Annotated in this window: 39 protein-coding genes (1 of these 39 running past the window's edge); 23 read left to right on the top strand and 16 right to left on the bottom strand. The window is 71.0% G+C overall.

Going from position 1 to position 57671, the window contains the following annotated elements:
* The 5 genes from IT371_05165 to IT371_05145 all read left to right on the top strand — a co-directional run.
* Positions 1 to 205, top strand: the 3' portion of a protein-coding gene (locus tag IT371_05165) for a methyltransferase domain-containing protein (protein MCC6747027.1). The gene continues 509 nt to the left of window position 1, outside the view; the window shows 205 of its 714 coding nt (coding positions 510-714); its start codon lies off the left edge, out of view; the stop codon is at positions 203 to 205.
* 70 nt (positions 206 to 275) lie between these two features.
* Positions 276 to 1901 carry a hypothetical protein gene (locus IT371_05160; protein ID MCC6747026.1) on the top strand — a complete coding sequence of 542 codons (1626 nt, stop codon included), beginning with the start codon at positions 276 to 278 and terminating at the stop codon, positions 1899 to 1901.
* Positions 1898 to 3874 carry a glycosyltransferase family 39 protein gene (locus tag IT371_05155; protein ID MCC6747025.1) on the top strand — a complete coding sequence of 659 codons (1977 nt, stop codon included), beginning with the start codon at positions 1898 to 1900 and terminating at the stop codon, positions 3872 to 3874. The genes IT371_05160 and IT371_05155 overlap by 4 nt, the downstream gene beginning before the upstream one ends.
* Positions 3871 to 6117 (top strand): glycosyltransferase family 39 protein, encoded by a 2247-nt coding sequence (locus IT371_05150; GenBank protein MCC6747024.1) that lies wholly within the window; start codon positions 3871 to 3873, stop codon positions 6115 to 6117. The genes IT371_05155 and IT371_05150 overlap by 4 nt, the downstream gene beginning before the upstream one ends.
* 34 nt (positions 6118 to 6151) lie before the next feature.
* Positions 6152 to 6787 (top strand): cob(I)yrinic acid a,c-diamide adenosyltransferase, encoded by a 636-nt coding sequence (locus IT371_05145; GenBank protein ID MCC6747023.1) that lies wholly within the window; start codon positions 6152 to 6154, stop codon positions 6785 to 6787.
* Positions 6788 to 6811: 24 nt separating this feature from the next.
* On the opposite strand, the gene IT371_05140 is transcribed toward IT371_05145, so the two are convergent.
* Together IT371_05140 and IT371_05135 are read right to left on the bottom strand one after the other, a co-directional pair.
* Positions 6812 to 7708 (bottom strand): alpha/beta hydrolase, encoded by an 897-nt coding sequence (locus tag IT371_05140; protein ID MCC6747022.1) that lies wholly within the window; start codon positions 7706 to 7708, stop codon positions 6812 to 6814.
* 45 nt (positions 7709 to 7753) lie between these two features.
* Entirely contained in the window at positions 7754 to 8941 is a 1188-nt protein-coding gene (locus IT371_05135) for a prolyl oligopeptidase family serine peptidase (GenBank protein ID MCC6747021.1), read from the bottom strand.
* Between the two features lie 150 nt (positions 8942 to 9091).
* On the opposite strand from IT371_05135, the gene IT371_05130 reads away from it, so the two are divergent.
* The gene (locus IT371_05130) at positions 9092 to 9745 is read left to right on the top strand and encodes a peroxiredoxin (protein MCC6747020.1); all 654 of its coding nucleotides are present in this window, start codon (positions 9092 to 9094) and stop codon (positions 9743 to 9745) included.
* A gap of 2 nt (positions 9746 to 9747) precedes the next feature.
* Here IT371_05130 and IT371_05125 read toward each other — a convergent pair whose 3' ends face one another.
* The gene (locus IT371_05125; protein ID MCC6747019.1) at positions 9748 to 10890 is read right to left on the bottom strand and encodes a hypothetical protein; all 1143 of its coding nucleotides are present in this window, start codon (positions 10888 to 10890) and stop codon (positions 9748 to 9750) included.
* A gap of 201 nt (positions 10891 to 11091) precedes the next feature.
* Between IT371_05125 and IT371_05120 the strand changes: the two genes are divergently transcribed.
* A complete protein-coding gene (locus IT371_05120; GenBank protein ID MCC6747018.1) occupies positions 11092 to 11679 on the top strand; it encodes a hypothetical protein in 588 nt (195 codons plus the stop codon).
* On the opposite strand, the gene IT371_05115 is transcribed toward IT371_05120, so the two are convergent.
* On the bottom strand, positions 11639 to 12649 hold the full coding sequence (locus tag IT371_05115) for a M23 family metallopeptidase (protein ID MCC6747017.1): 1011 nt from the start codon (positions 12647 to 12649) through the stop codon (positions 11639 to 11641). The two genes, IT371_05120 and IT371_05115, sit on opposite strands and share 41 nt — an antisense overlap.
* A gap of 302 nt (positions 12650 to 12951) precedes the next feature.
* Between IT371_05115 and IT371_05110 the strand changes: the two genes are divergently transcribed.
* The 6 genes from IT371_05110 (at position 12952) to IT371_05085 (ending at position 18778) form a co-directional block, all read left to right on the top strand.
* A complete protein-coding gene (locus tag IT371_05110) occupies positions 12952 to 13623 on the top strand; it encodes a MotA/TolQ/ExbB proton channel family protein (GenBank protein ID MCC6747016.1) in 672 nt (223 codons plus the stop codon).
* Between the two features lie 5 nt (positions 13624 to 13628).
* Entirely contained in the window at positions 13629 to 14054 is a 426-nt protein-coding gene (locus tag IT371_05105; GenBank protein MCC6747015.1) for a biopolymer transporter ExbD, read from the top strand.
* Between the two features lie 27 nt (positions 14055 to 14081).
* Positions 14082 to 14867, top strand: coding sequence for an energy transducer TonB (locus IT371_05100; protein ID MCC6747014.1), 786 nt, complete (start codon positions 14082 to 14084; stop codon positions 14865 to 14867).
* A 19-nt stretch (positions 14868 to 14886) separates the two neighbouring features.
* The gene (locus tag IT371_05095; GenBank protein ID MCC6747013.1) at positions 14887 to 17541 is read left to right on the top strand and encodes a TonB-dependent receptor; all 2655 of its coding nucleotides are present in this window, start codon (positions 14887 to 14889) and stop codon (positions 17539 to 17541) included.
* 26 nt (positions 17542 to 17567) lie between these two features.
* On the top strand, positions 17568 to 18443 hold the full coding sequence (locus IT371_05090; GenBank protein MCC6747012.1) for a hypothetical protein: 876 nt from the start codon (positions 17568 to 17570) through the stop codon (positions 18441 to 18443).
* 101 nt (positions 18444 to 18544) lie between these two features.
* The gene (locus IT371_05085; GenBank protein ID MCC6747011.1) at positions 18545 to 18778 is read left to right on the top strand and encodes a hypothetical protein; all 234 of its coding nucleotides are present in this window, start codon (positions 18545 to 18547) and stop codon (positions 18776 to 18778) included.
* A gap of 33 nt (positions 18779 to 18811) precedes the next feature.
* On the opposite strand, the gene IT371_05080 is transcribed toward IT371_05085, so the two are convergent.
* Entirely contained in the window at positions 18812 to 20191 is a 1380-nt protein-coding gene (locus IT371_05080; protein MCC6747010.1) for a hypothetical protein, read from the bottom strand.
* Between the two features lie 163 nt (positions 20192 to 20354).
* Positions 20355 to 21947, bottom strand: a complete 1593-nt coding sequence (locus tag IT371_05075) for a hypothetical protein (GenBank protein MCC6747009.1) — start codon at positions 21945 to 21947, stop codon at positions 20355 to 20357.
* A gap of 237 nt (positions 21948 to 22184) precedes the next feature.
* Between IT371_05075 and IT371_05070 the strand changes: the two genes are divergently transcribed.
* The 5 genes from IT371_05070 (at position 22185) to IT371_05050 (ending at position 29874) form a co-directional block, all read left to right on the top strand.
* Positions 22185 to 24497 carry an extracellular solute-binding protein gene (locus tag IT371_05070; GenBank protein MCC6747008.1) on the top strand — a complete coding sequence of 771 codons (2313 nt, stop codon included), beginning with the start codon at positions 22185 to 22187 and terminating at the stop codon, positions 24495 to 24497.
* A gap of 9 nt (positions 24498 to 24506) precedes the next feature.
* Positions 24507 to 25352 carry a carbohydrate ABC transporter permease gene (locus tag IT371_05065; GenBank protein MCC6747007.1) on the top strand — a complete coding sequence of 282 codons (846 nt, stop codon included), beginning with the start codon at positions 24507 to 24509 and terminating at the stop codon, positions 25350 to 25352.
* A 49-nt stretch (positions 25353 to 25401) separates the two neighbouring features.
* Positions 25402 to 27750 (top strand): beta-galactosidase, encoded by a 2349-nt coding sequence (locus tag IT371_05060; GenBank protein ID MCC6747006.1) that lies wholly within the window; start codon positions 25402 to 25404, stop codon positions 27748 to 27750.
* Positions 27743 to 28846: a sn-glycerol-3-phosphate ABC transporter ATP-binding protein UgpC gene (gene ugpC, locus IT371_05055; protein MCC6747005.1), complete on the top strand. Its 1104-nt coding sequence runs from the start codon at positions 27743 to 27745 to the stop codon at positions 28844 to 28846. Before IT371_05060 ends, ugpC begins: the two co-directional genes overlap by 8 nt.
* 497 nt (positions 28847 to 29343) lie before the next feature.
* A complete protein-coding gene (locus IT371_05050) occupies positions 29344 to 29874 on the top strand; it encodes a hypothetical protein (GenBank protein ID MCC6747004.1) in 531 nt (176 codons plus the stop codon).
* Positions 29875 to 30037: 163 nt separating this feature from the next.
* On the opposite strand, the gene metH is transcribed toward IT371_05050, so the two are convergent.
* From metH to nadE, 5 genes are all read right to left on the bottom strand, one after another.
* Positions 30038 to 33709 (bottom strand): methionine synthase, encoded by a 3672-nt coding sequence (metH, locus tag IT371_05045; protein MCC6747003.1) that lies wholly within the window; start codon positions 33707 to 33709, stop codon positions 30038 to 30040.
* Positions 33706 to 35613: a permease gene (locus IT371_05040; protein MCC6747002.1), complete on the bottom strand. Its 1908-nt coding sequence runs from the start codon at positions 35611 to 35613 to the stop codon at positions 33706 to 33708. The genes metH and IT371_05040 overlap by 4 nt, the downstream gene beginning before the upstream one ends.
* A gap of 108 nt (positions 35614 to 35721) precedes the next feature.
* Complete coding sequence (locus IT371_05035) at positions 35722 to 37371, bottom strand: metallophosphoesterase (protein MCC6747001.1); 1650 nt, start codon at positions 37369 to 37371, stop codon at positions 35722 to 35724.
* 28 nt (positions 37372 to 37399) lie between these two features.
* Positions 37400 to 38773 (bottom strand): hypothetical protein, encoded by a 1374-nt coding sequence (locus IT371_05030; GenBank protein ID MCC6747000.1) that lies wholly within the window; start codon positions 38771 to 38773, stop codon positions 37400 to 37402.
* Positions 38774 to 38792: 19 nt separating this feature from the next.
* Positions 38793 to 39803 carry an NAD(+) synthase gene (gene nadE, locus IT371_05025; protein ID MCC6746999.1) on the bottom strand — a complete coding sequence of 337 codons (1011 nt, stop codon included), beginning with the start codon at positions 39801 to 39803 and terminating at the stop codon, positions 38793 to 38795.
* A 215-nt stretch (positions 39804 to 40018) separates the two neighbouring features.
* On the opposite strand from nadE, the gene IT371_05020 reads away from it, so the two are divergent.
* A complete protein-coding gene (locus tag IT371_05020; GenBank protein ID MCC6746998.1) occupies positions 40019 to 41302 on the top strand; it encodes a Glu/Leu/Phe/Val dehydrogenase in 1284 nt (427 codons plus the stop codon).
* On the opposite strand, the gene IT371_05015 is transcribed toward IT371_05020, so the two are convergent.
* Positions 41299 to 43017, bottom strand: a complete 1719-nt coding sequence (locus IT371_05015; protein MCC6746997.1) for a hypothetical protein — start codon at positions 43015 to 43017, stop codon at positions 41299 to 41301. The genes IT371_05020 and IT371_05015 overlap by 4 nt on opposite strands.
* 114 nt (positions 43018 to 43131) lie before the next feature.
* On the opposite strand from IT371_05015, the gene IT371_05010 reads away from it, so the two are divergent.
* Positions 43132 to 44259, top strand: coding sequence for a response regulator (locus tag IT371_05010; GenBank protein ID MCC6746996.1), 1128 nt, complete (start codon positions 43132 to 43134; stop codon positions 44257 to 44259).
* 8 nt (positions 44260 to 44267) lie between these two features.
* On the opposite strand, the gene IT371_05005 is transcribed toward IT371_05010, so the two are convergent.
* Positions 44268 to 44927, bottom strand: a complete 660-nt coding sequence (locus IT371_05005) for a hypothetical protein (GenBank protein ID MCC6746995.1) — start codon at positions 44925 to 44927, stop codon at positions 44268 to 44270.
* Between the two features lie 162 nt (positions 44928 to 45089).
* Entirely contained in the window at positions 45090 to 50048 is a 4959-nt protein-coding gene (locus tag IT371_05000; GenBank protein ID MCC6746994.1) for a sigma 54-interacting transcriptional regulator, read from the bottom strand.
* Positions 50049 to 50198: 150 nt separating this feature from the next.
* On the opposite strand from IT371_05000, the gene IT371_04995 reads away from it, so the two are divergent.
* Both IT371_04995 and IT371_04990 read left to right on the top strand, forming a co-directional pair.
* A complete protein-coding gene (locus tag IT371_04995; GenBank protein ID MCC6746993.1) occupies positions 50199 to 51401 on the top strand; it encodes a hypothetical protein in 1203 nt (400 codons plus the stop codon).
* The gene (locus IT371_04990) at positions 51398 to 52651 is read left to right on the top strand and encodes a hypothetical protein (protein MCC6746992.1); all 1254 of its coding nucleotides are present in this window, start codon (positions 51398 to 51400) and stop codon (positions 52649 to 52651) included. Before IT371_04995 ends, IT371_04990 begins: the two co-directional genes overlap by 4 nt.
* Before the next feature lie 17 nt (positions 52652 to 52668).
* Here the strand turns inward: IT371_04990 and IT371_04985 are convergent, their stop codons facing one another.
* Positions 52669 to 53982, bottom strand: coding sequence for an MFS transporter (locus IT371_04985; GenBank protein MCC6746991.1), 1314 nt, complete (start codon positions 53980 to 53982; stop codon positions 52669 to 52671).
* Between the two features lie 176 nt (positions 53983 to 54158).
* Here IT371_04985 and IT371_04980 point away from each other — a divergent pair, with 176 nt between their 5' ends.
* On the top strand, positions 54159 to 55448 hold the full coding sequence (locus IT371_04980; protein MCC6746990.1) for an ATP-dependent 6-phosphofructokinase: 1290 nt from the start codon (positions 54159 to 54161) through the stop codon (positions 55446 to 55448).
* A gap of 15 nt (positions 55449 to 55463) precedes the next feature.
* On the opposite strand, the gene IT371_04975 is transcribed toward IT371_04980, so the two are convergent.
* Positions 55464 to 57365 (bottom strand): hypothetical protein, encoded by a 1902-nt coding sequence (locus tag IT371_04975; protein MCC6746989.1) that lies wholly within the window; start codon positions 57363 to 57365, stop codon positions 55464 to 55466.
* Between the last annotated feature and the right edge of the window lie 306 nt (positions 57366 to 57671).

Below are 57671 nucleotides of genomic sequence, written 5' to 3'. Positions count from 1 at the left end.
AGACGGGGTGGAGTATCGCCTCGGGGCGGAGCAGCACACCGTCGAGAGCTACCAGCAGGCCCTGCGCGGCGCAGGGCTCGAGCTCGGGCGCACGACGGAGGTGATGGGCGACGAGGCGCTCCTCGGCCGCGCACCCTCGGCGCGGAAGTACGTCGGCCGCCCGCTCCTCCTCTGTCTCGAGGCCTTCACCGCGCCGGCGAGCTGAAGCGCCGCGTGCCGCTCGCGGTGCGGAAACCCCTTTGATCCGAGGAGAAAAGCGGGTAAACGATCCGCCCATGGCGCGCCTCCGGTCCGCCGCTCCCTGGCTCATCCTCGGTGCCGCGGGCCTTGCGCTCGTGCTGCACGGTCTGGCGTACGGCTTCGTCTGCGACGACGCCTACATCACCTTTCGTTACAGCCACAACCTGGCCTATCACGGTGAGCTCTCCTTCAACCTCGGGGACCGGGTGGAGGGCTATACGAACTTCCTCTGGACCGTGCTCCTCGGGGGGCTGCTCAAGCTCGGCCTGCGCCCGGACGTGATGTCGCTCGTGCTGGCCTCGGCCGCCGGCGTCGGCACCTTGGGCCTCCTCTACCTGGCCGGGAGGGCCTATCGCGGCGGGCGCGCCACGGGGTGGGAGCTCCTCGGCCCGGCGCTCCTTCCGGCCTGCGCGTACTTCGCGGTCTGGTGCTCGGGCGGACTCGAGACGCAGCTCTTCACCTGTCTCGGCACGGCGGGCTTCGCGCTCTACCTGGCCGAGGCGGCGGGGCGCGTGCGGCGGCGCTACTCGGGCCTCTGCTTCGCGCTGGCGGCGATGACCCGACCCGAGGGGCTGCTCCTCTTCGGGCTCACGGGGCTCCACCGCGTCGCCGCGAACCTCCTCGGGGAGCGGCGGCTGCTTCCCACCCGGGCCGAGTTCTTCTGGCTGGCGGGCTTCCTCGTCCCCTTCGGCCTCTTCTTCGCCTGGCGCTACCGCTACTACGGCTTCCCCTTCCCCAACACCTTCTACATCAAGACCGGGGGCGGCGCGGCGATGGCCGGCAAGTGGGGGCTGCCCTACCTCTGGGACTTCGTCCACCACAACCGGCTCTACGTCCTCGCTCCGCTCCTGCTGCTCTTCCGGCCGCGCACGCTCCGCCCCGAGGAGAGCGAGGCCGGCCGCCCGCCGGGACTTCGGCCGCGCTTCGTCTTCAGCTACGTCGCGCTCCTGCTCGGCTGCTACAGCTTCTACGTGGTCTGGGTGGGGGGGGACTTCATGGCTCTCGGCCGCTTCTTCGCCCCCGTGCTCCCGCTCTGGGCCTTCCTCGCGCAGGAGCTCCTCCGCGAGGCCTTCGAGCGCCCGCGTGCGGCGAGCCCCGAGGTGTGGCGCGCGTCCCGGCTCCTCCCGGTGGCGGCCCTGCTCCTCGGCTTGCTGAGCTGGAGCGCCGTGGGCCTCCATCGCGACAATCAGAAGCCGAGCTACTACCGCTGGGGGCTCGACACCGTGGCCTACCTGAAGCGCTTCGCCGACGACCGCGTGCTCCTCGGCAACTGGATGCGGCGGAACCTGCCGAAGGACACCTACCTCGCGGTGGGGGGCGCGGGAGCCGTGGTCTACGCCTCGCGTCTGAAGGCGCTCGACGCCTTCGGCCTCTCCGACCGGTGGATCGCGCACCACGGGCCGCGCTCGGGGGATCGCCCCGGGCACAGCAAGTTCGCCCCCGAGGAGTACGTGCTCAAGGAGCGCCCCGACCTCATCTGCCACATCGGGCACCATCAGGACGAGCCGTACCAGCCCTCGCCCGGCGAGGCGGCGCTCTGGCGCGCCCGGGGCTACGCCTGGGTCTGTCTGGAGCCGCCGGGGCTCAGCCCGCGCTACTACTGCTGCCTCAAGCGCCTCGACCGGACGCTCGGGCCCTTCCCGAGCGAGGTGGGCTCGTGACCGCAGCGGCCCGGCTCGGCCGCGTCGCGAGCGCCATCGGGCCGGCGGCCCTGGCCGTGGCGGGTCTCGGCCAGCTCGCGCTGCTCCTCTACGCCTTCGGGCTGCGGGTCTTCTACCCGCTAGATCTGGAGTGGATGGAGGGGGGCGTGCTCACCACCGCCCTCCGCATCCTCGAGGGGAAGCCGGTCTACGCCGAGCCCTCGGCCGATTTCATCTCCTTCCTCTACACTCCCTTCTACCCGACCGTCGTCGCGGGGCTGGGCAAGGTCTTCGGCCTCTCGTATCCCGTCGGCCGCGTCGTCTCGGTACTGGCCTTTCTCGGCGCGTGCGCCCTCATCTTCGAGGCTGTGCGCCGCGCCGCGGGGAAGGGGCGTCGCGGAGTCCTCTACGGCCTCGGCTCGGTGGGGCTCGTGGCCTCGAGCTACCCGCACGTGGGGGGCTGGTACGATCTCGTGCGCGGCGACTCGCTCTACCTGGCGCTCATCACCGCGGCGCTCTTCCTTCTGGCCTACAAGCGCACGCGCTGGCCCTACCTCGCGCTGGCCGGGGCGCTCATGGGACTCGCCTTTCTGACCAAGCAGACGGCCACCCTCTTCATCGTCGCTTCGGGGGCGCTCCTCCTGCTGCTCGACTGGCGGCGGGTCTGGATCTACGTGGCCAGCGTGGGGCTCGTAGCCGGCGGCACCGTGCTCTGGCTGAACCGCGCTTCGGACGGCTGGTTTTGGAAGTATGTTTTTAGAATGCATCAGGGGCACGACCTCTACTGGGAGCGGGTCTGGCCGCAGACCGAGCTCACGCTGCTCAAGCTCTTCCCCGCGGTGGGAGCCGTGCTCGGGCTCTGGCTCGTCGTGGCGCTCGGGCAGCTCGCCTTCACGCGGCGCCTGCCCCCCGAGGCGCGGCGGCCGCTCTACGGCCTGCTCTGGGCGGTGGTGGGCATCGCCGTCTCCGCCGTGGGCTTCGCCACGCAGTGGGCCGACGTGAACGCCTACATCCCGGGGCTGGTCTTCGCCGGGGCCTTCGCGCCGTTGGCGGTGGCCGATCTAGAACGAAGGTTCGCCTCCCGTCCACTGGTGGCCGGGCTCCTCGCGCTCCTCCTCGGCGGGGTCCTCGCGGGCCAGCTCGTGCACCAGCTCTACCGGCCGGCCAAGCTCGCCCCCACCCTGCGGGACCGGCGCTGGGCCGGGCCGCTCATCGAGCGCCTGCGCTCCGTACCCGGCCCGGTGCTCATGCCCTATCACCCCTTCTATCCGGTGCTGGCGGGCAAGCCCTCCCACTACCATCAGATGGGGGTGAACGACGTCACCCGGGCCGGGCACCCCTACCCGCCGCAGATCCTCCAGCGCATCGCAAACCGTCATTATGGAGCAATCGTTCTAGATAACCCCGTCGAGGGGCGCTACGAGTACGCGCTGAACAGCTACAAGTTCGACTATTACTTTCACCACGAGGAGGTGCCGTACGTGGTGAGCGGCTACTTCGTGCGCCCGCGCTACCTCCTCGTGCCCAAGAGGAGAGAGCCGGCACCGCCGGGGGTCAGGCGCCTCTTCGACTTCGAGAGCGGCACCTACGACGGCTTCACCGTGACCGGGTCGGCCTTCGGGGCGCGTCCCGCGGGAGGCCCGTGGCCCACGCAGGGGATGTCGGGTCCCTTCGAGGGCCTCTACCTGGCCAGCTCCTACGGCAGCGGCGACCCCCCCACGGGACGGCTGCGCAGCCCCGAGTTCCCGGTCGAGACGCCCAAGCTGAGCTACCGGGTCGGGGGCGGCAACCTGCCGGGGCAGATCGAGGTGCGGCTCCTCCTCGGAGAGCGCGTGGTGCACCGGGGGACCGGGACGAACAGCCACATCATGGAGGAGCGCGTGGTGGACGTCTCGGCCTACAGGGGGCAGCGGCTGCGGCTCGAGCTCGTGGACGAGGCCACGGGCTCCTGGGGCCACCTCCTCTTCGACGAGCTCTGCGCGAGGTCGCGGTGAACGCGGACACGGGGCGCCTCCCGCGCATCGAGCGGCTGCGGCGCTGGCCCCTCTCGCGCTGGCCGGAGCTCCTCGGCCTCGCGCTGCTCGTGCTGAGCCTGCCGCTGATCCAGCGCTACCGCGCCGGACAGGCGACGGGCGAGCGTTACGGCCTCGAGGCGCGCTACTTCGTCGGCCCGAGCTTCGCGGGCAAGCTCCTCGAGAAGCGGGTGGAGCCCGAGCTCGACCTCGAGCGCTCGCGCAGCTCGCACGCGCGGAGCGCCGGGAGCATCGAGTGGAACGGCACGGTCGTCTTCCCGCGCAAGGGTAAGTTCGTCTTCGCCACCCTTTCGACAGGGCGCTCCTCGGTCGAGATCGACGAGCAGATGCTCGTTCACAACCTGGGGGCCACGCCGGACAAGCCGGTCTTCGGGGACCGCATCTTCGAGGCCGGGGCGCACGCCATGCGGGTGCGCTTCGTGGGTCCGGGGCCCAAGGCGCAGCTCCGGGTGGTCTGGACTCCGGCCCGTCGCTGGGGCGGTCTCGAGCCCGTTCCGGCCACGCTCCTTTTTCCGCGCAGCCCGAAGGGGGCGCCCCCTCTGCCGGCCTTCGCCATCCCGCCCCGGGACGCGCCCGCCGCGTTCCTGCTCTGCGCGAGCTGGCTTTTCGGCGCGCTGCTGCTCCTCCGCCGACCGCTCGGCCGCCTCGCCACGCTGCTGCGTCGGGAGCGCTGGGCCCGGCACGACCTCGCCGCCTTCGTCGCGCTCGTCGGCGCCGCGCTCGCCCTCCGCCTCTTCGAGCTGGACGGGGCGGGGCAGACCTGGGACGAGGACGTCTACTGGGCGGCGGCGCGCAACGCGATCCAGAACCTGCTCGCCGGCGATTTCCGCGCGGCCTCGTGGGCCACGAACCCGGAGCATCCCGCGACGGCCAAGTGGGTCTACAGCGCGGCCACCCTGGCCTCGGAGAGCCTCACGCCGGGGCGGGCCGTCTCGGCGCTTCTCGGAGCCCTGACCTGCGGGTTCCTCTTTCTCGCCGGGCGCGACCTCGTCTCACGCGGCGCGGGGCTCCTCGCCGGAGGCCTCGCCGCCGTGCTGCCGCACCTCGTCGCGCACGGCAAGGTGATGGGCCTCGAGACCCCGTCGGGCTTTTTCTACCTGCTCACCGTCTGGTGCTTCTATCGCGGCCTGCGGCGCGAGGGGAATCAGGCCGCGTACCTCTGGGCCGGCCTCTTTGCGGGGCTCGCCACGGCGACGCGGCTCGTGAACGGCGGCGTCTTCTTCGTCCTCGGGGGCCTCTACCTGGTGCGGCACGCGCGCACCATCTGGCGCGAGCGCTTCTTCCCACTGCCGGTGACGCTCGGCGTGCTCCCCTGCGTGGCGCTCGCGGTCTTCTTCGGCCTCTGGCCCTACCTCTGGCAGGAGACGCGCGCCCACCTCGGCGGCCTCTTCTCGTTCTGGAAGCCGGATGTGCTCCACGAGGTCTTCCTCGGTCAGCGACAGCCGGCCCCCGATTACTACTACCCGCTCTATTTCGTGGTCACGACGCCGGTGGCGCTCCTGGCCGGACTTCCGCTCTACCTCGGCCGCCTCGCGGTGCGGCGGGACCTCGGACACCTCGTGCCGCTGCTCTGGTTCGCGGGCCCCTTCCTGGTGGCGCTCTCCCCCGTGGTGCGCGACGGAGTGCGCTACCTCTACCCGGCGCTGGTGCCCGCCTGCCTGCTGGTCGCGGCCGGCTTCGAAGGGCTTGTCCTCGCCCTGCTGCGCGGAGCGGAGCGGGCGCGCTGGCGCGTTCCCGCGACGGCGGTCCTCGGGACGACGCTCGGGCTCTACACGCTGCACGCGGCGCTGACCGTGCATCCGTACTACCTCGACTACTACAACGAGGCGGTGGGCGGGCCGGCGCGGGTGGCCGAGAAGAGGTGGTTCGAGCTCGGCTGGTGGGGCGAAGGGATCGAGGAGGCGCACCGCTACGTGGCGCGCTATGCCCTGCCGGGACAGCGCGTCTTCGTGAACGCCGAGCCGAGTCACGTGCTGAAGGTGCGAGATGACCTGGTCCCCGTGCGCGACCCGGAGGCCGACTGGGTGATCTACAACCAGCTCTTCAACGACGCGCCCTTCCGCTCGCCGCTGCACCGACAGGCCTACGTGGTGCGGGCGGCCGGGGCGCCGCTGGTCTGGGTCTACCGGAAGCGCGAGAGGCCCGCCGCGCCGCCCATCCGGACGAAGGCGGCGGCCCCGCCGGCGAAACGGCCGCATCCTTAGACGATCGAACGAAGACACGCGGAGGGAGGAGCTCGTGAACGAGGAGAAGAACGAAGCCTACGAAGCGCCGCAGCTCGCGATCAATCGCGTCTACACGCGGCGAGGAGACTCCGGACAGACGAGCCTGGTCGGCGGCGACCGGCTCCCCAAGGACGCGCTGCGCATCGACTGCTACGGCACGGTGGACGAGCTGAACAGCGTGCTCGGGCTCGTGCTCGTGTCGGCGCGGACCCTCTCGGCCACCCACCCGCGGCTCGCGCGCCTGGCGGCCATCGTGCGTAGGGTGCAGCACGAGCTCTTCAACGCGGGGTCGGTGCTGGCCACGCCCCCCGAGCAGGTGGGACCGAGGCAGCCGCGCGTCACGACCGCGGAGGTGACGCGGCTCGAGCAGGAGATCGACGAGCTGAACGAGGAGCTGGCCCCGCTGCGCTCGTTCGTGCTCCCCGGAGGCAGCCGGTTGAGCGTCGAGCTCCACCTCGGGCGCACGGTCTGTCGTCGGGTGGAGCGGCTGTGCGTGACGCTGCAGCGGGAGGAGCCGGCAACCGACCCCCTGATCGTGACCTACCTGAATCGGCTGAGCGACGCGCTCTTCGTCTGGAGTCGCTGGGCGGACGCGGTGCAAGGAGCCGAAGAGACGCTCTGGGATCCGAACCTGGCCGCCTCCGGGTAGCGGCGGGGAAGGGCGCCAGACCCCTTAGCTCGGCGAGAGGGCGCGGTCGGTGGCCTCGACGATCCAGTGCGCCAGGCGCTCCCAGAGCGGGCGGCAGCGCGCGTCGGTGACGAGCTCCATGTGTCCGGGGCCGCGGGGCAGGCCCAGCTCAGCGCCGTCCACCTCCCAGACCTCGGGGGGGCGTGCTGCGAAGTGCGAGCAGAAGCGGCGTCCCGCCTCGGGCCGGCAGAGCAGCCGGTCTCCGCGCGAGAGCACCGAGAGGGTCGGCACCTCGAGGCGCGCGACGGCGGCGAGGTAGTCCACCGCGCCGCTCTCGTCGGTCCAGCGGTCGCTTCGGGCCCAGCGGTCGAACTGGAGCACGTAGCTGCGCGCCTCGTCGTCGGAGCCGGCGCGCAGGGCCCGCGTGGGAAAGAAGCCGACGCGGCGGGTGACGGCGCACCAGAGCTCGAGAATGGCGCGCTTGGCGAGCCAGCGGGTGCGCGACGGCTCGAGGCGGGGCACCCAGACGTTCGAGGCGATCATGACCAGCGCGTCGGCGAGCTTCTCGTCGGAGAGACCGAGCGCGGCGGCGCCTCCGTGCCCGCAGAGGCTGTGGCCGACGAGCGCGACGGGGAGCCCGGGGTGGCGCGCCCGCACCGTGCGCAATGCGGCGGGGAGGTCCAGCCGGACCACGTCGTCGTAGCTCCAGTCCACCGCGCGGGAGGCCCGTGGGAGGCTGTCGCCGTGGCCGCGTGGGTCGAGCGTGTAGACCGCGAGGCCGCCTTCGGCCAGGGTGCTCGCGAGCCCGCGACCCGACGGGCGATCGAGACTCCGACGATTGGCCATCATGGCGGGGCCGAGGAGGACCGCGGCGCGGGGGTCGCCCGCCGCCTCGAAGGGCTCGAGCGCCAGGTTCCAGCCGTCGTCGGTGCGGACGCGCACGAGCGCTTCAGATCGAGATCGCGACATGGTCCGGGGCGGGCGAGCTCACGCGAGAGCGGCGAGGCGCGGGGCGCGAGGTCGGCGCAGCAGGCCGAGCTCCACGAGGAGTCGTTGCAGGTGGAGGAGGTACCCCTCGCGGCCGAAGTGCATCAGGTGCCCCCCCGCGAACCAGTGGATCTGTGGCCGGTCGAAGTGCTCCCAGAGCGCCGCGGCGTGGTCGGGCGGCACGATGGTGTCCCCCTTTCCGGCGATGATCAGCACCCGCTCCCTGGGGAGGGCGAGCGGGTGGGCCAGCGGCGAGTGGACGCTCATCGTGCGACAGAGGTCGGCGAAGCTGACGCCCGAGGCTTCGGCCTCCTTGCGGTCCTTGCTCCCTTCCCCGAGCTTCCACATCAGGGCCGGCAGGTCCGCGATCGGCATCATCGGCACGGCGAAGGCGAGCTCCGGCGCGACCGTGGCGAGCATCGCGGTGGTGTAGCCGCCGAGGCTCATCCCCATCACGCCGGCCTCGGCGCCGGTGAGCTGCCGGTGCCGCGCGACCAGGGTGCGGAGCTCCCACGCGGCCTGGAGCATTCCTTCGTTGGTACGTCCGATGTCCGACGAGGGGTAGAGCGTGGCGCCGATCCGCACGTCCGCCGGCCGCCGCGCGCCGTGATAGGGGTGCACGTAGAGGTAGACGTCGAGCCCCTGCTCGTAGAGCCAGCGCGCGCCGAAGATGCGGGCCTCGACAGGGAAGCTGCCGCCGCCCCAGCCGTGCAGGCAGACCACCGCCGGGTGGCCGGCCCCCGCGTGCCGGTAGTGCCGCGCGAACGCGGTGGCGTTCTCCGGGTAGCGCCGCAGAAACTCGAGGGCGATGGCGCGGTCGGGGGCGTGGTAGCTCGGGAAGGAAAGATCCTCGACCCAGCCCCCGGGCAGGTCGCCGCGACGGATGCAGTTGAAGTGCGGCACCTTCGGCTCGGGGAAGAAGGCCAGGCGGTCCTGCTCGGCGCGCTGCGCGTGCACGGCCCAATCTCCGGCCATGCGACGGAGGCCACCGTGCCGGCGGGTGGCGCTCCGGTGGGAGGCCACGAAGACCCCGCGGACGACCTGCCGGGCGACGTGGTCCACGACTCGGCCGACCCGCGTCGAGAGCTCCACGGAAGTGAGCCCGTGGTGCGCGAGGCGTCGCCCGCGCCGCAAGAGCTCGCTGGCGCGTTCGAGGTGCAGCTCCGAGGCTCGACGATGAGGGCCCATCGAGCTAAACCTACCACGCGCGCCGCGGCCTGGCCAAATGCGCGACTCTTCGCCGGTTACTGGCGGGCCTTGTGAGGCCTCGCCGGGAGCACTACGCTCGCGACTTCGCCCATGGTGGGGCAGTTGATGGAGGAGGAGACGATGGTGACCATGACGCACGAACAGGAAGCCCAGACGCGGATCGAGCTCAACGGACCCGCGCCCGATTTCCAGGCGAACACGACCCACGGCCCGCTCCGGTTCTATGAGTGGAAGAAGGACCGCTGGGCCATCCTCTTCTCGCACCCGGCGGACTTCACGCCCGTGTGCACGACGGAGTTCGTGGAGCTCTCGCGCCGGGCCGGGGAGCTCGAGCGGCGCAACGTGAAGCTCCTCGGCAACTCGATCGACAGCATCTATTCGCACATCGCGTGGGCGCGGAGCATCGAGGAGAAGCTGGACACGAAGATCCCGTTTCCGGTGATCGCGGACCTGGATCAGAAGGTTTCGCGCCTCTACGGGATGGTGCACGAGCCGGCCTCGGTCACCGCCACCGTGCGCTGCGTGTACTTCATCGACCCGAAGAACCTGGTGCGGGCCATGATCTACTACCCGCTCAACGTCGGGCGGAACTTCGACGAGATCGTGCGCGTGGTGGATGCGCTGCAGACGGCGGACAAGCACGGGGTGGGTTGCCCCGCCAACTGGAGGCCGGGGGAAGAGGTCATCGTCCCCGCCCCGGTCACGGTGCAGGCGGCCGCGGAGCGGGTCGGGGATCGGAACTTGAAGGTCACGGACTGGTATCTCAGCAAGCGTTCGGTCTGAGACTACGGCTTGCAGCTCCCCACGACGCTGCCGGCTCCCGGCGTGTCGTTCACCGCGTCCTTCATGAAGAGCAGCGTGTAGCCCCCTCCGGTCGGGACCTTCACATCGAAGGTCCACCGGCAGCCTCCGTTGCAGGAAACCTCGCGGGCGCCTCCGAACCAGCGGGCCTCGCCCCCCGCGGGCTGGATGCCCGCCATGACCCAGGTGTAGCTCCCCGCCGCGCGAATCGTCACGGCCACGGTCGCGCCGGGGGTCAGCGCGCTCGCCGCGTCGAACTGCGTTTCGCCACTGGTACAGCGGACGCCACCGCCCGTGGGTGGGGTCGGGGTCGCGGCCGGCGGCGTGGCGGGTGGTGTGGTCGCGGGAGGCGTCGGTGCGGGTTCTGCCGGCGGCGTGGCCGGTCCCGGAGCTCCGGCCCCCGCCCCCTGCCACCAGTCCTTGCGCAGCCGCGGATCCATGAAGGAGCCCGTGTCGCGGATGGCCACCTTGGTCCCCCCCTGGGCCCAGCCGAGCTGCTGCCCCGTGGCGAGGCCCGGCAGCTCCCGTCGGCCCGCCGCCACGCACGCGCGATAGGCCTCGAGCAGACCGGGCTCGACCTCGATGCCGAGCAGGTGCACGGCGTACCCGTTCACGATGGAGTCCTCGGGGGTGTATTTCAGGGTGAGCGAGTCCGCGTCGGCGTAGACCACGACGGCCTTGATCCCCGGGGCCACGTCGCGCCCCGTGAAGGGCACGCGCAGCGCCTCGCCGCCTTTGGTGGCGAGCTCGATGACGTGCACGGCTCCGCCTTCGGTGCCGCTCCCGTCGAAGCGCCCCACGCGGTAGGCCTGGGTCACTGCGGGGGGCTGACCGCCGGGGAAGATCGTATGCAGCTGCGGCGCGAGCGGGTCCATGCCGCTCCCGTCGGCGAGCAGGGCGCGGGTCTCGCTTGTCGGCGCGGGGGAGAGCCCGCGCAGCTTGATGTTCAGGTCGGCCTGCTGCTCGGCGGGTACGGAGCTGGGCGCCCCCTGGATCGGGACCCGCGCGTAGCTCGCGGCCGCGGCTTGCCGGTCGTCGTCATCGCGTCCGTACGAGACCCCCGTGCATCCCGACAGCAGCAGGTACGCGCTCGAAAGGAGGAGGCGGTACGTCGTGCGTGCGAGCATCGAGGGGCGGAAAGTGCAGGGCCCATGCCGCGGGCTGAGGCTGGAAAACTGAGAGACAACCACCCGTTGGGCCAGCCGCGATGCGTCGCCCGTGGGGGTTCAGTCGCCAGGGCCGCCGCGGACAGGGACAGTTGACCCCAGCGCCGCGACGGCGATCGGGGGCGTGGCCCTCGACGCCGCATCGCCTATAGTGAGCTCGCCATGCGCGCGCCCCTCCTCACTGCTGGGATCTTCCTTCTCGCCGCCTGCCGTAGCGGGGGCACCCCCCCGCCGGTCGACCCGCGCACCGAGGTGGAGGGGGGCCGCGCCGCGGGCAAGGCCGTGCGCTCCTCGGACAGCCGGCCGCGCGCGTTCGAGGAAACGCATCCCCTCCGCGGGGAGCGCCTCGAGCTCGACCAGGCCCGGGTGCAGCGCCGCCTGGCCGAGCAGGGCGGGATGACCGGCGAGGACGCCCGGCTCTCCCCGGCAGTGTGCGCCGCGCTCGAGCAGAGTCACCCGTGCCCGCTCCTCGCGCTCCCCTGGCGCGCGCGGGAGCTCCCGTTGGGTCTCGAGCTCACCGTCGAGCTCAGCCCGAGTCGTGGCCGCGTGCTCCAGGATCGGCTGCGCTGCTTTCAGCTCTACCACCAGGGGAAGTCGCGGGAGGAGACCTGCCTCGACGAGCTCGCGGGGGCACGTATCCAGTTGCAGGTGGTTCGAGGCGCCGCGAGGTTGACGCTCCTCGCGCCGCGGGACGCCGACGTCGCCGGGCTCAGAGCCCGCGTGCGTCGCGTGATCGACGCGGGTCCGTAGCTGGCTGCCGGCCCGGGCGCCGTCGTCCCCGCCGCGCCACGAGGCCCCCGACGAGCGCGAGGAGCGTGACGAGTCCGCCGAGGCCGAAGGCCCGCCAGCCGTCGCGTCCCCCCACCGCGCATCCGCCGAAGAGGCGCGGACGCTCCAGGCTCACGGTGAGGGCGTCCCCTCCATCGGGATGCGCGATCGAAACCCCCGGCTGGCCGGGGCCCATCGCGCCGACGTCGAGCTTGGGCGGCGGGGCCTGTCCCGCGTCCCCCGTGATGACCGGCGCGCCCGCATCGGCCGCCGCTCCTCCGGCGTCCTTCGGCGGCGGAGGCGTGATTCCCTGGCACTGGTCGGTCATCACCTTGCCCGTTGCGAGATCCTCGGCTCCTCCGAGCGCCTCCGGGACGACCGCGACCCCACCGTAGGGGCCACCATCCACCTTCGCACCCCGGTACATCGCGAAGTGCAGGTGGTACGAGGTCCCTCGGAGAGAGCCGTTGCTGCTGCCCCCCATCGTGCCGACGGTGTCCCCGGCCGCGACGCGCTGCCCCACCTGCACGAGCACGCGGTTCATGTGCGCGTACAGGGTTTGATACGCCGCGCCGTCGAAGGTGTGCTCGAGGACCACGATCTGCCCGTACGAGACCCAGCCGCCGGTGGCCCACCCCGCGTAGATGACGGACCCCGCGGCCACCGCCGTGATGGGCAGGTCGTAGCCGTTGTTCGCCTCGGCGCGGGTCAGGTCCAGCGCGTAGTAGTCGTTCGAGTTCTTGGGTGCCGTGGTGTTGTGGTGGAACGACGAGCAGCCGGGTCCGTAACCGCAGGCGGCCTTGAAGGTCACGCCGCAGGGGAAGGGGGCCCGCAGCACCGCGGTCGGCGGGACGGCCGCCGCTCCCCCGGAGGGGACGGTGCGCGCGAGGGCGCTTCCCGGGAGGCCCAGGCAGAACACTCCCAGGACCAGCCCGGTCGCGGCTCGCAGCATGGACATAGCGTCCCGCACGGCGGTTCAATCGTCCGAGTAAGAGGTTGCCCCGATATGCCATCGGTCGGGCCAATATTCAAGCCCCTTCGACAGCGCAATTTTCCGACGGTGCCGGGGTTTACTGTCTCCAGCCGTCGGTCGCGCGAAGGTTCGCCGACGGGGCAACCGGCACGCGGTGACGTGCGTCCATCACGTTCGTCGCGGCGTCGCTGATCGACGCCACCGATCTCTGCTATGGTTCGCGCCCGCCGAGCGAGCCATACTTTGCCGCGCCCGAGGCTGACGCGACGTTAGGACCTTTCATGCTTACCGAAAAACTTCTGCGTGTGACCGTCGCCGGGGGGAGCGAGTGGGTGATGGTGCTTCTGCTCCTCCTCTCCGTGCTCTCCCTGGCTCTCGCCGCCGAGCGGTTCCTCTTCTTCCGCCGCAAGCGCCGCGCCCTCGACGCCCTCGACGAGGCGCTCACCCCGCTGCTCGGCGGCGGCGACGCGAAGCGGCTCGAGAAGACTATTCTCGACTCCGCCGATCCGACGATCACCGCCGCTCTGGCCGGTCGGTCGCCGGCCGATCGTGACGCGGCGGAGCGCATCGTGGCCAGCTCGCTCGCCCGGGAGCGGCTGCGGCTCGAGCGGCGGCTCACCTTTCTCGGCACGCTCGGGAGCAACGCCCCCTTCGTGGGCCTCTTCGGCACGGTGCTCGGCATCATTCGGGCCTTCAACGACCTGTCCATGGGGAGCACCACCGGTACCAAGGCGGTGATGGCGGGCATCTCGGAGGCCCTCGTGGCCACCGCGGTCGGCCTCTTCGTGGCCATCCCGGCCGTGATCGCCTTCAACTACTTCCAGAAGCAGGTGGACCACGCGTTGTCGATCACCGAGGCGCTCGCGCAGGCCGTGCTGGCGGGAGCTCCGGGCCGCGCCACGGCGTCCCGCGAGGAGGCGCCAGCACCGCGCTCCTCCGCGCAGGGGGCCTGAGCGTCATGGCGGGCGGGAACCTCTCGGGCGGCCACACCCGCGGGCGGCGACTCATCACCGACATCAACGTCACGCCGCTCGTGGACATCATGCTCGTGTTGCTCATCATCTTCATGGTCACGGCGACCTATATCGTGCGCGACTCCATGGAGGTGAAGCTCCCCGAAGCGAGCACGGGCGAGTCGAAAGCCACCTCGCTCCTCGCGCTCATCGTGTACGCCGACGGCAAGCTCGCCCTGAACGGCGAGCCGTCGGACGAGGGGAAGGTGCGGGCCTTCATCCGGGACCGGAGGGGCAAGGGGGACGCGCTGGAGGCGATCATCGCCGCGGACCGCGCCGTGCCCCACGGCCGCGTGGTGCAGGTGCTGGATCTCGTGCGCGCGGAGGGGGTCATCAAGTTCGCCATCAACGTGCTCAAGCCGGAGAAGTAGCTCCTGTTCGCCGCGGAAGCCGCGCTCGTGCGCTCGGAAGAAAAGCCCGCCCGGGTTCTCCCCTGGCTCGTGACCTTCGCGGTCCACGGCGCTCTCGCGCTCCTCACCGCGCTCCTGCCGCAGCCTCCAGCCCCGGAGCGGCGACCGCCCATCGAGCTGACCTCGCGGAAGCTCCCCGAGCGGCGGGCCGTCACGCCTCCTACGCCCAGGCCCGAGGAGCCGAAGCCCCCGGAACCACCGCGGCGCGCGACGCGGCGCAAGGTCACGCCGAGCGAGGTGGAGGTGCCCGCCAAGAAGCCCGCGGAGCCGCCGCCCGAGGGGGACCCCGCGTCGAAGACCCCGGCCGCGCCCGACACGGGGGCCGCCGTCCCGGGCGTGGACATGGCCGGAGGAACGCGCGCTCCGGCGGGGCAGGGGGTGCAGGTGCCGGCCGCGCCGAAAGGGCCCGTCACGCCGGGAGCGAGGCGCGTGGGGCAGGGGACGCGCGAGGGGCGCGGCTTCAAGAAGGACTACCAGAAGGGCGAGCAGGCGCCCGTGGCGGTGGTGACCACCATGCCGCAGGTGCTCCGGCGCATCGAGGCCACCTACCCCGAGCGGGTGCGCGAGCTCGGCATCGAGGGGCGCGTGGTGCTCGAGCTCTCCGTGGACGGGGCGGGGAAGGTGACTGCGGCGCGCGTGATCCGTGGGCTGCATCCGGAGCTCGACGCAGCCGCAGTCGTCGCCGCGAAGCAGATGCTCTTCGCGCCGGCCCGCGTGGGTGGCACGGCCGTGGCGGTCAAGATCCCCTATACCTTCACCTTCGTGCTGGACTGACGGGACCATGCGGCGTTGTGTGACACGGTACCTGGTTCTCTGCGCCTCGCTCCTCGGCGGCGTGCCGCCGGCCCTCGCCCAGGAAGGGGTGCGCGAGGAGGTCAAGCGCGCCGCGCCCCCGAAGATCACGAGGCCCCCCGAGCTCCGCACCTTCGTCCCGGCGGTCTATCCGCCCCTCGCGCAGAAGAACGGCGTCGAGGGGACGGTGCTCTTGCAGATCGACCTCGACGCGCGCGGCAAGGTGGGCGCGGTGAAGGTGCTCACCTCCGTCTCCCCCGAGCTCGACGCGGCCGCGGTGGACGCCGTGCGCCGCTTCGTCTTCTCTCCGGCCGAGCTCGACGGCAAGCCGGGGCCGGTCCGCGTGCGCTACGCGTACCGCTTCGCCCTCGACCGCAAGTGGGTGCCGCGCCTCCCGGAGTGGATGCTGGACGCGAAGGAGCGGGAACGCGGCCGCGACGTGGTCGTCGGGCGCGTGCGCGAGCAGGGGACGCGGCTTCCGGTCGAGGGGGCGGCGGTGGCCGTGATGGAGGCCGGCGTCGAGGTCAAGGCCGACGAGCGCGGGCGCTTCGTGGTTCGAGACCTCGCCCCCGGCACCTATCGCGTACAGGCCATCTCCCTCGAGCACAAGCGCGAAACGGTCCAGGTGGTGGTTCGCGCGGGCGAGCAGACCCGCATCGACTTCTACCTGCCCCGGCTGAACGTGAGCGAGTACGAGACGGTGGTGCGCGGCAAGCGCCGCCAGACGACCGTCTCCCGCGTGAGCCTGCGCCGCGAGCAGCTCACCACGGTCCCCGGCACCTTCGGCGATCCGCTGCGCGTGATCGAGAACCTGCCCGGGGTGGCGAGGGTCCCCTACGTCGGAGGCGCGCTCCTCATCCGCGGCGCGCCGCCGAACGACTCCGGCGTCTACCTCGACGGGCACCGGATTCCGATCCTCTACCACTTCCTCGGCGGGCCGTCGGTCCTGAACTCGCAGTTCCTCGACCGCATCGACTACTACCCGGGGAACGCGGACGCCCGCTACAACCGCCTCACCGCGGGCGTGGTGGACGTGGCCACGCGCAACACCTTCACCCGACAGTGGCAGGGGGCGGCCGACATCAACCTGCTGAACGCCTCGCTCTTCTTGAACGTTCCGATTTCGTCCAAGGTGAGCGTGGCCGCGGCGGCGCGTCGCTCGTACATCGACGCCATCCTGCCGGTGGTCCTCAAGGCCACGAGCCGCAGCGCGACCACCGTCGTGCCCGTGTACTACGACTACCAGCTTCGCCTGGACGTGGACCTGGCCGGCGACGATCAGCTCTACCTCCTCGCCCTCGGGTCCGATGACGCGCTGGCCATCGCCTCGAACGAGCCGAAGGAGAACCTGGCCGTCAGCCTCGACTCCAAGGTCACCTTTCACCGCCTCCAGGGCATGTGGCGCAAGCAGCTCGGCCCGCGCTGGAGCTCGAAGCTCTCCCCGGCCTTCGGCTTCTGGATGACGAACTTCTCGAGCGGCGAGTCCTCGCTCGACCTCAAGAACCTGACCTGGGGGCTGCGCTGGGACCTGGAGGGGCTCGTGCGCAAGGGGATCCGGCTGCGCGTCGGGGCCGACGTGGAGGTGACGCAGTCCCTCTTCCAGGCGCAGATCCCGGTGCTCGTGGACTACCGCAATCCGGGGGCGCCGGTCTCCGGAGGGGGCGCGGGGGGGGGCGGGTTCCTCGGCGGGCAGACCACCGGGGAGACGCAGCCCGTGGACGTGAAGGCCGTCATCGGCGGCGCCGCGCTCTACCTGGACGCGATCGTCGATCTCACCGACCGCTTGCAGATCATGCCGGGCCTGCGCTTCGACACGATCTACTACTTCGGCAACGCACGGCTGGCGCTCGATCCGCGGCTCACGGCGCGGTACTCGCTCTGGCGGCGCACCACGTTGAAGGCCGCCGTGGGGCTCTATTCGCAGGCGCCGAGCCCCGCGGTGACCAACGAGGTGACGGGCAACCCCAACCTGCAGCTCGAGCACGCCGCGCACTACAGCCTGGGGGTGGAGCAGGGGATCACCGCCAACCTGAGCGTGAACGCGACGGGCTACTACCTCGACCGCTACGGGCAGGGGATTCGCTCCAATCAGGTGCGCTTCGAGAACGGCCAGCCGAAGCCCCTCTACTACACGAACGAGGGGGGCGGCTCCTCCTTCGGCCTCGAGCTGATGGTCAAGCACGAGCTGACGCGCCACTTCTACGGCTGGCTGGCCTACACGCTGTCGCGCTCGCTGGCCAAGCGCCGCGCCGATGGCGAGGCGGTGCGCTTCGCCTTCGACCAGACGCACATCCTCACGCTCGTGGGGAGCGTTCGTTTCGGGAGCGGCTGGGAGGCGGGGCTGCGCTTCCGCCTCGTCTCGGGGCGCCCGGAGACGCCGGTCCTCGGGGGCTTCTTCGACGCTGACGGCGGCTTCTATCGTCAGCTCTTTGGCGTCGAGCGGTCGGAGAACCGGCCGCTCTTTCACCAGCTCGACCTGCGGATCGAGAAGACCTGGCTCTTCCGGCTCTGGCGGCTCTCGGCCTATCTCGACGTGCAGAACGTCTACAACGCAGAGAACCCCGAGGCCACGATGTTCGACTACCGCTTCCGGCAGTCGGGCAACGTCCGGGGGCTGCCCATCCTGCCGACCTTCGGCGTGAAGGGGAGTTTCTGATGCGCGGCAGCGACGTGCGTGGAGTCATGGCAATCGGGAGGGCCGCGAAGGCGGCGGTCGTGCTGGGCCTCGGGCTCGTCGGTTGCACGCCCGACTTCGAGAAGATCTCCGAGGTGAAGGACCTGCGCATCCTCGCCGTGCGGGCCGACCCGCAGGAGCAGCTCGTGCTCCCCGGGAGCACGGCCTTCGGCCCGGTGCGGATAGACGCGCTCGTGGTGGACCCGCGCGCCCCGGCGGAGCTCGTGGACTGGGAGCTCTCGGGCTGCACCGCCGAGGACCAGAACTGCGACGAGGCGACGTACAAGGTTCGCCTCGCGAGCGGCCGCGGCCGGCTGGACGCCATTCGGGCGGAGCTGCCCTTTCACGAGCAGCTGGCGCAGCAGGCGCTCAAGAAGGACCCCTTTCGCGGCTTCGGCGGGGTGCCAGTGCTCGTGGAGCTGCGGGTCAAGAAGGGGAGCGAAGAGGTCTGGGCCATCAAACGCGTGGTTTACGGCTACACGCAGCCCCTCGACAAGGCGCCGAACCGCAATCCCTCGCTCGCACGCGTGAAGGCCGACGATCGCGAGCCTGTAGCCGGTTGGACGGTGAAGCCCGAGGCGGAGGTGAAGCTCCTCCCCGAGCCGGCGCCGGACGCGAAGGAGAAGTACCGCGTGCTCACCTTCTCGGGCGGGAGCCGCACGCTCGACGAGTTCCTGACCTATTCGTTCTTCGCCACGCGCGGTGCGCTCAAGGACAACACGACCGGTGGGAAGCCGTCGCCCTTCGTCACCAACCGCAAGGTGGACGAGGTCTTCACGACGTGGAAGGCTCCCAAGGAGCTCGGCCTGGTGACGCTGTGGGTGGTGGTGCGAGACGACCGCGGTGGGGTCGGATGGTGGAGCGCCACGGTCGAGGTGAAGTAGGCGCTGTCGCGCACGATCGATCTTGCTGCCCTCGCGTGGCTGGCGCTACCCTCGATCCTTCCCATCTGATCGTTCTTGATCGCTCGCGGAGGAGGGTGAGGATGCGTGCGCTGGCCGTGGCACTCGTGGGGCTGTTCTTGCTGATCTTTGCGGCCGAGGCAGAGGCCCGGCGCTGTCCTCCCGGCTGGAGCCATTCCGGCGGGCGCTGCGTGAAGTTCCGCTGCCGTCCGGGCTGCTACTACTCGGGCGGAGGCATGTGCAAGTGTCCCAAGTACACCTGCCGGCCCGGCTGCTTCTACATCGGCGGAGGAAAGTGCCGCTGCCCGCGCAGGTAGCCTCGGCGTAGCGGCGCGACCGCCCCGGTTCCGTTAAGGCGCGCCAGCGAGGGCACCTGGCGCTCCATCCTTCGCAGGGGGCGGGTGAGCCGTCTTTCGACGGAGGGCGCCGCTGTCGATGAGCATGCGGCGCAGCAGCGCGAAGATCGCCATCGGCTGGCGCCAGCTCCTCGGCGCGAAGGCCGCCTGGTACTCCAGCGTGTCTGCCAGGCGCTGCAGAGCCGGCAGGCTCCTGGCGCGCTGCAGGAGCTGCCGCATGACGATGGCCGAGAACGGGTTCGTGGCGTTCGGTTTGTCCTTGCCGGTGCTGGCGTCGGGGACGTTGCCGAGCTGCCCGAAATAGTCGGAGTAGTAGTCCGCGAAGCCCCTGTCGGTGACCTCGCTCGTGATGGTCCACCCCGTCCACGCGAGGGGCTTCCGCCGCGCCGCCGCGCGCGCGACGAGGTCGTTCTGGAGGTCCTGCAGGTCCTTGAGCTGCACCTCCACGACCCGCCCGTGGCGGTCCACGATGACGTCCAGATTTTGCGGGTGCACCTCCGCGTGGAGGAACGAGCGGGTGAGCGAGCGGAGGAGCAGGTCGGCGACCGCTGGCGCCAGCTCCTTGCGGAACCACCGCGCCTGCGAGCCATGGCGGGCGAAGATGGCCTGGCCGAGCTCCGTGGTGGCGAACTCGGGGTCGGAGAGGACGTGCTCGGGGAGCACCACGTCCCCCTTGCGATAGCCCCGCTTCGCGACGGGTACCCGACGCGCGAGCATCACGATGGGGTCCTGCCCGTCGCCGAGCGTGAGGACGAGGCCGGCCGGCTCGTTGACGAAGGCGCCGTAGCGTCGGGTCTGCTTCGCCGCGGCGACGGCGCGCTGCACCTGTTCCGCGGTCAGGATCTTGGCTCCGTAGGCGTCGTTCGTGGTGGTGAGGACCCCCTTGCCGGAGAACTTGAGGATCTCCGGCCCGCGGCTCGTCTCCACGAGCAGCGTGCGGTACGAGCTGAGCATGGTGGCTGGCTCGAAGCCCGCGGGCGCGCCGAGGATCTTCTCGAGCCGCGCGCGATCTTCTTGATTCATGTAGTGCACCCGCACGCGGACCTTGCCTTCGGGGGTGACGAAGGGGTTGCGCCGGGGATCTCCGACGAGCTGCACCATCCCTTGGGCACGCGCGGGGTCCAGGTCCCAGTAGGGCACGGAGTCGGACAGGCGCGCGTTCGGCGCGAGTCCGGAACGGGCCGAGGACAAGGTGATCAGGCTCTGAAGCTCCTCCACGGGGCGTTCGCCGTTGAACCGTTGCTGGAGCTGGGCGTAGACGCGCCCGTACTCGAGCAGAGCGCTCAGCCGCCAGGCCCTCGACCGCGCGGCTCCCTGGCCGGCCGGGGGCGCAGTGCCGGTGGCCCTGGGTGCCGCCAGGGCTGCTGGGGACAATAGCCCCCATCCGAGCAGCGCAAGGCTCAGGGCTGCGAAGCGAAATCGTGGAAATCGCTTGAACATTTCCCGTCTACGGTGGACGACCGTTCGTCCGGCCGGACAGGATCTGAGCAAGGCCCGTGCCCGGAGACGGACCTGCGGTGGTCTCCCGAGGCGTGCGCTAACGGAAGTCGCTGATCGCCCACGGCACCGCCGCGGTGGGCGCCCGCAGGGGCAGCTTCGTTCCCTCGATCCCCAGGCCGTCGAAGAGGCGATAGTCCGCCTCGACGCGGGCGAGGAAAGGCGCGAGCTTGCCGTCGCGGGCCAGGTACCGCCGCAGCTCGTCGCGCGTGCCGCCCATCCAGGCCAGCATCGGGAGCGCCTTGCCGTCCCAGGTCAGGCACGGCGCGATCTTTTCGCCGGTGACGCTGCAGCTCTCGCCCATGCCGAGGGGTCCGAACATGCGGGGCGCGTCGAGCATCGTCTTCAGCCAGGTGGCGAAGAGCGGCTTGCCGCCCGGCTCGAGGGCCAGCGGGAAGGCCGCGTACGGCGCGACGATGCTCCGCGTGCGCGAGCGTTCCAGCGTCCCTCGCGGCGCGAAGAAACCGGCGAGGCCGACGTACTCGGGAGACTCGGTGGGCGCGATCGGCTTGTGCGTCGAGGCGAAGAGACCCGGGATGCCGTGCTCCGCCGAGTAGGCCGTGCGGACGCGCTGGGCGTTGGAGAAGAGCAGGCGGTCGAGCGGCAGCGCGTTGAAGGGCAGGACGAGCTCGCCCCACTCCTCGTGGCTCGAGCCGACCCAGGACTTGGCGATGGTGATCTTCTGCCCCGAGGCGGTGGTGTAGCTGCCCGGTTTGCGCCGCGGCGTGGCCCAGATCGCGTCTCTTCCGGCGGGATGCTTGCTCCAGTCGCCGAAGAGGTCGGCGAAGTGGCAGAGCAGCAGCCCCTCGTAGGAATCGTCGAGGTAGTACGGGTTGCGCGCGTTGGTCGCGTAGGCGTTTTTCGAGGGGGGGCGCCGGTTGCCGCGCACCATGGTGGACTCGGCGCGGAGCTGCTTCGACGCCGGATCGTAGAAGATGTCGACGACGTTGCGGGAGAGCACTCCGAGGTAGGCTCGGTAGCGGCGGGCGAGGTCCCGGTGCCCGAGCTCCTGCAGCGCGTTGGCGGCGTAGTAGAGCGACCAGGCGAGCTGGCCGTTGTCGAGGCCGGGCACGCGCGTCTCCCAGCCATCTCCCTCGCGCACGGACGGGATCGGCACCAGCCGCCCGTCGCGCAGGGTGTACCAGGGCAGAAAGCCGCCGAAGCCCGGGTACTCGCGGTTGAAGCGCTCGTAGGTCGCGATCTTTGTCGTCAGCACTTCCAGAGCGCGCGAGCTGGCCCGGCCCGGGTAGCGCGGATCGGGGGAGAGCATCAGCTCTGCGGTGCGATCTCCGCGCAGCGCCTTCACGAGCAGCGCTACGTGCACGCTCTCCTTGGACGACGCGCTGAAGTTGCGCACCGCGACGGGCCTGCCCGTGTGGAAGTCGATGTCCACGCCGTCCACGGTCACGCCGGTCCGGCCGTCGTAGCCGACCCCCGGCTGGTAGAAGCGGTTCTCGCGCACCGCCACCCGGTCGATGAAGCGGCGGGCTTCCTGGGCCGTCAGTTGTGGCGGGGCGAGGCGGAGTGACGACTCGAGCGCTGGGCCCGGTTTCGGCGCCCGTTCGGCGGACGCAAGACACACGAGCAGCATCGGCAGGACGCAGCCTGCCAGCCAGCGACGCCAGGTCAGCATGGTTACCTCGGGTTGTTTTTCGGGCTCAAGGCATGGAGCCGCGCGGAGTTGAGCAAGAGAGGTGCCAGGGCGGCCGTTCACCGAAAACCGGACAAGGTGTGGCTACTATGGCCACTTGCCAGCCCCCGCGCGGGTCGTGCGCCGGGGGTGGCTCCCGATAATGAAAGGTGGTGCTCGGGAATCGGGGCCACTTCCCGCGGCCCCCGCTACACCCCGCTCCGGGCTATCCTCCGGCCGATGCCACGTCATGTGCTGGTCCTGGCTGCGCTCGCGGCGCTTCCGCCCGCGATGCTGCCGCGCCCCGCGCAGGCCCGCGAGGCGATCACCGTCTGGGCCATCGGGGAGGAGGGGAAGAAGATCCGCGTCATGGCGGACCTCTTCGAGCGCGCACATCCCGAGATCGAGGTGCGCACGCAGGCCATCCCGTGGGACGCCGCGGAGGCCAAGCTGCTGACCGCCGTGGTGGGGGAGATGACGCCCGACGTGGTGCAGCTCGGCACGACCTACGTGCCGAAGTTCGCGGCGATGGAGGCCTTGCTGCCGCTCGACGGGCGCCTCGATCGCTCGACCGCCATCGGGCGGAAGGACTTCTTCCCCGGGCCGCTCCAGACCGGGACCTATCGCGGCCGGCTCTACGGCGTGCCCTGGTACATCGACACCTGGGTCCTCTACTACCGCAGCGACTTGTTGCGCGAAGCGCACCTGCCCGGCCCACCTCGCACGTGGGAGGAGCTCCGCGTCGCGGGCCTCCGCTTGCGCGGTCCGGAGCGCTACGCCATCGCCCTCTCCCCTTCCGACGGCGCGACTTTCGCGGTCTTCGCCGCTCAGGCCGGCGCGCCGATCCTCGTGGACGGGCGCCCGAGCGTGCGCGACCCCCGCTTCCTCGAGGCCCTGCGCTACTACGTCTCGCTCTTCGACGACCGGCTCGCGCCCCGCGGCGAGGCCAGGGACGTGAACCTCTTTCAGGCCTTCGAGCGCGGGCTCTTTCCGATGATGATCGGTGGCCCGTGGATGCTCACGCTCATCGACAAGGAGTGCCCCAAGCTGCGTGGTCGCTGGTCCGTCGCGCCTCTGCCCCGCGGGCGCCGCGCGTCGTCGTTCGTGGGGGGGAGCGTGCTCTCGATCTTCAGGCGTTCCCGCCGCCCCGAGCTCGCCTGGCGCTTCATCGAGTACCTGAGCCGCCCCGAGAATCAGCTCCGCTGGTACGAGCTCTCGACGACCTTGCCGTCGACGCGCACCGCCTGGGCCAGCGAGCGGCTCCGCGGAGACCCCAAGGTCGCGGTCTTCGGCGAGCAGCTACGCACCGCCGAGGCCCCCCCTGCGATCCCCGAATGGGAGGAGCTACGCGACAAGCTCGGTCGCGACTACCTGGAGAAGTTCGTCTACCACGCCAAGGACCCCGCGCGCTCCCTGGACAGCCTCGACGCCGAGCTGCGCGCGATCCTCGCCAAGCGCGACCCCGCGCGGTCCCAGAGCTCGGCGCTGAAGCTCGTCGTGCTCGGCCTGGTGGCGCTCCTGCTCCTCGGCGGGGCCGGCGTGCTCCTGGCGCGTCGTTCGCGCCGCCAGCCCGACGGTGGCGGCCTCGACGTGCGCGACGTACGGAGCGCGCGCCGCGTCCCGTACCTCTTTCTCTTCCCGGCGCTGGCGGTCCTCTCGGTCTTCCTGTTCCTGCCCATCGTCGCGTCGTTTCTGATCAGCCTGACCGACTGGAACATCTACGCGCTCTCCGACTGGAAACGCCTCACGGTGACCGGCCTGGCCAACTACCGCACGCTCCTCTGGGAGCTGCACCCGAGCGAGCTCGCCGCCGTCGGGTCGTGGTGGGGCTACCTGGCCTTCTGGAACTACCTCGGCGACCCGGTCTTCTGGCGCGCGCTCTTCAACACCTTCGTCTTCGTCCTCCTCGGCGTCCCGCTGTCGATCGTCACCTCGCTGCTCGCGGCGACGGCCCTCAACCAGGCATTCCTGCGCGGCAAGAGCCTGTTCCGCGTGGGCTACTTCCTGCCGGTGGTGACGACCATGGTCGCGGTGGCCGTGGTCTGGCGCTGGCTCTACAACCCGCGGCTGGGCCTCATCAACCAGCTCCTGGAGGCGCTCGGCCTCCCCGGACAGGAGTGGCTCGGTAACCCGCGCCTCGCCCTTCCGGCGCTCATCCTGATGGCCGTGTGGAAGAACTTTGGCTACAACATGATCATCTTCGTCGCCGGCCTGCAGGCCATCCCCGAGCGGTACTACGAGGCGGCCAAGATCGACGGGGCCGGCACGCTCCAGCGCTTCCGGCACGTCACGCTCCCGCTGCTCTCCCCGACCCTGACCTTCGTGTCGATCATGACCGTCATCGGCTATTTCCAGTTCTTCGCCGAGCCGTACGTGATGACCGGCGGCGGTCCCCTCAACAGCACGATGTCCATCGTGCTCTACATGTACAACCACGGCTTCAAGTTCTTCAACCTGGGCTACGCCTCGGCGATCGCCTTCATCCTCTTCGCCTTCATCGGCCTCTTCACCCTCGGTCAGCGGCGGCTCTCGCGCCGGACCGGTGCGGCCTAGGAGCCGACGATGGACCAGCCGCGCGACGTGGACCGCCCGGGGCCGCTCAAGCAGTCGCTGCTCTACGTCATCCTCATCGGGGGGCTCGTCCTGACGCTCGTCCCCTTCCTGTGGATGCTCTCGACCTCGCTCAAGCGGAGCGAGGGGATCAGCGCCGTGCCTCCGCAGTGGATCCCGCAGCCGGTCACCCTGGAGCACTACCGGCGCCTCTTCGCGGAGGTCGCCTTCCTGCGGCACTTCGGCAACAGCCTGGTGGTCGCCCTCGGCGCGACGCTGCTCAGCCTGCTCGTGAACGCCCTCGCGGGCTACGCCTTCGCCAAGTACCGCTTCCCCGGCCGCGAGCGCCTCTTCGCGCTGCTCCTGCTGACGATGATGGTGCCCGGCCAGGTGACGATGATGCCGGTCTTCATGCTGCTCAAGGAGCTCGGCCTGCTCAACGCCTACAGCGGGCTCATCCTCCCCGCCTCGGCCTCGGTCTTCGCCATCTTCCTCATCAAGCAGTTCATGGAGACGCTGCCCGACGAGCTCCTCGAGGCGGCGCGCATCGACGGCTGCTCCGAATGGGCCATCTTCTGGCGCATCGTCCTGCCCCTGAGCAAGCCGGTGCTGGCCACGGTGGGGCTCTTCACCTTCATGGGCGCCTGGAACGAGTTCCTCTGGGCGCTGATCGTGATGCTCGACGAAGCCAAGTACACGCTCCCCGTGGCGCTCGCCAACCTGAACGGGCAGCACAACACCGACTGGGGCCTGCTGATGGCTGGCTCGGTCGTCGTGATCCTGCCGGTGGTGATCGTCTTTCTGCTGCTGCAGAGGTTCTACGTGCGCGGCATCACCCTGAGCGGGCTGAAAGGATAGCGATCCGATGCAGAAACGCAGCCGACCACTTCAACCCGGGAGTTCCCCGATGCCGACGCCAAGCGTGTCTCCGCCCCCCGCGTTCCTCTACTCCGGAGAGCTCCACTACTTTCGCGTGGCGCGCGAGGCGTGGCCCCTGCACCTCGATCGCGCGCTCGAGGCCGGGCTGAACACCGTCTCGAGCTACATCCCGTGGCGCTGGCACGAGCCGACGGAGGGGGAGCTCGACTTCACCGGTCGGACGCACCCGGGGCGCGACCTGCTCGGCTTTCTGGATCGGGTGGCCGAGCGCGGCCTCTTCTTCTCGGCGCGCGTCGGACCGGTCTCGAACGGCGAGATGATCTTCGAGGGGCTCCCCGACTGGCTCGTGCAGCACTACCCGGAGACCATGCTCCAGCTCCCGCCGGGAGAGGCGATCCACCACGTCGGCGCACCGTCCTACCTCAACCCGACCTTTCAGGAGCTGGTCGGGCGCTGGTACGACGCGCTGCTGCCGCTGCTGGCGCCGCGCCAGGTGACGCGAGGCGGCTGCGTCTCGCTGGTGCAGCTCTGCAACGAGATCGCGATGGTCAACTGGGTCGGCCGGGCCGTGGACCACTCCCCGGCGGTGACCCGACGCTACCGGAGCTTCCTCGCCGCGGCCTACCCCTCGGTCGAGGAGCTGAACCGGGTCTACGGTACGAGCTACGCCAGCTTCGACAACGTGGAGCAGCCGCCCCTGACCTACGACGGCTGCCTGCCGAGGTACCTCGACCGCGCGCTCTTCTTTCGCGACTACTACGCCGAGTACTACCGCACGCTCCACGACGCCGCGCGAAAGCGCGAGATCGACGTGCCGGTGATCGCCAACATCCCTCACTTCTACGACTTCGACGTGCGCGGCCGCGGCATCTTCTCGCCGCTCACGACCTCGCTCTTCCGTGACTTCCGCCGGAAGACGAGCGGGGTGATCTTCGGCGGCGCGTACCAGCCGCGGCGCATCGACTGGGACAACTTCCACGACCTGTTCTTGACCTCGGGGATGGTGCGGATGATCGCCGACCCCGACGCGCCGACCATCTGCGCCGAGCTGCAGACCGGCGTGATGTACGACCGGCCGCGCCTCTACCCCTCCGACGTGGAGCTGAACGTCCTGAGCAGCCTCGCCTCGGGCCTCGACGGGGTGAACGCCTACATGTTCTCCGGTGGGGTCAACGAGGAGCACGTCGGACAGTTCGGGACCTACCACGAGTGGCAGGCGCCGGTGCGGCCCGACGGCTCGGTGCGGCGCCACTTCGCGACGCTCGCGCGCCACGGCGCGTGGGTCGGACGGTTCGGGGCCACGCTGGCCACCACCCGTCCGGCCTCGGCCGTACAGCTGGGCTTCTACGCCCCGTACTGGATGACCGAGTTCATGGCCGGCCCGTTCGTCGCGGAGCTCGAGGCCAAGCGCAAGGAGGGCTTCTTCGACGGCCTGGCGCGGCTCCTCTGCACGCTGAATTACGCACCACGCTGCGTCGACCTGGAGCGGGACAAACTGGACGTCAGCCAGCCGCTCTTCCTGTTCACCACCGGCTTCATGGACGCGGCCGCGCAGGAGCGGCTCGCCTCCTTCGTGCGCGATGGCGGCCGGCTCTATTTCGGCCCCGAGCTGCCCCGGGTCGACCTGCGGGGCGAGCAGTGCCCCGTGCTGGCCCAGGCTGTCGGGCTCAGTCGCGCGATGGTCCACGGTCGGTCGGAGCTCGGGTACCGCACGGGTTCCTGGGTGCGCGCAGAACGCGCCACGCTCTTCGACGCGCCGAAGGGGGCCCGCGTCTTTCTACGTGACCGGCAAGGCCGCGCTGCCGCCGCCCGCTGGCGCTGTGGAGCGGGCCAGGTGCTCTTCTGCGGCCACCCGCTCAGCGACCGTTTCCAGCCCTTCGCAGAGCTGTTCGACGGGATGGCGGCGGCGCTCGGCGCGTCGCGTCCGGTCGCCCTGAGCTGCGACGAGCTGATCGGCGCCCTGCGCGTCGGAAAGCGGGGGGCCTTCCTCTTCTTGATCAACTATCACGAGTATGCGCTCGAGAGCGAGGTGATCGTGGCCGGCGGCCGGCTCCCCGGGCGCATCGCCGTGCCGCCACGCAGCGGGCTGGTCCTGCCGCTCGGGCTCTCCGTCAGTCGAGGGCTCACGATCGACTTCTGCACCCTGGCGCTCCACGACCTCGAGGAGACCGACGACGAGGTGGTGCTGCGGCTGGGCCGCGAGGCGGGAGACAAGGGGGCGGTGCGGCTCCGCGGAGCGCTGAGCGAGCTCGTGCTCGAGGGGGGCAAGCTCCGCGTGGAGCGCGGGCGCGAGATGCACACCGTGCGCTGCGCCCTCCAGACGGACGAGGCGACGCTGCGCGTGAGGTTGCGGGGAGGGAGCGCGCGCGATGGCTGAGGTGCAGCTCGAACGGCTGGAGAAGACCTACCCCAGCGGCTTTCAGGCGGTGAAGGGGATCGACCTCACGATCCGGGACAAGGAGTTCATGGTCCTCGTCGGCCCGTCGGGTTGCGGCAAGTCGACGACGCTGCGCATGATCGCCGGGCTCGAGTCGGTGAGCCGCGGAGAGCTGCGCATCGACGGGCGGCGGGTCAACGACGTCGCCCCGAAGGATCGCGACATCGCGAGGGTCTTTCAGGCCTACGCGCTCTATCCGCACATGACGGTGGCCGAGAACATGGGCTTCGCGCTGAAGCTCAAGAAGACCCCGCGCGAAGAGATCCGCCGCAAGGTCGAGGAGGCGGCGGAGATCCTCGAGATCACGCACCTGCTCGACCAGCGTCCGGCGCACCTCTCGGGGGGGCAGATGCAGCGCGTGGCGGTGGGGCGCGCGATCGTGCGCCAGCCCAAGGTCTTCCTGCTCGACGAGCCGCTCTCCAACCTGGACGCCAAGCTGCGCGTGCAGATGCGGGCCGAGCTGGCGAAGCTCCACCGGCGGCTGCGGGTGACGATGATCTACGTGACCCACGATCAGGTCGAGGCCATGACGATGGGCGACCGGATCACCGTGCTTCGCGGCGGCGTGATCCAGCAGGTGGATACGCCGCGCAGCCTCTACGACCGGCCGGCGAACGTCTTCGTGGCCGGCTTCATCGGGTCGCCGCCAATGAACTTCCTGCCCGCTAGCGTGGAGGAGCGCGAGGGGGCGGCGTGGGTCAGCGGCGAGGGCTTCGACCTGCGACTGCCCGAAAGGATGCGCGAGGGGCTGGCCCAGCGCGAGCGCCGGCAGGTGCTATTCGGCATCCGGCCCGAGGGGATCCAGCGGCTGGCCCCCGACGCGCGGCCGACCCCCGGGACGACGGTCCGCGCGCGGGTCGAGGGGGTCGAGCCGATCGGCGGCGAAGCCTACCTGCACCTGACGCTCGGCCCCGCGGCGTTCACCGCGCGGATCGAGGACTACGATGACCTCGAGGTCGGGCAGTCGGTCGAGCTCGGCCTCAACCTGCAGCGGGCCCGGCTCTTCGACGCGAGCAGCGAGCAGGCGGTGGCGTGAAGCGGGTCGGCCGAGCCGGGCGGCGGGGGTGGATCGGGGCGACGGGGAGGGGGGGCTGGCGACGGGAGGTGGGGCGAGTGCGCGGGCGGTCGTGGGCGCACACGGGCAGCGGGGGTGGATCGGGGCGACGGGCGGCACTTCTTGCGCGCGTGTTTCGTCGGGGCGCGGACATGCAAGCCTGTCGCGAGGTTCGAGATTCTTGGGTGGCTGTTGTGTTTTTGTGTTCGTGCAAGGACATCGCTTGACGTCAGACCCGCGTTCTGATAGTATTGGCCCTATTCATGTTGGCGCGCAAACGCAAATCCTCCTCGGGCGATGACCGATTCTCGGGCGCGCGTGTTCCGGCGGGTTATGCGACCCAGCTTCCGTTGCCTATGCCGGAGGCGAGGGGGTGGGGTGGGAAGCGCGAGGGTGCGGGGCGTAAGAAGCAGCCGGGGAGCGGACTGCCGCATCGGGCGCGACCGCTCCTCGCCAGCCGGTTTCCTGTGCACGTCACGATGAAGGTCGTGGAGGGGCTACCGAACCTGCGGAGCAAGAAGCGGCTACGCGCGATCGAGACGGCGTTCGTGGAGTCGGCGGGGCGCTTCGGGATGAACCTCGCGCACTACTCGATCCAGAAGAACCACCTGCACCTCGTGACGGAGGCCAAGGACCGGGGCGTGCTCATGAAGGGCCTGCGGGCGCTGTCGATTCGTTTCGCGCACGCGCTGAACCGCACGGTGGGCCGCAAGGGGCGAGTCTTCCGGGACCGCTACCACCAGCACATCCTGAAGACGCCGAGCGAGGTGAAGGCCGCGTTGGCGTACGTCCTTCAGAATTCGCGAAAACACCGCGTGGCGCGAGGTAAGTGGGTCCCCAAGCGCGACCTGGACGCGTGCAGCTCGGCGCGCTACTTCACCGGGTGGAAGGATCTCACGCCGGTGCCCCCCGACGGAGACCCGCCGGTGCTCGAACCGCGGACCTGGCTGCTCAGGACCGGCTGGAAGCTGCGGGGCTTGATTCCTACGAGCACGGTACCGGGATCGTAGGACGAAAGCCGGGTCGGGCTTCGACGTTCACGCCCCAACGCACGTCACGCACGAATCGACTTCCCCCAACGCAACGACGCCCACGACCGCCCGCGTGCGCCCACGACCGCCCGCCCTCTCGCCCACCCCCCGTCGACAGCCCCGCTCCCCGACGCCTCGACGCTTACGGCTCGTACCCGAGGTTCGGGCCGAGCCAGCGCTCGACCTGCGCGACGGGCAGGCCCTTGCGTGCGGCGTAGGCCTGGACCTGGTCGCGGCCGATGGGACCGACGGCGAAGTAGCGGGCCGTGGGATGGGCGAAGTAGAGCCCGCAGACGGAGGCCGCGGGGTGCATGGCGTAGCTCTCGGTGAGGGTGATCCCCGTGGCCTCCTCGGCGCCGAGGAGCTCGAAGAGGGTGCGCTTCTCGGTGTGGTCCGGGCAGGCCGGGTAGCCGGGGGCGGGGCGGATGCCGCGGTAGCGCTCCTTGACCAGGTCTGCGGGGGCAAGCTGCTCGCTCTGCCCGTAGCCCCACTCGCGGCGCGCCTGCTCGTGGAGCTTCTCGGCGAAGGCCTCGGCGAGGCGGTCCGCCAGCGCCTTGGTCAGGATCGCCTGGTAGTCGTCGTGGTCCCTCTCGAAGCGCCCGACGAGCTCCTCCTGCCCGAGGCCGGTCGTCACGGCGAAGGCGCCCAGGTGATCGCGGAGCCCCGTCTCCTTGGGCGCCACGAAGTCGGCGAGCGCGAGGCACGGCCTCCCTTCGGCGGAGCGCTGCTGCCGCAGCGTGTGCAGGCGGGCCAGAACCTGCGCGCGAGAGGCGTCGGGGTAGAGCTCGAGGTCGTCGCCGACGGCGGCCGCGGGAAAGAAGCCGTACACGCCGCGGGCGGTGAGCCAGCGCCCGTCGACGATCTTCTGCAGCAGGGTCTGCGCGTGCTGGTAGAGCTCGCGCGCCGCTGGGCCGACCTGGAGGTCGTCGAGCAGCGCCGGAAAGACCCCGCGCAGCTCCCAGGCGTGGAAGAAGGGGGTCCAGTCGATGTACGGCACGAGCTCGCCCAGCGGCTGGTCGCGGATCGCCCGCACGCCCAGGAAGCTCGGCGCAGGAAGGTCGTCCGCGCTCCACGCGATGGGCTCGCGCCGCGCCACCGCGTCGGCGAAGGGGACGAGCTCCTTCTGGCCCCGGCCCTCGTGCTCGGTGCGAATGCGCGCCTGGTCGGCCCGCGTCTCGTCGACGAAGCGCTCGCAGAGGTCCGCGTTCAGCAGCGCGCCGAGCACCCCCACGGCCCGTGAGGCGTCGGCCACGTGCACGGTGGGGCCTCGGTACTTCGGTGCGACCCTGACGGCGGTGTGTTTCTTGCTGGTGGTAGCGCCGCCGATGAGCAGCGGCAGGCGCAGCCCGCGCCGCTCCATCTCGTGGGCCACGTGCACCATCTCGTCGAGCGAGGGGGTGATGAGCCCCGAGAGCCCGATCACCTGGGCCCCCTCGCGCTCGGCCGTCTCGAGGATCTTGTCGGCCGAGACCATCACGCCGAGGTCCAGGATCTCGTAGCTGTTGCAGCCGAGCACCACGCCCACGATGTTCTTGCCGATGTCGTGGACGTCGCCCTTGACCGTCGCCAGCACGATCTTGCCGGCGGAGCGCTGGGGCTGACCCTGCCGCTCGGCGTCGAGGAGGGGGAGCAGGTGCGCCACGGCCTTCTTCATCGCGCGGGCGCTCTTGACCACCTGGGGGAGGAACATCTTGCCCGCGCCGAAGAGGTCCCCGACCACGTTCATGCCGTCCATCAGCGGCCCTTCGATGATCGCGATCGGCCGTTCGAGCTCGCGCAGCGCCTCGTCGAGGTCCTGGGGCAGGAAGTCCACCACCCCGTGGATCAGCGCGTGCGCCAGCCGCTGCCGCACGCTGCCGCCGCGCCAGGCCTCGTCCTGGACCTTCTCCTTCTCCTTGGCTCCGACGGTGGCGGCGAACTGGATCAGCCGCTCGGTGGCGTCGGGGCGGCGGTTGAGGAGCACGTCCTCCACCTGCTCGAGGAGCGCGGCCGGGATCTCCTCGTACACGGCGAGCTGACCCGCGTTCACGATCGCCAGGTCCAGGCCCGCGCGAATGGCGTGGTAGAGAAACGCCGCGTGCATCGCCTCGCGCACCGTCAGGTTGCTGCGAAAGGCGAACGAGATGTTGCTCACGCCGCCCGACACCTTCACGCCGGGGAGCGCCTGCTTGATCTGGCGCGTCGCCTCGAGGAAGGCCACCGCGTAGTCGTCGTGCTCCTCCATCCCGGTGCCGACGGTCAGGATGTTGGGGTCGAAGATGATGTCCTCGTCGCGAAAGCCCACCTCCTCGGTCAGGATGCGGTGGGCGCGCCGCGCGATGCGTAGCTTGTGCTCGACGGTGACGGCCTGACCTTCCTCGTCGAAGGCCATCACCACCACCGCCGCGCCGTAGCGATGTACGAGGCGCGCGTGGGCGCGGAAGGTCTCTTCCCCCTCCTTGAGGCTGATCGAGTTCACCACCCCCTTGCCCTGCAGGCACTGGAGCCCCGCCTCGAGGACCTCGAACTTGGAGCTGTCGATCATGATCGGCAGCCGCGCCACCTCGGGCTCCGAGCCCACGAGGTTGAGGAAGGTCCGCATGGCGGCCACGGAGTCGAGCATCCCCTCGTCCATGTTCACGTCGAGGACGTTCGCGCCGCCGGCCACCTGGTCGCGCGCGATGGCCAGCGCGCCTTCGAAGTCGCCGGCCAGTACGAGCTTGGCGAACTTGCGCGAGCCGGCCACGTTGGTCCGCTCGCCGACCATCACGAGGTTCGAGTCGGGGCGCACGACGAGGGGCTCGAGCCCCGAGAGCTCGGTGAAGCGGCGCGGGGGGGGCGGGAGCCGGGGCGGCAGGCCCGCGACCGCGTCGGCGATGGCGCGGATATGCTCGGGGGTGGTGCCGCAGCAGCCGCCGGCCAGGTTGAGCCACCCTTCCCGGGCGTACTCGCGCAGCACCGCCGCCATCTCCGCCGGGGACTCGTCGTAGCCTCCGAGCTCGTTCGGCAGGCCGGCGTTCGGGTAGCAGGCGAGGTAGATCGGGGCCAGCGCCGAGAGCTCCTCCACGTGCGCCCGCATCTGCGACGCGCCGAGGGCGCAGTTGAGCCCCACGGCGAAGAGCGGCGCATGGCGGATCGAGATCCAGCAGGCCTCGAGCGTCTGCCCCGAGAGGACGCGCCCGCTCGCGTCGGTGATGGTCAGCGACGCGAGCACGGGGACGCGGCGCCCTCCCTCGTCGAAGAAGCGCTGGATAGCGAAGAGGGCGGCCTTCAGGTTCAGCGTGTCGAAGGTCGTCTCGGGCAGGAGCAGGTCCACGCCGCCGTCGATGAGGCCGCGCACCTGTTCGTGGTAGGCGCGTACGAGCTGGTCGAAGGTCACGGAGCGCGCGGCCGGGTCGTTCACGTCGGGGGAGAGCGAGGCGGAACGGGTGGTGGGTCCGAGCGAGCCGGCCACGAACCGCGGCCTCTCCGGGGTGGCCTTCGAGACGGTCGCGGCGGCCCGGCGCGCGAGCTCCGCTGCCGCGCGGTTGATCGGATAGGCCTGCGCCTCGAGCCCGTAGTCGGCGAGCGAGATGGCCTGCGCGTTGAACGTGTTGGTCTCGACGATGTCCGCTCCCGCCTCGAGGAACTGGCGGTGGATCTTCTCGATCACCTCGGGCTGCGTGAGGCAGAGCAGGTCGTTGCAGCCCTTCAGGTCGCGGGGGTGATCGGCGAAGGCAGGTCCGCGATACGCGCTCTCGTCCAGGCCGCAGCGCTGGATCATGGTCCCCATGGCCCCGTCCAGTACGACGATGCGGTGCCGGAGGAGCGTCTCGAGGGTCCGGTGTGCGTTCATGGCTTGGCTGGCGCTCCCTTCGCGGCGCTTTCGCTCGACGGGCTGCAGCTCGAGCAGCAGCCTGCCCCTCCCCGCGCGTGATCGTGCTCGTGATGGTGGTCGTGATGGTGGTCGTGATCGTGATCGTGGTCGTGATCGTGGTCGTGATCGTCCCCATGATCGTGGTCCTGCGCCGACGCCATGACCTGGCCCACGAAGCGTCGGGGACCCTGCCGGAGGAGCGAGAGGATCACGAGCAGGGCGAGCAACCCCAGGGCCACCTCTCCCACGTGCGTTCGGTGTTCCGCACCGCCGTGAGCGATGGGCGCGAGGTCGAGGCGCGGCAGGACCGCGTTCACGAGGTAGCCGAGGCCCACCGCGGCGCTCGCCACAGAGAGGCCGAAGAGCGCCGCGATGCGCTTGCCGTGGAGCGCGGAGAGCACGCCGAAGGTGGTGGCGTTGGTGGCGGGGCCCGTCAGGAGAAAGGCCAGCGCGGCCCCCGGCGAGACCCCCTTGGCGAGGAGCATGGCCACGAGCGGGGTGGCCCCCGAGGCGCAGACGTAGGCCGGTAGCCCGAGCCCGGCCAGGAGCAGCACGTCGATACCCTTCGGGAGCGCGGCGATCCAGGAGGGGTCGAGGAGCTCGGCACCGATCGCGGCGATGGCCAGGCCGAGGAGGATCCACGGGGCGGTGCTGTCCACCATCTCCCCCAGGCCGACGCGCAGACCCGCGGCGAGGCGCGCCCCGGCGGGACCCGCGGGCGGCTCCTCGGGGACGGGGACGGAAGGCACCGCAGCCGAGGAGCGGGCGGTGAGCCACCCCAGGAGCACCCCTACGAGGAGCGCGACGAGGGCCGCGCCGACGAGCCGCGCGAGCGCCATGTTCGCCCCGAGGAGCGGGAAGGAGAGCAGGAAGGCGTCCACGCCGAGTTCGGGGGTCGCCACGAGGAAGGCCATCCCCGCGGCGGGGGGGATGCCGCGCAGGACCAGGCCGCGATAGACCGGGATGACGCCGCACGAGCAGAGGGGCAGGGGGAGACCGAAGGCCATGCCGCGCAGGGCCTGCGAGAGCAGGTTGCCGCGCCCCACCCAGGCCGTCGCGGCGCGCGGCAGAAAGGCGTGAATCAGTCCTGCGGCGAGGTAGGCGATGACCAGGGCCGGGGCGCTCTCGACGGCGAGCGAGACGAAGGCGGTGCGGGTGCCGCGCAGGTCGATCGGCAGGTGATGGCCGCCGTCGGCCGTGAAGAGCAGGTAGAGGAGGGGCAGGGCGGCGAGGGCGCCCAGGCCCGCGTGGAGGCGCCAGGTCCTTGCCGTGGGGCGGTCCACCTCGGGGTCGGGGCGGTGGACGACCACGTGCAGGAGCGACCCGGCCACGAGCGCCTGCACGATCCCGAGCTGCGGGCTCGAGGCGGCGCCGGTGAGCGCTCCGCTGGCGAAGTAGCCGAGCAGCGTGGCCAGCGCCGTGGTGACGAGGCCGAGGATCGCGATCCGTCGACCGTAGCTCGGCAGGAGGAGCCACCAGATCGCCAGGCCGTCGGGCAGTCGGTGCAGCACGACCGCCATGGCCAGCATGCGCGCGGACGCGCCCCCTTCGGGTCCCTGCGCGAGAGCGACTCCGTCGAAGAAGGCGTGCAGGGCGATCCCCCCGAGACCGAGGAAGAGGGCCGCGGCGTGCGCCTTTCCGGCCGAGCGATGCAGGAGCTTTTCGAGAAAGCCGGGGGCCGTGACGCCGACGGCGCCTGCCGCCAGCGCCCACCACCCCGCCGTCGCCACGCTGTGGGGCAGGACCAGCAGCATCACGATGCCGAGGATGGCCACGAGCACGAAGCCGTCCAGCGCCGCGAGCGCGGGGCGCGTGGTACGCGCGAGCCGGTACAGGACGGGCGCGGCGGCGAGGACGAGGAGGCTGAGGGCGAGGAGCAGCATCGTGTGGGTCCGCTCGAAGGATAGCCACGGTGCGGCGGACCCGCAACGCGAGACGGGCGATGAAGACAGAAATCTCGGGATCTTGTCGCGTGCGCGGGGAAGGCCGCGCTACCGTCGCAGAGAGGGCGCGCGGGCTCTTCGCCGGCGTGCCGAACGCGCGAGCCCGAGCGCGGCCAGCGCCAGGAGCAGGTAGCCCGTGGATGGGACCGGGGGGCTCGCCGTCTGGCAGGAGCAGCCCTCGGCTTTGCCGCCGCCGTCGCCGGCACCGACGCTGGCGCCGTCGCCCGCGGGCGTCGCACCGTCGGTGAGGGGGCCGCTTCCGTCCCGCTGCGGAGGGATCCCGCCGTCGCCGGCGATGGGCGCTCCGTCGCCGATCGGTCCGCCGGCCTCGCGCGCCGGGCCCCCACCGTCCCGCTGCGGAGGCACGCCCCCGTCGGCCGCCACCGGCCCGCTGCCCTTCACGATGGTGAAGTTGTCCGTGAGCTGTCCGTCGTGGCGCACGTTCACGAGGGTGAGCGTGTTTCCGTTCACGTCCACCACGCACGAGCCATTCTGGACCTCGGTGAAGTACATGAGCGGGTGCTTCCCCTTGCTGCTCACCCCGGTTCCCCCGTGCCCGGCCACCACGTAGACGGCTCCCTTTCCGGCGGTGGCGGGCTTGCGATAGGCGCCCGTCCCCTTCAGCTTGCCGTCCCCCTTGTCCACGATCAGGCTCGCGTCGTAGCGCGAGGGGGTGGCGTACGCTCCGCTCAGCAGCCACGAGCGTTCGTAGACGTGCGAGTGCCCGGCGAGCACCAGGTCCACTCCCCCCGCCTCGAGGATGGGGAGCGCGTTCTCGCGCATGTCCACGAGGTTCCCCTCGGTGTCCGAGTCGTGGGACCCCTTCGTATAGGGCGGGTGGTGGAAGAAGGCGACGATCCAGGGCTGCTTGGTGGAGGCCAGGTCGCTCTTGAGCCAGGTGAGCATCGGGTCGGCCACCTTGCGCGAGATGTCGTAGGAGTTCAGCACCACGAAGTGCACATTAGCGTGGTCGAAGGAGTAGTAGGCCTCTGTGCCGGAGGGGAGTCCCCCGGCCTCGGCGGCCTTCGGCAGCGCGTAGGCGTCGTAGTAGGGGCCGGTCTGGGTGTTGCTGTTGGCGTTGTGCCCCTCGTGATTCCCCATCGTGGGCCAGCAGACCGTGTTGCGCAGGATGTTCTGGTAGATGTCGAAGAAGTTGGTCTGGAACTCGGCGTCCTTGCCGTCGCTGTAGGCCATGTCTCCCATATGGAGATAAAGGTTCGGGCGGTCCGCTCCGACGTAGGTGAGCATGGTGTCCCGCACCTTCTTCTGCATCGAGCCCCCGGTCCCCGAGTCTCCCACCACCCAGAGGCGAAAGCGCGTGGCCGACCCCGTCGCGGGAGAGGTGTCGAAGAAGTGCTGCGCGTCCCCTCCCGCGAGCGCCGCGGTGGCGGTCCCGACGCGATAGTAGTAGCGCGTTCCCGGCTGGAGTCCGGTGAGGCGCACTTCGTGCTGCGTATGGGTCTTGTTGTCCGTCGCGCTGAGCGAGAGGCTGCCGACGGCTGTGCCGTACTCCACCTTCCCCGTCGTGGCCACGTCGGTCCGCCAGACGACGGTCATCGAGGTGGGGGCGCCGATCTGAAGGTACGGACCGCGGCGGACGCGCTGGGCCGAGGCGTTGGCGGAGACGAGACACGCGGCCGTCAGCACGCACACGAAGGTCCAGCGAGGAAACGGAAGGCGAAGGGGAGGACAGGGCACGAAGAAGCTCCGTCGTTGGGTGGAGCGATCAGTATACAAGACGCGGGCCAGGCGCGGGTGGCCTCTCGCTCCCGGGGCGCGCGCGGCGGGCCAGCTGGAGCGCCACGAGGAGATAGAGGACGCCATACTCGAGCACCTGCGCGAGGGCCGGCACCTCCCACACGCCGCCGGGACGTCCGTCGAGGAATACGAGATCCGAAAGCCCGACGAGCGCGGGAAGCAGGACCACCCAGACCCCGCCGTGGAGCGCCCCGAGCGCCAGCAGCGGCACGAGGTACCAGGGGTAGACCGTCGGTGCGAGCGCGAAGTAGGCCCCGAGCGCCAGCAAGAAGCGCGTCGAACGCGCCGCGGGGAGGAGGGCGCAGGCCACGCTCGCCAGGGCCGTCCCCGCGTAGAGCGCGGGCCGGAGCCAGGTGGCGGCCAGGGCGGGAGACGCGAGGGAGGCGAGCGCGAAGAGCGAGCCGTTGAAGCGCCACTCCTGCGCGTAGACGAGCAGCGACTCCACGAGGCGTCCTCCCGCCGACAGGAATGGGCAGAGGAGGAGCGTGGTGGCCAGGCCGACGGCGAGCGCCACGGCGAGGCTCTGCCGGCGAGAGCGGTCGGGGCCGAGGGCCAGGCTCGGCAGGCAGAGCAGGGTAACCGGCCGCACCAGCGCCGAGGCGGCGAGCGAAAGCCCCGCCGCGAAGGGGCGCCGCTCGGCGAGCAGCAGCGCGAGCAGGAGCCACGGCACGAGGAGGCCGTCGAGGTGTCCGGCCACGAAGAGCTGCACGATCGGCAAGGGGGACCACGCGTAGAGCAGCGCCCGCTCCGGCGGCGCTCCGGCGCGAGCCAGCAGGCGCCGCAGAAGGAGTACGGTAGCGAGCTCGTGGATGAAGAGCACGAGCTTCAAGCCGAAGAAGCTCGTCGGGGAGAGCCAGTAGGCCACGGCAAACCAGAGCTCCGCGAGGGGCGGGTACACGGTGCGCATCTCGGGGCGGAAGATGCCGGGGAAGAAGTGCGCCTCGCGTAGCGGCACCAGCGCGTCGGCCACGGGAGGATGGAGGTAGGGGTTTGTCCCCGAGGCCAGCACGCGACCATCGAAGAGATAGCGGAAGGCGTCGCTGCTCCCCTCGACGGCGGACCAGGGGAGGGCGAGGCGTAGCGCAGCGGCCCCGACCACCACCCAGAACGCAAGGGAGCGTGGGGTGAGCTCCGGGCGTGCCGCGACGCGAAGCGCCAGAGCGAGGGGGAGCGTCGTGGCCAGGGTGACGGCGAGGTTCCGCAGCGGCCCGAGGGGACCGAAGGTCTCGGTGAAATAGACGGCGAGCTGGGCCAGGAGAGAGAGGGAAAGCGCCGCGCCCAGAGCACCCGGCAGCGTGCTTCGGCCAAGGAGAGAGTCCGTCCGACGCGCGACAGGGGGCACGCCGGGCCGGGTCCTTGGCTTAGACTTCCGTGCCGTGGGTCGCGGGGCGGTGCGTGCCGACGTCCGCGATGGGCTCGATGAGCTGGGCCGGCAGGTGCATGTAGCGCGTGGTGCGCCGCTTGGCCTCGATGTCCCGGTAGACCCAGCTCGCCTGCTCCTCCGTGAGGCCTGCCGCCCGCGCCGCCTCGGCGGGTGCGACCTGGTGGCTGTAGGCGTAGAGCATCAGGTCCATCTTCGGATAGGGGAGGGCGAAGTAGAACTCGTCCTGCCCCTGCGGGAGGCTGTAGGTGTCCGTCGTGGGCGTGCTGCTGGTGACGGGTTCCGGCAGGCCGAGGTGGCGCGCCAGCTCGTAGACCTGGGTCTTGTAGAGGTGCGCGATGGGCTTCACGTCGGCGAGTCCGTCGCCCCCCTTCACGAAGAAGCCCTGGTCGTACTCCAGGCGGTTCGGGGTGCCCATCACACCGTAGTTGAGGCGGTCGGCGTGGTAGTACTCGAGCATCTTGCGCGTGCGCTGCTTGAAGTTCGTCGCGGCCACGATCTGCAGGTAGGCCTTGAGCGGCAGTCGCGCCTTCTTCACCGCGCCGTCGGGGGCCTGGATCACGACGCTGAAGTAGGTCAGGCGGTTTCCTTCCTCGAGCGGCGGGACCACGATCTTTTGCTTGTAGGTCTCATCGTACTCCGGAAAGACCTGCCGGATCGCCTCGTCCCGTCGCGCGTAGCAGCCCGCCGCCGCCAGGATGGGGCTGATCTCCTCGACGGCGTACTCCACGCCCACGTGCTCGCAGACCATGCGGCCCAGCCGGTTGCTCTCGGGGCTCGAGTCCCGCTCGGGCATCAGCACGGCGAAGACCTTGTCCTTGCCGAGCGCGCGGGCGGCCAGGGCGAGACAGACGGAGCTATCGATGCCGCCGGAGACGCCTACCACGAGTCCCTTGCGTCGGAGCTCGCGGGCCACGATGAATCGCAAGACGTCGCAGATGCGACTCGCCTCTTCGGCGTAGTCCAAGGCCAGGACGTGGTCGCTGAGCATGTTCCCTCCGTCTCCTGGGTGAATGCGTGAACGTCGATGCTTTCAGAGGCCCAGCCTCGCGTCAAGGGTTGGTCGGCGCGGCGCGCGCGCGGGGCCGGCGAGCCCTGGTTTTCGTCGGTCGGGGGAGGCGGGCCGACGGTCGAAAACCGACTTGTGTTTGAGGCGCGATGGCATAACCTCGGCCGAAGCATTCCCCCGAGGAGGCCACTACACCCATGGCACGCGAGTTCAACGCCTTTGCAATGGCTCAAGCGCAGTTCGATCAGGCGGCCGAGAAGCTGGGCCTCGATGCGGGCACGCGGCACTTCCTGCGTTTCCCGAACCGAGAGCTCCACTTCACGATCCCCATCCGCCGCGACAATGGGCGGGTGGAGGTCTTCCACGGCTTTCGGGTGCAGCACAACACGGCGCGTGGGCCGGCCAAGGGCGGCATTCGCTTCCACCCCGACGAGACCGTGGACACCGTGCGCGCCCTGGCCACCTGGATGACCTGGAAGACCGCCGTGGTGGACATCCCCCTCGGCGGCGGCAAGGGGGGCGTGATCTGCGATCCGCGCCAGATGTCCGAGCGCGAGCAGGAGCAGATCTGTCGCGGCTTCGTGGACCAGATCGTGCGGCTCGTCGGGCCGGTACAGGACGTGCCGGCCCCGGACGTGATGACCAACGCGCAGCACATGATCTGGATGATGGACGAGTACGAGAAGCTGACGGGGGGCCGCTACCCGGGCTTCATCACCGGCAAGCCTGTCGGGCTCGGCGGGTCGAAGGGCCGCACCGAGGCCACCGGCTACGGCGTGGTCTACACCGTGCGCGAGGCGCTCAAGCGCATGGACAAGAAGATCGCGGGTTGCACGGCCTCGATCCAGGGCTTCGGCAACGTGGCGCAGTACGCGGCCAAGGGCCTCTCCGAGCTCGGGGGCGTGGTGGTGGCCGTCTCGTGCTGGGACGACGACGACAAGAAGCCCTACACCTACCGTCGGCGGGACGGGATCAAGGTGGACGAGCTGATGGCCATCGCCGACCGCTACGGCACGATCGACAAGACCAAGGCGCGGGACCTGGGCTACGAGGTCCTGCCCGCCACCGCCTGGCTCGAGCAAGAGGTGGACATCCTGATCCCCGCCGCGCTCGAGAACCAGGTCACCGAGGAGCTCGCGCCGTCGATCAAGCCGTCGGTGAAGATCGTGGCCGAGGGGGCGAACGGCCCCACCACCCCGCAGGCCGACAAGGTGCTGCAGAGCCGCAAGATCTACCTCATCCCCGACTTCCTCTGTAACGCGGGGGGCGTGACCTGCTCCTACTTCGAGCAGGTGCAGAGCAACCAGAACTTCTACTGGACGCGGGAGATGGTGCTCGAGCGGCTGGATCGCCTCATGACCGACGCCTTCCACGGCGTGGTGGAGATGTCCGAGACGCACGGGGTCTTCATGCGCGACGCGGCGATGATGATCGCGATCGATCGGGTCGCGACCGCCTGCCGGCTCCGGGGCTGGATCTAGCCGCCCCCGAGGCCCCCCGCTCGATAGACCACCGCGGCGCGCTTCGTGCCGTCCACCCGAATGCTCAGCCCGTCCGGCGCGTGGATCAGCTTGACCAGGCGGGTGTCCGCCGCGTTCGGCTGGGCGCGGAGCCACTCCAGGTTGCAGGCGTGGCCGACCCGCGTGTCGACGGTCAGGTAGAAGAGCGACTTCGAAACCACGTTGTGGAAGAAGTGCGTGCCCTGCGAGGGCTCGAGCGACAGCTCCGGGGTCGAGACCTCGGCGATGAGGCGCGCCATGTCGATCTGCCGGAACTTGACCGGGACGCCCACGGCCTTGTTGCACGAGCCCCAGCGGCCTGGCCCGAGGAGCAGATAGGGGTCGTTCGCCTCACGCTGGCGCTCGTTGAGCCGCGCCACCTCGTCGGCGATCTCCGAGCTCGTCTGGAGCGAGAAGTCCGCGGGGTCGACGAAGACCACCGAGCGCACGCCGTCCACGGCGCCGTTCCCGAGCGCCTGGTTCGTCGAGAGGAGGAGCTCGTCGGGGCGCACCTCGGGGACCTCCACCGACGCGTCCCCGCGCTGCGCCGACGGGAGCGGACGCGCCTGGAGCAGGTAGAGCGCGCCCTTGAGCTCGCCGCCGCCGCTCTCCACGTCGAGCGCGAACTCGATCTCCACCGGGAGGCCGAAGCCGTCCTCGATGACCTGGAGCACGCGCCGGAGCATGGTGGGGAAGGGGAGGCTCGTCTCGCGCAGCAGGCGGCTGAAGGTCAGGACGCGCTCGCCGCGCTGCATGAGGCTCTCGTAGAAGATGCGCGCGTCGGGGTCCCAGACGGAGGCCACGTGCGCCAGCACGCCGTGCGGAGCCGCCGCCTCGACGGGGAGCGTGATCAGCGTCTCGGTGTCCGACCCCGAGAGCGCCAGCTCGCCGGCCTCGAGGTTCACCGCGTCGAAGAGCTGCTGCGTGGTGCGGCGGAAGTCCACCTCGGAGACCATCGACGGGCGCACCAGCGGATAGGCCGGGCAGAAGCGCAGGCCGTCCAGCCCCTGCACCGCGCGGCGCCCGAGGCCCATCACGATCGACACCACCCCGTCCTCGGGCTTCATCTGCCCGACCGGGAAGTAGTTCACCGACTGGGCCACCCCGGAGACGAGCGGGTAGTAGACCTGACCGCGTGCGGTCCCCACCACCGTCTCGAGGGCGATGGCCATCCGCTCGTCCTCGCGCGGGATACTGTGGTCCCGCATGTACCGGCTCACGTCGGCGTAGAAGGCGCTGGCGTAGACGAGCTTCACCGCGTCCATGAGCTGGTTCAGGCGGTTCGGGCCGCGGTTCGGGATGAAGAGCGTGGTGAAGAGCCCGGCCGTGGTGTGGTAGTGCGTGTCCTCGCTGAGCGCCGAGCTCCGCACCGCGAGCGGCAGGAGGTGCGATTCGAGGTAGAGCTTGAGCGAGGCGCAGACGGCGGGGGGGAGCCGGCCGGCGAGGAAGCGTCGCCGGACCTCCCCGTCGTCGGTCACGTCGGCGCAGCTCTCGAGGTGGTTGCGCCCCACGAACTCCGAGAAGGAGTCGGTGGCGAGCACCCAGGTCTCGGGGACGCTGATCGTGTGCGGTGCGAATTCCGCGGCGATCTTGCTCGCCTCGAGGAGGCGATCCAGGAACGGAAGCAGGCGCGCCTTGCCGCCTAGCTCGCCTTCGCCGAGCTTCACCACGGGCCCCACGCGTCGCAGAGGGAGCATCAGTCTCTCTTCCCTCTTGTGGCCGGCCGGCTGAATTGATTTCCGCGAGCGGCCACGATACTGTTTCCTTCACTCGCGCCGCCGAGGCACATGCTTTCCGTGGGCGACCTTCCCATGCGCATAAGATTCCAGAACCTGCTCCTCGCGGGCAACCCTTATAGTGGGTTCATGCTCGAGGAGGCGGGGTTTCGAGCGGCGGGTCAAAGTGAGCCTGCCGACGCGCCGGCCTTCGAGCTGGTTCGCACGGGGAAGGCGGCGCTCGAAGCGCTCGGCACCGGTCGCTACGAGATGCTGCTCGTGGACTACGTGCTTCCGGACATGAGCGGGGCCGAGCTGTCGCGCAAGGTGAAGGAGGCCTTCCCGGGGCTGCCGGCGGTGGTGGTGACCGGCAACACCGACCTCGGCGGCCCGACCGAGGGGCGCGAGCACGCGAGCGAGAACCTCTTCGTCTACTACGGAGCGCCCTCGTTCTGGCGGGCGATGGTCAAGCTCCAGGAGGACGAGCGGAACGCGCCGCTGCTGCAGCATTCGGGGGCGCTGATCATCCTGCTCGTGGAGGACGAGCCGAACTTCTACAGCCACTTTCTGCCGGCCCTCTACGAGCGGATCCGCGCCGCCGCGCTCGAGCTGCTCCCGGAGGAGCGGCGCCCCACGTCGATCTGGGGGATGAGCGACAACCGCCCGCTGGTCCTCTTGCGGCGCTCGTTCGAGGAGGCCTGCGAGTCCCTCTTTCGCTACGACCGGAACATGATGGCGCTCATCACGGACCTCTGCTTTCCCATCTCCGGCGAGCGCAGGGGAGACGCGGGGCTCCGGCTGCTCTACCGCGCGCGGGCCCTGCACGGGCATCTGCCGGTGGTCGTGGCGAGTCGCGAGCTCCAGGCGCGCGAGGCGGTGCTCGCCGCCGACGCCAAGTTCCTCTGGAAGGACTCTCCGCGGCTGCTCTCGGAGCTCGACAACTTCCTCACCGCCTTTTGCGGCTTCGGCCCCTTCGTCTTCCGCTGGCCCGCGGGGGAGCGCTACGGGCTCGCGCGTACGCTGCAGGACCTGCGGGACCTCATCGCCGACGTCCCCGACGTGGTGTTCGAGCACCACGCCCTGCACAACGACTTTTCCACCTGGCTCGCGGTGCACGGCTACCAGAACCTGGCGAACCGCGTACGGGCCATGCTGATCACGGAGCCGGACATCCGCGGCACGCTCCTGCGCACCCTCGACGACGAGCTGCAGCTCCCGCGGTAGCGCGTCGCTCAGGGCGCAGGTACTGTTGCGATCAGGAAGTCGCTCGTCAGGCCCCGGTCGTCCACGCTCGCCAGGAAGAGCTGGATCGTGTCCCCGGCGGCGGCGGCGAGCTGCGCGCGGAAGCGACCCTCCTTGTCGGTGCGCGTCGTGACCACGGTGCCGAGCCCCGCGTGCGAGACGATCACCTCGCTGTCGGGGGTCGCCGCCACGAGGAGCGGCTGACCGGGGCCGGCGTCGTTCGAGACGGTGACGAGCCCCTTCGCGTCGGGCGCGGAGACGAGCCCCGCCTCGCCCCGCGTGCGCGTGAGCTGCGGGGGAAGGCCCAGCGCGCGGAGGGTCAGGCTCACCTCGGCGCTCTGCCCCTGATCGGTCTCGAAGCGACCGTACAGGTCGGCCTCCGCTCCGACGGCGAGGGTTCCGACGAAGGTTCCCTGCGCCGTGGAGGGCACCACCACCTCGAGACCGCTGCGCGCGTCCCGCAGACGCACGCGCCCCTTGCCGGCCACGGCCTGCGGCAGCCCGGCCACGACGGTTTCATGCCGGTCCTTGCCCGGGGTGCTCTGCCGCACCTTCAGCGGGACGGGTTGGGGGACCGGGATGCTGAGCTGCTCCCCGCAGCCCGGTCCGCCTGCCGCCAGCGCACATAGAAGGGTGAACAGCCGTCGCATGGGTTCCTCGCGTACCGGAGGGTAGAGCAAGCCGCGTTCCAGGGCCGACCCGCGGGTTCCAGATCGGTATTCCAAGGACTTATAGCACGCGGACCGGGGCCTGGGCCCGTCGGACGTGTTAACTGCGGGCAACGTATGGCGCGACATGTGGCCTGGAGGAAACTAGGACCGCGTCAGGCCGTGCCGCCGCAGGAGCTTGTGCAGGCCCACCCGGGTCATCCCTAGCCGGCGCGCGGCCTCGGTGACGCTCCCGCGGCAGGCCTTGAGCGCCGAGAGCGCGAGCTGCCGCTCGAGCTCCGCGATGGCGTCCTTCAAGGGGAGCCCTTCGAGTCCGGGCCCGCCCGCCGGAGCGGACACGTCGGCCGATCGAGCTCCCTGCAGGCGCGGGGAGAGGTCCTCGGGGAGCACGGTCTCGCCGCCCAGCGCCAGCATGCGCAGCACCTCGTTCTCCAGCTCGCGCACGTTGCCCGGCCAGTCGTGGTCCACGAGCAGCCGCAGGGCGGCCTTGGAGAGGCGGGCCGCGTCGCCCCCGTGCCGCGCGAAGAGGTGCGCCACGAGGAGCGGGATGTCCTCGCGTCGCCGGCGGAGCGGCGGGAGCTGGAGCTGGATCACGTTGATCCGGTAGAAGAGGTCCTCGCGAAAGCGACCCTGTCGTACGAGCTCGCCCAGGTCCTTGTTGCTCGCCGCCACCAGGCGGAAGTCCGAGTGCAGCTCCTCCTCGGCACCCACCCGGCTGAAGCGCTTCTCCTGCAGGACGCGCAGGAGTTTGACCTGGAGCTCCGCGCTCGTGTCGCCGACCTCGTCGAGAAAGATCGTTCCTCCGTCGGCGCGTTCGAAGAGCCCGTGGGTCGTGCGCTCCGCTCCGGTGAACGCGCCCTTCTGGTGGCCGAAGAGCTCGCTCTCGAGGAGGGTCGGCGGGATGGCGCCGCAGTTCACGCTCACGAAGGGGCCCGCCTTGCGGTGGCCGCCGTAGTGCAGCGCCTTTGCGACGAGCTCCTTGCCGGTGCCCGACTCGCCGAAGATGAAGACCGGCGCGGTGGAGTCCTTCACGCGGTCGATGAGGCGGAAGACCTCGCGCATGGCGGCCGACTGCCCGACCAGATTCTCGAACTGGTAGCGCCCTTCGAGCTCCCCCTTCTGGCGCCGCGCGAGCTCCGCGAGCTCGTCCAGCCGTTCGCTCTGGCTCGCGAGGGCTCGTTCGAGCTCGGCGTTCACGCGCCGCAGATCCTCGCGCCCCTGCTCGAGCTCGGCCTGACGTCGACGATTCTCCTCGAGGAGCTCCCAGGTCCCGATCGCGATGGCCGCCTGGTCCGCGAAGGCCGAGAGGAGGTCGCGCTGGCGGGCGGTGAAGGCCTCCGTCTGAAACCGGTTGTCGAGATAGATGGCGCCGCGCACCGCACGCCGGATGACGAGCGGCACGCACAGGATCGACCGCAGCCGCAGGTGGTGCACGCTCAGGAACTCGCGGAAGCGGTCGTCGTGGAGCGCGTCCACGGTCATCACCGGCTTGCCCCGGCTCACCACCTCCTCGGCCACGGAGCGGCTGATCTTGAACTCCTTGCGGCGGATGGTCTCCTGGTCGATGTTGCGCGCCACCTGCACGTCCAGCTTTCCCCCCTGGTCGAGCAGCAGAAAGCCGCGCTCCGCGCCGGCGAGCTCCACCGCGTGATCCATGATCCGCTCGAGCAAGCGCCGCAGATCGGGTTCCGCGTTGAGCTCCTTGTTCACCTGCAGGAGCGCCGCCAGGAGCTCCGCGTCGAGCTTCTGCGTGCGGTCGCCCGGCCGCTGCGGGTCGGAGGCGCCCGGCTGAGGGGTCTCGCCGGAGGCGAGGATCGCCGCGCGCCAGGTCGTCGCGCGGTAGGCGGGGCGGAGCGCCTCGGGGAGCCGCTCGAGCTGCGCTCGCACGGTCTGTAGCGCGAGCTGCCGGTGGAGGCTCGCGCTCGTGGCGTCGCCCGCCGCGGCGTGGGCGTCGGCGAGGCGGGCCTGCACCTCGGCCTGCGCCTCGGGATCGCTCACGTCCTCGGCGAGGCGTTGCGCCTGCCGGAGCTCGCGCAGGGCCGACTCGGGGGTGCCGCCTTCGCGCGCCAGCTCCGCGCTCCCGCAGAGGAGGTGCGCCTGCAGGGTCAGGACCTCGGCTCCTCGGCAGAGCTCGAGCGCCCCGCGCGCGCGGCTCCACGCCTCGGAGGCGTCGCCGCGGCAGAGGGCCACGCGGGCCCGTCCGAGCGCCACCTCGGCGACTCCGGCCGCCTCTTCCGTGGTGGCGAAGCAGCCCTCCGCGTCGTCGAGGGCCGCCGCCGCTTCCTCGGCCGCGCCGCGGGAGAGCGCCAGCTCGGCCTGCACCACGCGGTTGTGCCCCTGGAGCGCGCGCCAGGCCAGTCCCTGGGCCAGCGACTCCGCGCGGCCGAGGAGCTGCCGGGCGCGCTGCTCCTGCCCGAGCAGCGCGTAGAGCCGGGCCAGATTGTGCGAGACCTGGGCCATCTCGCGGCCCCCGCCGAAGCGGGTGGCGGTCTCGAGGCTCTGCTGGTAGCCGGCCAGCGCCGAGGCGAAGTCCCCGAGCTGCTGCGCCACCGAGGCCAGGTTCATCAGGAAGGTAGCCTCGAAGGGGAGGTGCTTGAGCTCGCGGGCCCGGCGGAGCGCTTCCTGGTAGCACGCACGCGCGCGCGTGAAGTCGGCGCGTCGCTGGTGCACGAGCGCGAGGGAGTTGCTGATCCGCGCGGCCGCCAGGCGATCGGGGCGCGCGGCCACGGCGGCCCAGGCTCCGTCGAGGGCGGCGAGTGCGAGGTCCAGCGCGCCGCGGTAGTAGTGGACCAGGCCCACGACGTGGAGCGCCTCGGCCCGCACGGCCGGGTCCAGGCTCTCCGAGAGGAGCTCGGCCACCGCCTGCGCCTCGGCGTGCCGGCCCGCGAAGAGCAGGACCTTGGCCTTGAGGACCGCCGGTCTCGTCGAGATCCCCGTCCCCTCGGCGCGGCTCAAGGTGCCGAGGGCCTCGTCGGTGCGCCCTGCCTTGAGCTGCGCGTCGGCCAGCGCGCAGAGAGCCGCGGCGCGCTCGTCGGGGATCACCTCGTCGGCGGCCTGCGCGAGCACCGCCACCGCATCGCCGTGCCGGCCGAGGGCCTGTAGGAGCGCGGCCAGCTCCTCGGCGCCTCGCTGGCGGGCCGGCGAGGCGAGCCCGTGACAGGAGAGCGCCTCGCGGTAGAGGCGGAGGCTCTCCGAGAGGTCGAGCGCCTCACGCGCGGCGCGGGCGCCGGCCAGGAGCTCCGTCGGGGCTTCCTCCTTCAACCCGGCGTTCACGCGCACCGCAGCCCGGAGTGTGGCGAGCGTGGGATCCGCCCGCAGGGCCGCGAGCGTGTGCCGTCCTAGCGCGCCGCGCTCCTCGGCGGTGACGGCGTCGAGCAGGGCCCGCCCGAGGGCCGGACTCGCCAGGCGAACCGCGTCTCCCTCGTCCCGCCGGGCGACCCCCTCGAGCGCGAGAGCCCCCAGCCGCTCGTCGGAGAGGGTCGGGTCGAGCTCGACCAGCAGGCGTCGCGGGACGGCCGTACCGAGGAGGGCGAGCAGCGCGCCGGTTCGCCGCGCGGGCTCCGAGAGCTGGCGGACCCGAGCGACGGCCACGTCTCTCGCCTGCGGCCGATTCCGTTCCAGGCCGTCGGGGAGGCGGAGGGGGCCCTGGCCACCCGAGGCCAGGAAGGCCGCGACGCCGAGGCGCACGAGCTCGGCGGCGAGGAGCGGGCTGCCTTCGGCGAGCGACGCCACTTCCCCGACGAGCGGGTCGGGAGCGACGCCGCAGGGAAGCATCGAGCCGACCAGAGAGCGGACCGCGTCGTCCGGCAGCGGCGACAACGCAAGGCGGAGGCCGCGCGGGCCCAGGGTGCGGTCGGCGCGGGCCGCCTCCGTGGTGCTGGCCACCACGAGCAGGGGACGGTCGGGGAGGCGGAGCAGGACCTGCACGAGCTCCACGTCCAGCGCCTCGTCGAGGTCGTCGAGCACGAGCAGGCCCGGGGTCGAGCCGAGCGCCTCGAGGGCCCCGAGGATCCGCGCCACCGCTCGGGCTCTCTCGGCCACCGGATCGGGGGCCGAGCTCGCCTCTCCCTCCGGCGCCGCGACGGACGGCCACCCCACCTGCACGGGCAGGCCCCGCGCCTCGGCCGAGAGCGCCACCTCCTCGAGCAGGCGGCTGCGTCCGCTCCCCGGCTCGCCGACCACGAGCGCGAGCCGTGACGCGTGCGCGCCGCGTGAAAGGTCCTCGAGGCAGCGCTCGAGCTCGGCGAGCTCCGCGTTGCGCCCCACGAGCAGCGGGGAGCACAAGCCGCGTCCGAGCAGGAGCGAGACCGTCCGACCGACGGAGCCCCCCGGCAGCTCCTCGAGCAGTCGGAGCGACTCCGCGGCCGAGGCGGGGCGCAAGCTGGGGTCTCGCGCGAGGAGCTGCCGCGCGATGCGGGCGATCCCCGCGAGCTCCGCGTCCGAGGTCGCGGCCCCCTGCGCGTCGAGCTGCGTCGCGAGCGCGTCGCTTCCCGGGTCGAGCGGCGGAGAGAGCTGGAAGAAGGCGCCGGCCAGCATGACGCCGAGCGCGTAGAGGTCGCTCTGCGCCGAGGGAGGCGCGCCCTCGAGGACCTCCGGGGCCAGGTAGCCGAGCGTCCCGCCGACGGCGGTCGGCGCTCCCCCGCGGGCGGCGAGTCCGAAGTCGAGGAGCTTCGGTCCCTCGGGGGACACGCGCACGTTGTCGGGCTTGAGGTCCCGGTGCATCACGCCCCGGCGGTGGAGGAAGTCGAGCGCGCCGAGAAGCTCGGCGAAGACCCGCAGGGCATCCGCGCGCGTCGCCTCGCGGCACCAGCGGTCGAGGGTCGGCCCTTCCACGAGCTCCATCACGAGGAGCGCCTCCCCCGAGGGACCGCGCTCGAGTCCGTGCACCGCCGCGATGGCGGGGTGTCGGAGCCGCCGGAGGACCACCAGCTCGCGGCGCAGGCCGTCCTCGGAGTCAGTTCCCGCGGTCAGGCGCTTGATGGCTACAGAGCGCCCCGGGACCCTGCGATCCTCGGCCCGCCAGACCGTACCGGAGCCGCCTTCTCCCACGGGACATACCGCCTGGTACCGCAAACCGAGGTCGGGCAAGGACGTCGAAGGCATGCGAGCTCCGAACTGTAGCACGCCACGTCGGAGGACCGGTGCCCGACGCACCGCCGTACTCGTCGCGCGGGCCTCGCCGCCGCGCGGGCCTCACCGTGGCGCCGCGCATGAACTGGCTAGCGCCGGCGGGCGGCGGTATTCTGGACCCCGATGCGCGCTCCGCTGGCTCTGCTCGTTCTCACCCTCCCTGCCCGGGTCCTGGCCGAGACCCCGTCCGCCGTCCTCGTGATCCCGGCCGGTACCGGCGACGCGCTGGGGCCCACCGCGAAGGTGGCGCAGGAGCTGGCCGTCGCGCTGCAGCAGAGCGGCAAGAGCGCCCGGGCGACCTACCCGCGCGGGGGCGACGCCTCACCCGATCCGACGCGCGAGACGAAGGCTGCCGATCTGATGGGGCGCGCGGCCAAGTCCTTCGAGATGCTCGACCTGCAGGTGGCGCGCGAGCAGGCCGGCAAGGCCCTCGAGCTCTACAAGCAGCTGATGCGGGCGGGGGGGAGCGCCGCGGGGTACGTGCGGGCGCAGCACCTCCTCGCCGCGGCCGCCCTCTTCGACGGGGACAACGTCGCCGCGCAGCGGGCCATGGCCGACGCGATCCTCTTCGACGAGCGTCCGCCGCCGAAGAAGCAGTTCAACCCGACGGTCCAGCAGCTCCACGCCCAGGTCATGGCCCAGGCGAAAGAGGCCGGTCGCGCCACGCTCGAGCTGCGCAGCGAGCCGGCGGGCCTGCTCTGGCTGGACGGCGCCTTCCGCGGGTCGGCCGACGGATCGGTCTCCGTGCGGCCGGGACAGCACCTGGTGCTGGTTTTCCGCCCCGGGCACGCCTCGTGGACCCGCTGGCTGCGGGTGGACAAGGGGCAGACCCGCGCCGTCGAGGCCCAGCTCTCCCCGGGCGGGCCCGGCGAACCCCCTCTCGTGCCCTCGGTGCGGCAGGAGACCCTCGCGCCGACCCCCGGTCGCGCGGTGGCGCAGGCGCTCGAGCTGCTCGAAGGGCGCGAGCTCGTCGTGGTCGGGGCCGCCGCCGGCTGCACGCCGGCGAAGTGCACCGTGACGCTCCACTGGGCCGGTGCCTCCCGCTGGCTGCGCCGCCGGGAGGCTTCGTATACGGGGGCTGCCGGCGCGGCCGCGCGAGCCTTGCTCTCCTCGGAGGCGCCGGGTCCCTCGCCCGCGCCGTCGCCTGCGCCCGCTCCGTCGCCGGGCCCGTGTGACGGGGAGGCGTGTCCGGACGAGCGGCCGCGCGTGTCGATCTGGAAGCGCTGGTGGTTCTGGACCGCCATCGGGGCCGGGCTGGCCGGCGCGGCGGTCGGCATCGCCGTCCCCCTGAGCCGGCCCAAGACGCCGATCATCGAGGTTCGATGACCCCCGCCGCCTCCCTTCGCGTCGCCTCGCTCGTCGCGCTCTGCCTCGTCGGCGCGTGCAGCACCCCCGAGCCGGAGATCCGCGGGGTCCTCGACCGCCTGGTGGGCGAGCCCGTGACGATCGAGCTGGTCCAGGGCTCCGCCACCTTCACCGAGGAGGTCCGCCTGACGGACGCCGGCGGCGTTGCGTTCGACGCGGCGTCGCTCTCCTTCAAGCGGGTGAACGACACGACCGTGACCTTCACGATCCCCACGGGGGTGGCCCCCGGCGCGGCCACGCTCTCGCTCGGACGCGACGGCGAGGCGGTCCCCTACCGCGTGCCCTTGCAGCTCAACCGCGCGGCGCTCGCCTATTCGGACCAGGGGGCGCTCGAGCTCTTGCCCTTGCCGCCGGCCACCATCGCGACGACCAGTCTGACGGGCGGCGGCACCCCCGCGCAGCTCGCGCTCAGCCCCGGGGGGGGACAGGTCCTGGTGCTCAGCGGCACCCGCCTTCGTACGGTCAACGTGGGGCGCGGCCTGAGCGACGTGGGCACGGGCTTCAACGTGGCGGGAGCCACGTGCGTCGCGACTCTCCCCGACGGTGCGGTGGTCGGCACCAGCAGCTCCGTCTTGCTCCTCACGGTGACCGCCATGGGGCAGATCACCCAGCAGGCGAGCTTTCCCATCCCCGGCGTGCGCGCGATCGCGACCGACCGGAAAGGGTTGCGGGCGGCGGTCCTGTCGGCCTGCGACACGAACCGCGACGACCTGCCCGACGCCGACTGCGTCACCGAGCTGGTCCTCGGCTCTACGCCCTCCGTGGGGCGGCAGTTCGTGCTGGATTCCACGCCGAGCGCGTCGTTCGTGGCGTTGCGCTCCGACGGCCAGGCGGCCGTGGTGGCGGACAACGATGCGATCTACGGCGTGACCTTCTCGAGCGCCCCGCCGACCAAGCTGCAGTGGATGGCCCCTGCCCGGCCGGTGGGGATCGACCGCGGTCCCTCGCCGCTCGGCGACCTCTTCGCCATCGGCGACGGGGCGAGCAACCTCGTGCAGCTCGTCGGTTTCGACGGCGAGGTCCTCAAGCCCGTCTCGCAGATCAAGCTGGCGGAGCCCCCCACCGCCCTGGCCTTCGGCCGGCGGAGCGAGCTCTACGTGGCGACGGGCACCAAGCTCCACCAGCTCGACGCGGCGACCGCCTCACCGACCCCGAAGCTCCTCAACGTGGCGGGGTCGCGACCCATCCTCGCGCTCCAGGTACAGCGATAGTCCGAAGGATCGGTCCCTCAGTGGGAGCCCGAGCGGGTGGGCTTCGCGTGCCAGACCCGGAGCGCGAGGAGGAAGCCCACCACCGCGAACGGCACGAGGAAGGGCCCCCAGTAGGTCCAGCTCGTCTTGGTCAGATACCCGAGGCAGAGCGACTGCACGCCCACGCCGAGGTAGACGAAGCCGTCGATGATCCCCACCGCCATGGCCGTGGCCTGCTTGCCGCCGAAATCGGCGGTCGAGGTCCCCGAGAGGACGCCGTGCGTGCCGATCACGCAGACCGAAGAGAGGACCACCAGGCCGTAGACCACGTAGGGTAGCAGCGTCGAGTCGGGAGGCATGACCCACAGGCAGCCGCTCAGGCCGAGGGCCAGCACGATCATCACGCCGTAGAGCAGGCCCGCCACGGGAGGCCGCCGGGAGTCGAAGACCCGGTCGGAGACCCAACCCGCCGCGAGCCCTCCCAGCACGCCGGCGGCGAAGAGGCCCACCCCCAGCCACTCCCGCACCTGCGGCATCCCCGACTGCTTGGCCCAGCTCGGGAACCAGTACATCACGCCGTTGCGCAGCACGCCCGTGCAGAACTCGATGAGCGCGATGGTCAGCACGATCCGGTGCGTGAGGAGTCTGCGCATCACCGACACCACCGAGGGTGTCTCCCCGCGATGGTCGAACTCGTCGGAGCTCCCGGTGTCGAAGTCCCCGAGACCCGCCTCGCCCGGCGTGTCCCGCACGAAGGCCAGCGTGGAGAGGAAGTTCACGAGGAGCAGGAGCCCGGGGAGGATGAAGTAGTACTGGGGGCTCCCCTTGAAGAACCACTTCATCGCCATGGGCGAGACGGTGTAGGCGAGGAAGAGGCCCGACGAGATCATGATGCCGAAGATGCCGCCGAAGACGCCGCGCTCGCGCACGTGGAACCAGGCGGCGTTGACCTTGACGATCGCGATGGCCGCGAAGCTCTGGAAGTACATGTTCACGCCGAGGAGCACGGCGTACGAGACGAGGAAGTTCTGGGTCCACCCGACGGCCAGCATGAGCCCTATCGCGAGGTTCACCAGGGCGGAGCCCATGGTCGCAATGAGCATGGCGCGACGCCCGCCGAAGCGCTCGGTGAGCGGACCGTTCAGCAGGAAGGAGACGCCGTAGACCACCGCTCCGACGGTTCCCACGATGCCGAGGGCCGCGTTGTCCATCAGCCGCTCGAGCTCGTCCTTCGCCGGGATGTAGCTGTAGCGCCCCATGTAGAGGAAGGCGTAGGCGAGTCCCAGCGGGAACCAGTTGAATACGCGGCGGCGGCGAAAGGCCGCGCTGTGCGCGAGAAGCGCGTCGGTCATGGGCGCAGCGGTAGCAGCGGCCGGGGCGACCTGTCAACTGCACCGCGGCCGACTGTCACCTCGGCCGACCCAGAGTCCTCGTTCGCGGCGAAGAGCCTCTCCGCGGGTCCTCTCCGCGGGTGCTTTCGGCCGTAGGCGGGCTGCGCTATCCTCGCGCCCCATCCCTTGGTGAGCCGATGACCGACAAGAACGCCGAACTCGTGGTGTCGTGCCTCGGGGCCTGCAGGTATCCCTCGCCGCTCCATCTGTCGACCAAGCCGGGAGACCAGATCGCCGACTTCGTGCCGGATGAGGCGCGGGTCCTCATGAACCCGCTCGTCGGCGAGGCGGGACCCTCGTTCGAGCTGGCCGGTCCGCGACCGATGAATTACTTCTCCGGCCCCGAGGTGACCGCGGGGATCGTCACCTGCGGCGGTCTGTGTCCCGGGATGAACAACGTCGTGCGGGGGCTCGTCCTGCAGCTCTGGCACTCCTACGGGGTGCGTCGCATCTACGGCTTCCGGTACGGCTTCGCCGGCATCGGTCGGTCGAGCCCCAATCCCCCGATCCTGCTCACCCCGGAGATGGTGCGGGCCATCCACCTGCAAGGCGGCACGATCCTCGGCTCGTCCCGCGGGCCGCAGCCTCCGGAGGAGATGGTGGGGACGCTGCAGCACCTCGGCGTGAACATGCTCTTCTGCGTGGGCGGAGACGGGACGATGCGGGGGGCGCTCTCGCTCCACGAGGAGCTCGGCCGGCAGAACGTGCCCATCGCGGTCGTGGGCGTGCCGAAGACGATCGACAACGACCTGCTGCACATCGAGCGCACCTTTGGTTTCGAGACCGCCGTCTCGATTGCCGCCGACTCCATTCGCGCCGCGCACGTCGAGGCGGAGGGGGCCCCGAACGGCGTGGGGCTCGTCAAGCTCATGGGGCGCCACTCGGGCTTCATCGCGGCCTCGGCCAGCATGGCTTCCCCCGAGGTGAATCTGGTGCTCGTCCCCGAGCAACGCTTCACCCTGTCGGGGACGCAGGGGATCGTCGCCTACCTCCGGCAGCGGCTGAAGCGTCGCGGACATGCGGTGATCGTGACGGCCGAGGGGGCGGGGCAGGAGCACCTTCCGCCGTCGGACCAGCGGGACGCGTCCGGCAACCCGAAGCTCCGGGACATCGGGGTCTTCCTGCGCGACACCTTGCAGCGCGAGCTGGCCGACCTGGACATCGTGCTCAAGTACATCGACCCGAGCTACATCATCCGCGCCGCGCCGGCGAATCCCGCGGATGCGATCTTCTGCGGCCGGCTCGCCGAGGAGGCGGTTCATTCGGCCATGGCGGGCAAGACGGGCGTGGTGATGGGGCTCTGGCTCGAGCGCTTCACCCACGTGCCCCTCACGGCCGTGACGGCCGCGCGCAAGGTGCTCTCGCTGGACAGCCCGATCTGGCGCAGCGTGCTGCGGTCTACGGGCCAGCCCGACACCTGGGCCTGAGCGCCCCGAAGGCTGCTACTTGAGCTGCAGGACCCACCCCTGCAGCCGGCCCCCGCTCCCCGTGCCGCCGCGCGTCTGCCCGACCATCCAGAGGTCGGCGTAGCTCTCTCCGTCGATATCGCGCACCATCGGTCCCCCGGTCGACGACGAGAAGGCCCGGACCTGCAGCGGCCCGTAGGCTCGCTTGAGCGTCAGGTTGTAGTTGAAGAGCGAGACGGTGCGGCCGGAGCTGGTGTCGCGGTAGCCCACGAGGGTCGCGAGGTGGTCCGTGTTGGAGGCGTACACGGCCGTCAGGTTGTAGTTCGACTGCTGGTTGAAGACGGAGGTCATCCGCTGCCAGAGCGCGCCGTCGTAGCGCATCACCGTGCCGTAGTCGCCCACGACCCAGATCTCCCCCGCCGAGGCGGCGAACATCCGTCGGAAGTAGCCGGAGAGGTTCGAGCAGGCCGAGCCGCTCCGCGACTCCAGACAACCTTCGGGGTCGCTGGTCGACCAGCTCGTGGCCATACCGTCGTTGTAGTAGATGTCCTGCTGTCCGGTCCCCGTGATGGCCCAGAGCCCCGTCACCGTGCTTCCCGAGGTCGCGCCGAAGATGTTGCCGAGGGTGGTACCGCCGATGAAGCCCGAGTGCGAGGTGCAGCTGAAGCTTCCGCTCGCGAGGAGGCAGCGCACCATCGCGCCGCTGGCCGGCAGGCTCTGCATCCCCGTCAGATAGAAGACCTCGTTCGCGCCCGTCGAGGCCCCCCAAACGCCGTAGCGAGTCGCCCCCGCGAGCTGGGTCGAAAGGCCCGTGGCGCGCCCCCAGCTCGTCCCATCGTGGTAGTACGCGAGGCCGTTGTCGCCGACCGCCACCCGGTAGTGCACGTCGTTGAGGCGCCGCTCGGCGTAGATGAGGCTGGCCGAGCCGCTCCCCGCCAGGCGCACCATGATCCCCTGACCGGAAGAGCTCGCCGTGCTGTACTCGCCGACGGCCCAGACCTCCTTCGGCGAGGCGAGCGGTGCCGTCGCGGCGAGGCTCGTGCTCGTCACGCTGCCGCTCGAGGGACTGGGTTCGAAGGTGGTCTCGAGCCAGCCCTTGCACGCGTTCTGCGCGCACATCTTGGCCACGCCGGAGGCCGCCGTGCAGGGCTTCCCCGCCACGAAGGTCAAGCTGCTCGTCGACTGCGTCGGAAGGCACTCGAGGCACACGTTCGAGGTGCTCGCCTCGCCGACCTCGTAGCAGGTGCTGTTGACCATGCACCCACGGGTGACCGGATGCGTGCAGCTCCCTCCCTTGCACACGTCGCCCGTGCAGCTCAGGCCGTCCGAGACGCACGTGGTGTCGTCGGCGAGCGAGCTCCAGGCCTCGGTGGCGCGGGACGGGTCGCAGGCCTGGCAGCTGTTGGCCGCGTTGAGCTGGTTCGCGTCGTAGCACTTGCCGGCGATGGCGCAGCCGGTCCCGCTCAGGGGATGGACGCACTTCCCCGCGGCGCAGACGTCCTTGGTGCACTTCAGCCCGTCGTCGGCGCAGGCGTTTCCGTCCTTCGCGACGGTGAAGCTCGTGGTGCTGGTGGTCGGATCGCAGCTCTCGCAGCTGTTGGTCGGGCTCGTCTCTCCGCTCTTGAAGCAGACGTCTCGCACCACGCAGAAGCCGGATTCGACGGCGTTCGTGCACTTTCCCCCCGTGCATTTGTCCACCGTGCAGGGACGCTTGTCGTCGCAGTCGGGGTCCTTCGTGCACGTGGGCGGCACGACGTCCGGGTTCGGCCGCGTGTCGGAGCGCGGGCCCTTGTCGCGACCGGCGCCGTCGCGTCTGGGAGTCGCACCGTCGCTCGCAGGCCCGAGGTCCGAGGCGACAAAGGCCGGGTTGGCCTCCGTGCAGCCCGCGAAGGGCGCGGCCAGGATCGACAGGATCATCAAACGAAGAGGTGCTCGCATCCGCTTCTCGCTCACTCGAGTTGCACGGTCCAGCTCGGCAGGCGACCGGAGCTCCCTGCGGACACCCGAGCCCACCATCCACCGAACGTCGCCCCCCCTTTTATGATCTCGCCAACAAAGGGGCAAGTACGCCCTGCCGCGCGCCCGGGGTGATCGAGTTCTCCGGATGGAAGAGCCTCGGGAGGGCCTAGGGCGCTCGTGACGCGGGCCCTGGCGGACGCCGCCGCTTGCATGAGCCGGCAGCGGGGCGGAGTGGGCCGGCGCAAGCGGCGGCTCGGGCCCTCGCGCCAGCCGCGGATTGGGGGG

It is taken from the genome of Deltaproteobacteria bacterium, assembly GCA_020848905.1.
In the GTDB taxonomy this organism is placed as follows: domain Bacteria; phylum Myxococcota_A; class Polyangia.
The sequence above is the reverse complement of the archived record's forward strand: the minus strand, read 5'-3'. Positions and strand labels throughout refer to the sequence as shown.

What these genes read in the sequence shown, in the direction of transcription:
- IT371_05160 (MCC6747026.1), top strand. Translation starts at nt 276, where the DNA reads ATGGCGCGCCTCCGGTCCGCCGCTCCCTGGCTCATCCTCGGTGCCGCG.
- IT371_05135 (MCC6747021.1), bottom strand. Translation starts at nt 8,941, where the DNA reads ATGGGCCCTCATCGTCGAGCCTCGGAGCTGCACCTCGAACGCGCCAGC.
- IT371_05130 (MCC6747020.1), top strand. Translation starts at nt 9,092, where the DNA reads ATGACGCACGAACAGGAAGCCCAGACGCGGATCGAGCTCAACGGACCC.
- IT371_05125 (MCC6747019.1), bottom strand. Translation starts at nt 10,890, where the DNA reads ATGCTCGCACGCACGACGTACCGCCTCCTCCTTTCGAGCGCGTACCTG.
- IT371_05120 (MCC6747018.1), top strand. Translation starts at nt 11,092, where the DNA reads ATGCGCGCGCCCCTCCTCACTGCTGGGATCTTCCTTCTCGCCGCCTGC.
- IT371_05115 (MCC6747017.1), bottom strand. Translation starts at nt 12,649, where the DNA reads ATGCTGCGAGCCGCGACCGGGCTGGTCCTGGGAGTGTTCTGCCTGGGC.
- IT371_05110 (MCC6747016.1), top strand. Translation starts at nt 12,952, where the DNA reads ATGCTTACCGAAAAACTTCTGCGTGTGACCGTCGCCGGGGGGAGCGAG.
- IT371_05105 (MCC6747015.1), top strand. Translation starts at nt 13,629, where the DNA reads ATGGCGGGCGGGAACCTCTCGGGCGGCCACACCCGCGGGCGGCGACTC.
- IT371_05090 (MCC6747012.1), top strand. Translation starts at nt 17,568, where the DNA reads ATGGCAATCGGGAGGGCCGCGAAGGCGGCGGTCGTGCTGGGCCTCGGG.
- IT371_05085 (MCC6747011.1), top strand. Translation starts at nt 18,545, where the DNA reads ATGCGTGCGCTGGCCGTGGCACTCGTGGGGCTGTTCTTGCTGATCTTT.
- IT371_05075 (MCC6747009.1), bottom strand. Translation starts at nt 21,947, where the DNA reads ATGCTGACCTGGCGTCGCTGGCTGGCAGGCTGCGTCCTGCCGATGCTG.
- IT371_05070 (MCC6747008.1), top strand. Translation starts at nt 22,185, where the DNA reads ATGCCACGTCATGTGCTGGTCCTGGCTGCGCTCGCGGCGCTTCCGCCC.
- IT371_05065 (MCC6747007.1), top strand. Translation starts at nt 24,507, where the DNA reads ATGGACCAGCCGCGCGACGTGGACCGCCCGGGGCCGCTCAAGCAGTCG.
- IT371_05060 (MCC6747006.1), top strand. Translation starts at nt 25,402, where the DNA reads ATGCCGACGCCAAGCGTGTCTCCGCCCCCCGCGTTCCTCTACTCCGGA.
- ugpC (MCC6747005.1), top strand. Translation starts at nt 27,743, where the DNA reads ATGGCTGAGGTGCAGCTCGAACGGCTGGAGAAGACCTACCCCAGCGGC.
- IT371_05050 (MCC6747004.1), top strand. Translation starts at nt 29,344, where the DNA reads ATGAAGGTCGTGGAGGGGCTACCGAACCTGCGGAGCAAGAAGCGGCTA.
- metH (MCC6747003.1), bottom strand. Translation starts at nt 33,709, where the DNA reads ATGAACGCACACCGGACCCTCGAGACGCTCCTCCGGCACCGCATCGTC.
- IT371_05040 (MCC6747002.1), bottom strand. Translation starts at nt 35,613, where the DNA reads ATGCTGCTCCTCGCCCTCAGCCTCCTCGTCCTCGCCGCCGCGCCCGTC.
- nadE (MCC6746999.1), bottom strand. Translation starts at nt 39,803, where the DNA reads ATGCTCAGCGACCACGTCCTGGCCTTGGACTACGCCGAAGAGGCGAGT.
- IT371_05020 (MCC6746998.1), top strand. Translation starts at nt 40,019, where the DNA reads ATGGCACGCGAGTTCAACGCCTTTGCAATGGCTCAAGCGCAGTTCGAT.
- IT371_05015 (MCC6746997.1), bottom strand. Translation starts at nt 43,017, where the DNA reads ATGCTCCCTCTGCGACGCGTGGGGCCCGTGGTGAAGCTCGGCGAAGGC.
- IT371_05010 (MCC6746996.1), top strand. Translation starts at nt 43,132, where the DNA reads ATGCGCATAAGATTCCAGAACCTGCTCCTCGCGGGCAACCCTTATAGT.
- IT371_05005 (MCC6746995.1), bottom strand. Translation starts at nt 44,927, where the DNA reads ATGCGACGGCTGTTCACCCTTCTATGTGCGCTGGCGGCAGGCGGACCG.
- IT371_05000 (MCC6746994.1), bottom strand. Translation starts at nt 50,048, where the DNA reads ATGCCTTCGACGTCCTTGCCCGACCTCGGTTTGCGGTACCAGGCGGTA.
- IT371_04995 (MCC6746993.1), top strand. Translation starts at nt 50,199, where the DNA reads ATGCGCGCTCCGCTGGCTCTGCTCGTTCTCACCCTCCCTGCCCGGGTC.
- IT371_04990 (MCC6746992.1), top strand. Translation starts at nt 51,398, where the DNA reads ATGACCCCCGCCGCCTCCCTTCGCGTCGCCTCGCTCGTCGCGCTCTGC.
- IT371_04985 (MCC6746991.1), bottom strand. Translation starts at nt 53,982, where the DNA reads ATGACCGACGCGCTTCTCGCGCACAGCGCGGCCTTTCGCCGCCGCCGC.
- IT371_04980 (MCC6746990.1), top strand. Translation starts at nt 54,159, where the DNA reads ATGACCGACAAGAACGCCGAACTCGTGGTGTCGTGCCTCGGGGCCTGC.
- IT371_04975 (MCC6746989.1), bottom strand. Translation starts at nt 57,365, where the DNA reads ATGCGAGCACCTCTTCGTTTGATGATCCTGTCGATCCTGGCCGCGCCC.